Here is a 57,671-nt window from a genome sequence, read left to right as displayed (position 1 = left end):
GACGTTCTAAACCCAGCTCGCGTACCACTTTAAACGGCGAACAGCCGTACCCTTGGGACCTACTTCAGCCCCAGGATGTGATGAGCCGACATCGAGGTGCCAAACACCGCCGTCGATATGAACTCTTGGGCGGTATCAGCCTGTTATCCCCGGAGTACCTTTTATCCGTTGAGCGATGGCCCTTCCATTCAGAACCACCGGATCACTAAGACCTACTTTCGTACCTGCTCGAGCCGTCACTCTCGCAGTCAAGCTGGCTTATGCCTTTGCACTAACCGCATGATGTCCGACCATGCTTAGCCAACCTTCGTGCTCCTCCGTTACTCTTTGGGAGGAGACCGCCCCAGTCAAACTACCCACCAGACACTGTCCGCACCCCGGATAACGGGGCAACGTTAGAACATCAAACATTAAAGGGTGGTATTTCAAGGTTGGCTCCATGCAGACTGGCGTCCACACTTCAAAGCCTCCCACCTATCCTACACATCAAGGCTCAATGTTCAGTGTCAAGCTATAGTAAAGGTTCACGGGGTCTTTCCGTCTTGCCGCGGGTACACTGCATCTTCACAGCGAGTTCAATTTCACTGAGTCTCGGGTGGAGACAGCCTGGCCATCATTACGCCATTCGTGCAGGTCGGAACTTACCCGACAAGGAATTTCGCTACCTTAGGACCGTTATAGTTACGGCCGCCGTTTACTGGGGCTTCGATCAAGAGCTTCTCCTTACGGATAACCCCATCAATTAACCTTCCAGCACCGGGCAGGCGTCACACCGTATACGTCCACTTTCGTGTTTGCACAGTGCTGTGTTTTTAATAAACAGTTGCAGCCAGCTGGTATCTGCGACTGGCTTCAGCTCCATGGGTAAACCACTTCACCTAGCGCCAGCGTGCCTTCTCCCGAAGTTACGGCACCATTTTGCCTAGTTCCTTCACCCGAGTTCTCTCAAGCGCCTGAGTATTCTCTACCTGACCACCTGTGTCGGTTTGGGGTACGATTAATGATAATCTAGAGCTTAGAGGCTTTTCCTGGAAGCGGGGCATGAGCTACTTCGCCACCGTAGTGACTCGTCATCAGACCTCAGCATATAGTGAACCGGATTTGCCTAATTCACCTGCCTACATCCTTAAACCGGGACAACCGTCGCCCGGCCAGCCTAGCCTTCTCCGTCCCCCCATCGCAATTATCACCAGTACGGGAATATTAACCCGTTTCCCATCGACTACGCATTTCTGCCTCGCCTTAGGGGTCGACTCACCCTGCCCCGATTAACGTTGGACAGGAACCCTTGGTCTTCCGGCGTGCGGGTTTTTCACCCGCATTATCGTTACTTATGTCAGCATTCGCACTTCTGATACCTCCAGCATACCTCACAGTACACCTTCACAGGCTTACAGAACGCTCCCCTACCCAACAATATTTACATATCGCTGCCGCAGCTTCGGTGCATAGTTTAGCCCCGTTACATCTTCCGCGCAGGCCGACTCGACCAGTGAGCTATTACGCTTTCTTTAAATGATGGCTGCTTCTAAGCCAACATCCTGGCTGTCTGAGCCTTCCCACTTCGTTTCCCACTTAACTATGACTTTGGGACCTTAGCTGGCGGTCTGGGTTGTTTCCCTCTTCACGACGAACGTTAGCACCCGCCGTGTGTCTCCCGTGATAACATTCTTCGGTATTCGTAGTTTGCATCGAGTTGGTAAGTCGGGATGACCCCCTAGTCGAAACAGTGCTCTACCCCCGAAGATGAGTTCACGAGGCGCTACCTAAATAGCTTTCGGGGAGAACCAGCTATCTCCCGGTTTGATTGGCCTTTCACCCCCAGCCACAAGTCATCCGCTAATTTTTCAACATTAGTCGGTTCGGTCCTCCAGTTAGTGTTACCCAACCTTCAACCTGCCCATGGCTAGATCACCGGGTTTCGGGTCTATACCCTGCAACTCATTCGCCCAGTTAAGACTCGGTTTCCCTACGGCTCCCCTATTCGGTTAACCTTGCTACAGAATATAAGTCGCTGACCCATTATACAAAAGGTACGCAGTCACCCTGATAAATCAAGGCTCCCACTGCTTGTACGTACACGGTTTCAGGTTCTATTTCACTCCCCTCGCCGGGGTTCTTTTCGCCTTTCCCTCACGGTACTGGTTCACTATCGGTCAATCAGGAGTATTTAGCCTTGGAGGATGGTCCCCCCATATTCAGACAGGATAACACGTGTCCCGCCCTACTCGTCGAGTTCACAACACTAATATCTTCAGATACGGGGCTATCACCCTTTACTGCCGGACTTTCCAGACCGTTCTCCTGATACTAATGCTGATTAAGACTCTGGGCTGCTCCCCGTTCGCTCGCCGCTACTAGGGGAATCTCGGTTGATTTCTTTTCCTCGGGGTACTGAGATGTTTCAGTTCCCCCGGTTCGCTTCGTTTGACTATGTATTCATCAAACGATAGTGCAACGAATTGCACTGGGTTTCCCCATTCGGAAATCGTCGGGTATAACGGTTCATATCACCTTACCGACGCTTATCGCAGATTAGCACGTCCTTCATCGCCTCTGATTGCCTAGGCATCCACCGTGTACGCTTAGTCGCTTAACCTCACAACCCGAAGGTGTCTTCTTATCAGACGACACTTAACGTCATGGCTGTGCGTGGTGAACTTCTTCGTTGGGTAGTGCTCGCAATGCTCACGTACTATTGTACGCTGCGCTTGCTGTGCGCTAGCCGCCTTGAATTTCACACTGCTCGCTCATGCCACTCGTTTGTGTGTTTGAAAAACACTTCAAGTTGAGATTTTTGAGAGACTCTCACATTGTTTAAGCGATAAACAATGTGCGTTGTTTTCAATTTTCAGCTTGTTCCAGATTGTTAAAGAGCATAATTGTTAAACCAACTACAACGTAATTGGCTTAATCATTATTGGGGACATCGTCTTTCACTCGATATCGGCGCAATTGGCGTCCCCTAGGGGATTCGAACCCCTGTTACCGCCGTGAAAGGGCGGTGTCCTAGGCCTCTAGACGAAGGGGACACGAAAATTCAATTGCAAAACACCGTTTTGCTATTTTCGTGTAAGTCTTATCCTTTCGAATAAGTCTCCCACGTAAAGCCATTGCTCTACTTTCTATCAGACAATCTGTGTGAGCACTTCACAAAAACACTTCAATGGTAAGGAGGTGATCCAACCGCAGGTTCCCCTACGGTTACCTTGTTACGACTTCACCCCAGTCATGAATCACAAAGTGGTAAGCGCCCTCCCGAAGGTTAAGCTACCTACTTCTTTTGCAACCCACTCCCATGGTGTGACGGGCGGTGTGTACAAGGCCCGGGAACGTATTCACCGTAGCATTCTGATCTACGATTACTAGCGATTCCGACTTCATGGAGTCGAGTTGCAGACTCCAATCCGGACTACGACGTACTTTATGAGTTCCGCTTGCTCTCGCGAGGTCGCTTCTCTTTGTATACGCCATTGTAGCACGTGTGTAGCCCTACTCGTAAGGGCCATGATGACTTGACGTCATCCCCACCTTCCTCCGGTTTATCACCGGCAGTCTCCTTTGAGTTCCCGACCGAATCGCTGGCAACAAAGGATAAGGGTTGCGCTCGTTGCGGGACTTAACCCAACATTTCACAACACGAGCTGACGACAGCCATGCAGCACCTGTCTCAGAGTTCCCGAAGGCACTAAAGCATCTCTGCTAAATTCTCTGGATGTCAAGAGTAGGTAAGGTTCTTCGCGTTGCATCGAATTAAACCACATGCTCCACCGCTTGTGCGGGCCCCCGTCAATTCATTTGAGTTTTAACCTTGCGGCCGTACTCCCCAGGCGGTCGATTTAACGCGTTAGCTCCGAAAGCCACTCCTCAAGGGAACAACCTTCAAATCGACATCGTTTACAGCGTGGACTACCAGGGTATCTAATCCTGTTTGCTCCCCACGCTTTCGCACCTGAGCGTCAGTCTTTGTCCAGGGGGCCGCCTTCGCCACCGGTATTCCTCCACATCTCTACGCATTTCACCGCTACACATGGAATTCTACCCCCCTCTACAAGACTCTAGCTGACCAGTCTTAGATGCCATTCCCAGGTTAAGCCCGGGGATTTCACATCTAACTTAATCAACCGCCTGCGTGCGCTTTACGCCCAGTAATTCCGATTAACGCTTGCACCCTCCGTATTACCGCGGCTGCTGGCACGGAGTTAGCCGGTGCTTCTTCTGTCGGTAACGTCAATCGTTGATGATATTAGCATCAACGCCTTCCTCCCGACTGAAAGTACTTTACAACCCTAAGGCCTTCTTCATACACGCGGCATGGCTGCATCAGGCTTGCGCCCATTGTGCAATATTCCCCACTGCTGCCTCCCGTAGGAGTCTGGGCCGTGTCTCAGTCCCAGTGTGGCTGATCATCCTCTCAGACCAGCTAGGGATCGTCGCCTAGGTGAGCCATTACCTCACCTACTAGCTAATCCCATATGGGTTCATCCGATAGCGCAAGGACCGAAGTTCCCCTGCTTTGCTCCTAAGAGATTATGCGGTATTAGCCACCGTTTCCAGTGGTTATCCCCCTCTATCGGGCAGATCCCCATACATTACTCACCCGTCCGCCGCTCGTCAGCGAGAAGCAAGCTTCCCCTGTTACCGCTCGACTTGCATGTGTTAGGCCTGCCGCCAGCGTTCAATCTGAGCCATGATCAAACTCTTCAATTAAAAAGCTTGATGCTCAAAGAATGTCTTACTGACCGTAACGTTCTTTTGTTCGGCTAACGTTGTCGGCTTCACATCGCTTCCCCTCGCCGTACCTAAGTACTGTCTCGGGTTACCTCTGTTTGCCTTCGCGTTATCCTTCCAAAATAAGCGTTACTACCTTATTTCATATATATGAATTAACGTGTTAGTCACTCTTCAAGACTTAAAATCAAATATTTTTTTGATAGTGTCCTGTGAGTGCCCACACAGATTGTCTGATAAATTGTTAAAGAGCGTTGCGACATTTCTTTTGGAAATTCGACTCAGTTTTTATTAACTTAGGTCGTTATCGCGAGGTGGCGTATATTACGCTTTCCTCTGTGAGAGTCAAGCAATTTTTTGCTTTTTCTTTTCAGAATCTCTCGCTGCCGTTTCAGTGTTCATCGCGCTTTGCGTTGTCTTGTTCCCGGTCAGTGGATGCGCATTATAGGGGGTCTCAGAAATCTCGCAACCTTTTTTTTAAGATTTTTTGGCATTTTTAGTTCAACTGCTGCATTCCACAGCAAAACCCCCACTTATACTGAGTTATCCACGAAATTATCCACAGGCTAAAAATAATTTAAAATTTATCGCGCATTACGCAAACGTTTGCGTTACAATTAGCGCGAAATTTCAGCATTGATTTTATTTTTATGTTCTGAAATTGTTAGTGACTTATATATTGCTATTGAAGAAGCTTGCAAATTCCGCACTGCTTTTATAAATAGGTATATAAGAAGAGCACTCTGGCTTTTCGCTAATTAGATATTGTTATTGCCTTATTTATTCAAATCCAAGGGATCTATCTCATGCAACTGCTTCGTCCTATTCGTCGTGCCCTGCTTAGTGTGTCTGATAAAACAGGGGTTGTTGAATTCGCTAAGGCGCTATCTCAACGTGGTGTTGAGCTTCTATCTACTGGTGGTACTGCAAAGTTACTAGCTGAATCAGGACTTAAAGTAACTGAAGTGTCAGATTACACAGGGTTCCCTGAAATGATGGATGGTCGGGTAAAAACATTGCACCCAAAAGTGCACGGAGGGATCTTAGGTCGCCGTGGCACTGATGATGCCATCATGCAATCCCATGATATTGCACCTATCGACATGGTAGTTGTGAATTTATATCCTTTTGCTCAAACAGTAGCAAAACCAAACTGCACACTTGAAGATGCTGTTGAGAACATCGATATCGGTGGTCCAACAATGGTACGCTCCGCAGCAAAAAACCATAAAGACGTTGCAATTGTGGTAAATAGTAATGATTACCAAACCATTATTGATGAAATGGATGGTCACGAAAACTCCCTTAATTGGTCAACACGCTTTGACCTTGCTATCAAAGCATTTGAGCATACAGCTGCTTATGACAGTATGATTGCTAATTACTTCGGTGAATTAGTTGCCCCTTATTATGGTGATACCACACAACCTTCTGGCCGTTTCCCTCGCACATTGAATCTAAATTTCATCAAAAAACAAGATATGCGTTATGGGGAAAATAGTCATCAAGATGCGGCGTTCTATATAGAAGAAAGCCCAAAAGAAGCGTCTATCGCGACTGCACAACAAATTCAAGGTAAAGCACTCTCTTATAATAATATTGCTGATACTGATGCAGCCCTTGAGTGCGTTAAGTCATTTGATGAGCCTGCGTGTGTGATCGTTAAGCATGCTAATCCTTGTGGTGTCGCAATTGGCAATAATATTCACACCGCTTATGACAAAGCGTTTAAAACTGACCCAACTTCTGCTTTTGGCGGTATCATCGCTTTTAACCGCCCATTAGATAAAGAAACTGCACAGGCAATTATTGAGCGCCAATTCGTTGAGGTGATTATCGCGCCTTCGATTGCTAAGGATGCACTGCCAATTCTTGAAACCAAACAAAATGTACGCGTACTTGAATGTGGCGAATGGAGTAAACCTGTTGCTGGCTTAGATTTTAAACGTGTCAACGGTGGTTTATTAGTCCAAGACCGCGATTTAGGTATGGTTGAAGCCGAAGAGTTACGCATAGTCACAAAGCGCCAACCAACTGAGCGTGAATTAAAAGATGCCTTATTCTGCTGGAAAGTCGCTAAGTTTGTGAAATCAAACGCCATCGTTTATGCCAAAAATGACATGACAGTGGGAATCGGTGCTGGTCAAATGAGCCGAGTATACTCAGCAAAAATTGCTGGGATCAAAGCTGCCGATGAAGGCTTAGAAGTTGCAGGTTGTGCAATGGCATCTGACGCATTCTTCCCATTCCGTGATGGTATTGATGCCGCTGCCGCTGTTGGAGTGACTTGTGTGATCCAACCTGGCGGGTCGATTCGCGATAATGAAGTCATTGATGCTGCAAATGAACATGGCATCGCAATGATTTTCACAAATATGCGTCATTTCCGTCACTAGTTATTAGGAGTTTAATAATGAATATATTAATTATTGGTGGCGGTGGTCGTGAACATGCTTTAGCGTGGAAAGCGGCTCAGTCTCCTCTAGCCGATAAAGTCTATGTGGCACCGGGTAATGCAGGTACCGCATTAGAACCAGCTATTGAGAACGTTAATATTTCTGCTACTGATATTGATGGATTACTACAATTTGCGAAAGATAATCAAATCGATTTAACCATTGTAGGTCCTGAGGCTCCTTTAGTTATTGGTGTTGTTGATACATTTACACAAGCTGGGCTAACTATTTTTGGTCCAACTCAAGGTGCTGCCCAACTTGAAGGCTCTAAGGCGTTTACTAAAGACTTTTTAGCTCGTCATCATATTCCAACCGCAGCATATGAGAACTTTACTGAAATAGAACCCGCTTTGGCTTACTTAGATAAAGTTGGTGCGCCAATCGTGATTAAAGCGGATGGGCTTGCGGCAGGCAAAGGCGTTATTGTTGCGATGACTCTGCAAGAAGCTAAAGATGCAGTACATGATATGTTGGCTGGCAATGCGTTTGGTGATGCAGGGCATCGGATCGTAATTGAAGAGTTTCTTGATGGTGAAGAAGCTAGCTTTATCGTAATGGTCGATGGTGAAAATGTCATCCCAATGGCAACAAGCCAAGACCACAAGCGTGTAGGTGACGGCGATACTGGCCCAAATACAGGCGGAATGGGCGCTTATTCCCCGGCTCCTATTGTTACTGACCAAGTACATCAGCGCGTTATGGAACAAGTTATTTACCCAACAGTTAAAGGTATGGATAAAGAAGGAAACCGCTATCAAGGTTTTCTATATGCAGGTTTAATGATTGATAAAGCAGGAAACCCCAAAGTGATTGAATTTAACTGCCGCTTTGGTGACCCTGAAACTCAACCTATTATGATGCGTTTACAGTCAGACTTAGTCGCTCTATGCTTAGCGGGTGCAAAAGGTGAACTGGCAGGCAAAGATTCATTATGGGATGAGCGCCCGGCTTTAGGTGTTGTGATTGCTGCCGGCGGTTACCCAGGTGATTACCGCAATGGCGATATAATTTCTGGATTGCCAACCAGTGAAGCAGCTGATAGCAAGGTATTCCATGCAGGTACTCGCATGAAAGAAGGCGAAGTGGTTACTGCCGGTGGCCGTGTATTATGTGTTACCGCACTGGGTGATGATATTGAAAAAGCCCAAACAAAAGCATACGAAACAGCTAAAAACATTCACTGGAATGATAGCTTCTATCGTAGCGATATTGGCTACCGCGCTATCGCCCGTATTAAGTAATAGAACAAATAATAGAAACAAAAGACCATAAGCTGATAAGAGGAAACTTTTATCAGCTTTTTTATTGCTTATCTTTCTTTTTATCTTTTTATTTTTTGAACTTGTTTTTGCCTTTTACCTTCACACCGCCAATGGCTCTAAGTATTTCGAATCACAGCAAAGCTGCAAGAGAGAGAATCTCTAGGAGCATACATAAGTATGTGACTAGGGTGAACGAACGTAGCAATGCAGCAGTGGTTCGAAAAACGACGAGCGGTTATTTATAAACTATCTCTAGAAGGTTGCCAGCGGCAAAAATCAGTATCCGCTACCATCAAAAGTTGTGTCCCCTCTGGAGACTCTAACCACGCTAAATTTAATTGTGAGTGCCAAATTTTTGCACGACTTTCTATCCAATTTTGTGCATAGGGTTCGAAAGTTACATCCCGAACCTCCCCTTCACAAGTTGTCACCTTCCCTTGCTGCCAATGCCCTTGATAAAGTTTTACATCGCCAACAATCAAAGCGGTATTAGTTTCAAGAATACGTTCAGCCTCAAAACGCCAACGCGCAATCTCATCTGTTGAAAGTGGGGTTTTACTATTTTGCTGGACACGCTGCATAAAAATAACTTCATCATTTTTATTAAAGCGTAATTGTTCCATGATATCGCCACTTTGTTGATTTAGAACTTGGCTGCGGATCTGCCAGAGAGCACCTGAGCGATATTCAAAGAAATTAACGGAAGTCCCCGTACCTTTATAAGGACTATAAACGACCATTAAGACAAGAGGTTGGCTTTTTGCATCGTTGAGCCGCCACATACGAATGACGCCATCATCAGCAATAAAACCACTTGCGCTAAATTCAGGGAGTTTTGGCGCATTAGAAGAGCAGGCGCTTAGTATTGAGATGACTCCCAATACCAGCAACCCTTTTTGAATAAGCAAAAGGGGTAGTTGTTTACCCCTTCTGGCAATTCGTCTGTACAATGTACTTATTTTACTGCTTCTTTCAATGCTTTACCGGCAGAGAAAGCAGGTACAGTTGTTGCAGGAATTTGGATTTCTGCTTTAGTTTGTGGGTTGCGACCAGTACGAGCTGCACGATGGCTAACTTTAAAAGTACCGAAACCGACCAGTTGGACTTGCTCGCCTTTTTTCAGCGTTTCTGAAATAGCATTTAAAGTAGATTCTAATGCTGCTTTTGCCTGAACTTTGGTCAGGTCCGCTGATTCTGCGATAGCATCAACTAATTCAGTCTTATTCATAAATTATCCTTACACAGTGTGTTTATCGTTTGCAAAGCATCGAGTGCGTCGGATATGCCAAATTGACAGCCCCTGATACACGCCCCCGATAGCCACTTCTTCTTGCCCCTAAATGTAGACCAGAGTCGGGGCAAATGTGAAGCCTTAGTACTCAGCATTACTGCGCTAAGTCACGTTTTCGATAATGAAAACATGAATATTAGCTTAAAGTAATACCTATATTGCTCACCCCCGCTTCACGGAGGTCAGATTTTAATCCTTTAATTAACTCTAAGTCGCGCTCTTCACAAGCTGCCAGTAAACGGAAAATGTCCCACTGGATATCCCACTCTTCTTCTATAGCAGGTATGTCTTTGAGTTCTTCTTCTGTCATTTCCCGCCCTGCTTGAGTCATTTCGAGCATGGCAACTGTACGAATGGATGCTTCGCTAACCAATATTGCATGTTCGAGTGTTTCACCACTCAATTTTGAGTGAATGATTTCCCCTAATGCAATACAGGCATCAATAGCTGGATATACACCATACATATCGAAATCATCGGCTGTAGGGATAATTTCTTCTAATTTTTCTAACTGATTGTCGAAATTAACTTTGCTATCTTTGATAACCAATGTTTCCCATACTATATCGAGAATAGAGCGGTACACTTTGGCATCTGCAAATTCAGTTTGCTGACAAAACATTTGAAAGTTGGGATACATTCTTTCGCATAAGCTTGCCATAAATGTGACATGCTGCCAGCTTTCTAATTTTTCCAACCTCAAATGAATGGGATTTCTTAACATAATTTCTGACTCATCAATCTTAATACTTCGCAGTTTACCTGAAAATCTGTCAATGCCACATATTTTGCTGATAATTAGCTGATTTTCTCATTCATTCGCTTAAAAAACGTTCGATTTGATGCAATTCCATCAGCAAAACGGGTTGGTTCCGGCAATTTATATCCTCTTAGACACTGCTTAACCCATGTTAATGATGATGAAAAACCTATCTTATGACCTGGCGAAACATACAAGGGTTTGCAGCGTTTCTTGCTACGTAATACCCAACCTAATTGATTTTCACCCATCATTAATGGGCAACAACTTTCAGGCTCTTCACCTAATACAACATCATCACCACATAAACGGCTTTTGGCGACACCAATTGTTGCCACATTTGCTTGTAAGCCAAAGTGACAAGCAACACCAAAACGCCGAGGATGCGCAATCCCTTGGCCGTCAACTAAGACTAATTCAGGTTTGTGCTGTATTTTTCCCCAAGCCGCCATTAAGCCAGGTACTTCCCGAAATGAAAGTAACCCCGGGATATAAGGCAATTGGGTAGGGACTCGCGCTATTTGATACTCAACCAATTCTAATTGTGGCCACGATAAAACAACAATGACGGCTCTCGTGACTGTGCCTTGTTGCTCAAAACCTACATCTGCCCCACCAACCCATTTTGGATGCAACATTTCATCATGCAAAATAATTTGTGAAGCTTGGTCAGTTTGTTGTTGTCGTAATGATTGAGTATCTAGAACCATAATGCGTCCAATGCTTATCGAACTTAATTATTCTTAATCATAGATGATAATGGTGTACTTACAAGGTTCAATAAATACACCACAAATCAAGAACATCAATAAATGATAATTACTGATGGTATTGGCGAGAAAAACGGTGAACTGCGTCCACAAAAGCACCAGCGTGCTCAGGTGGAACATCTTGATGGATGCCATGACCTAAGTTGAATACATGACCCTCACCTTGGCCAAAGCCTGCAAGTATATTTTTCACCTCTTCTTCTATACGAGCAGGGGGAGCATAGAGCATTGATGGGTCCATATTTCCTTGCAGAGCGACCTTATCACCGACACGGCGACGAGCATCGGCAATTTCAGTTGTCCAATCAAGTCCTAAAGCATCGCAGCCTGTTGCCGCCATTTCTTCTAACCATTGACCGCCACCTTTGGTAAATAAAGTAACAGGCACACGGCGACCATCGTTTTCCCTGATCAACCCATCAATAATTTTTTGCATATAGTTTAGGGAGAACTGCAAATAATCACGCTTAGTGAGCACCCCACCCCAAGTATCAAAAATCATGATAGATTGCGCACCAGCTCGAATTTGCGCATTAAGGTATAAAATGACGCTGTCCGCCAGTTTATCCAATAATAAATGTAACGTATTTGGATCTTCATACATCATTTTTTTGATTTTGGTAAAGGCTTTGCTGCTACCACCTTCCACCATATAGGTCGCCAATGTCCAAGGGCTTCCTGAAAAACCAATTAGAGGTACATTACCTTCGAGGGCTTTACGGATGGCACGTACTGCGTCCATCACATAACCTAGTTCCATCTCAGGGTCAGGAATAGGAATATTTTTCACATCTGCCGCACAAGTAATGGGCTTGTGAAAACGAGGGCCTTCGCCAGTTTCAAAATAAAGGCCAAGCCCCATAGCATCGGGGATTGTTAAAATATCAGAAAATAAAATAGCCGCGTCTAATGGAAAACGACGTAATGGTTGTAACGTAACTTCACAAGCCAACTCTGTGTTCTTACACAAAGCAATAAAATCACCAGCTTCAGCACGTGTTGCTTTATATTCAGGCAGGTAACGCCCCGCTTGACGCATCATCCATACAGGGGTTACATCTACAGGCTGACGTAGCAAAGCACGTAGATAGCGGTCATTTTTTAACTCAGTCATTATTTACTCCATTATTATAAGTGGCCGCCGCAAATGGCTAAAAGCGAATATACCTATTGTAACATGTAAAAAGTAACATTATCAGCGCAGTACTATTTACTTATTTCATATTCCTGTTGGCGGCATAGCGCTACCGTGTCTTCAATCAAGCGCCTTGCAATTGTATCCCCCGGAGGGATAAGCGGTAATTCATTGTAATGATACCAATTTGCACTCACTAATTCTTTTGGATCAACTTGGATTTCACCACTTTCATAATCTGCTAAAAACCCCATCATTAATGAATGAGGAAAAGGCCATGGCTGCGAAGATACATAACGAATGTTTTTTATCTTTATATTACTTTCTTCCATGACTTCGCGGGCTACAGCTTCTTCTAATGTTTCTCCCACCTCAACAAAACCAGCAAGTACAGTAAATAATGGGTTTTGTGAGTGTCGTCGGTGCTGGGCTAAGAGAATATGATCATCACGGCGGATCCCGACAATAATGCAAGGCGCAATTTGTGGGTAATATCGCTCATGGCAATGGTCGCATAAGCACGCCCATTCGGTGCTACTATGGCGCATCGCGGTACCGCAATATCCACAATAACGATGTGAGCGATAAAATTCAGCGAGTTGTACCCCGCGTCCGGCTAAACGAAATAACCCCTCATCTTGGGAAGCGACTAAGCGTGGAGAGGCCATATCCGATGGCATTTTTTCCGCAATTAACCAAACAATTTCACCTTGCCACTCACCAATTGGTGTCGCTATTTTTCCAATTAATGAATAGTCCTTAGCCGTTCCTCTAGGAATATCCCCACGAGGTAGCCATAAGCGACCAGCGAAACAGACGAACCACCAGCCACTTTCTGTTCCTACTAATGTTAATTTATCCATTTTTAGTATCTTTCGTTAATTTGTATATTGATAAAAACGAGACAATTATTCACACAATACACTTCTTTTAAAGAATGTCATTCAAACGTTTGTTTCATCTTTTTTCATCACTAATTTTGACACTTTTTAGACGAACCATTCCATAAAATGTCTAAAAAGTGTCACAAAAAGGTCAACTGTCTGTCACCTGTTAAAATTAGGATGCTAGGTAACCAATACGGCTCCTCAAGAGTGAGAACAAAGATGAAAGCAATTGTACCGGCAATTTTCCTATCACTAACAACCTCCAGCGTGGCATTTGCCTCAGATGCTAACCTAACAGAATTAATCAATGCCGCGAAAAAAGAAGGCCAAGTTTATAGTGTAGGCATGCCTGATACTTGGGCAAATTGGAAAGGCACTTGGCAGGATTTAGCTTCTCAATATGGTTTAAAACACCAAGATACCGATATGAGCTCGGCGCAAGAAATAGCGAAATTTGCTGCTGAGAAAAATAATGCCACTGCCGATATCGGTGATGTGGGCGCAACTTTTGGGCCAGTTGCGGTGTTAAAAGGGGTCACCCAACCCTATAAACCAACTACTTGGTCACAGATCCCCGATTGGGCAAAAGATAAAGATGGTCATTGGGCGTTGGCCTATACCGGCTCCATCGCTTTTATGATTAACAATGAGTTAGTCAAAGATGCACCAAAGAGCTGGGATGATTTGCTAAAAGGTAAATATAAAGTCACCGTTGGTGATGTCGGGATTGCTGCACAAGCAAATAATGCCGTTCTAGCTGCTGCATTTGCTCGTGGTGGTAACGAAAATAACCTAAAACCTGCCATTGAATTTTTTGCCGAACTGGCAAAACAAAAACGTCTATCCGTTAATGACCCAACCGTAGCTAATATTGAAAAAGGTGAAGTCGAAGTTGGCATCTTGTGGGACTTTAATGCCTTGAATTATCGTGATCAGATCAACCGCGATCGCTTTACTGTCGTGATCCCATCTGATGGTTCTGTGATTTCCGGCTACACCACTATTATTAATAAATACGCGAAAAACCCAAATGCAGCAAAACTAGCCCGTGAGTTTATTTTCAGTGATAAAGGGCAAATTAACCTTGCCGAAGGCTACGCTCGCCCAATTCGCGCACAATATCTAACTTTACAAGCAGATATTCAAGCTAAGTTACTACCAGAAGAACAATACAAAAATGTTCAGCCAATCAAAGATGCTGATGGTTGGGAAAAATCCTCTCGCAATTTACCGAAAATGTGGCAACAGCAAGTGCTAATCCACCAGCAGTAATCTAATCATTTGATTTTAGGAATAAAAGTCTGATGTCTGATAAAGTCATACTTGTTGTCCTAGACGGTTTAAATTATTCAGTAGCCCATCATTGCATGGGCTATCTCAATGGTCTTATCAAAGCCGACAGCGCAACACTATACAAGTTGGAATGCGAACTCCCTTCAATGTCCCGCCCACTGTACGAATGTATTTTAACGGGAGTTCCCCCCGTTAAAAGCGGTATTGTGAATAATGATATCGTACGGTTATCAAATTTCGATAGTATTTTCTCCCTCGCTCGTCTTGCTGGTAAAACTACGGCAGCAGCAGCTTATTACTGGGTTAGTGAACTATATAACCGAGCACCATTCGTTGCTGTTCGTGACCGCTTTACTCAAAATGAATTGCTACCTATTCAATATGGCTGTTTTTACCAAGCAGACCATTACCCTGATGACCATTTATTTATGGATGCCGAGTATCTTCGCAACCAATTTTCCCCTGATTTTTTATTAATTCATCCAATGAATATTGATGATACTGGGCATAAATTTGGTTTTGATTCTTCTCAATATCGCAATGCAGCACGTCATGCGGATATCATCCTGTCAAATTATATTCCCGAGTGGATCAAGCACGGTTATCAAATCCTCATTACTAGCGATCATGGTATGAATAACGACCGCAGCCATGGTGGCACGTTACCAGAAGAATGCTCAGTACCACTGTTTGTTATTGGTTCAAAATTTTCACACCAACCTTGTGATATAGAACAAACTGCCATCTGTGGCACTGTTTGCCGTTTACTTGGCGTGGACCCTATCGATAAATCAGTTTGTGAATCCCTATTATTACAAGGAGAAAATCATGGATGATATTATCGCCCCCTGTGAGCAGGCTAACCAACAACAGGGAAAAATAGCCATGTTAAAAAAACGATTATCTCGTTTTCATTGGCATGCCTCACTATTACTACTGCCATTTATCATACTATTTTGCTTATTCCAGATAGCCCCTATGGTTTGGGTACTAGTGAATAGTTTTATTTATGAAGAAACTTGGTCACTAGGTAACTATCTCGAAGCCTTTAGTAATGACTTTTATCTGCAAGCTTTCGAAAATACCTTATGGCTTTCTGTCATTTGTAGCGTGATAGGCTTATTTATCGCCAGTATAACCGCCTTTTCCATCTATAAAATGCAGGGAAAAGTACGCCGGATTATGATTTCTTTCACCACTATGGCAAGTAACTTTAGTGGTGTCCCACTTGCCTTCGCCTTTATTATTATTCTGGGATTTAATGGCGCTATCACTCTACAACTTAAAGCATGGGGGATTATTGAAGACTTCAATATTTACAGTGCGAGTGGCTTGATGCTGCTGTATATCTATTTCCAAATCCCATTAGGTATTTTATTACTTTATCCTGCATTTGATGCTTTAAAACCTGAATGGGAAGATGCCGCAAAAACGATGGGCGCCAGTAAGCTAACATACTGGCTAAAAGTTGCGATTCCGGTGCTTTCTCCCGCTTTACTTGGCACATTTATTATTTTGATTGCGAACGCGATGGGGGCATATGCCAGTACTTATGCACTGACAAGTGGTAATTACAACCTTGTGACTATTCGTATCGCTAGTTTAGTCTCTGGCGATTTGTTCTTAGAACCCAATATGGCCGCTGCATTATCTATGTTGCTTATTACTATTTTGGGGTTCATTACTGCAATCCATCACTGGTTAATAAAACGGAGCTACCATGCAAAGTAACTCTGCTATTCGCTCTGCTAACATACATAATCCCCATTCCAAAATGTGGGTTCATAAACTGATATTAATTAGTGTTGCTAGTCTACTAGCCCTACCTATATTAGCGACTTTTCTTTACTCAATTGCCAGTTCATGGGGCGCAACGGTGCTACCCGATGCTCTATCCATAAAATGGTATCTGCAATTGTGGCAAGACCCGCGCTTTTTAATGGCGTTTGGTCGCTCACTCATTATTTGTTTTGGCACATTGCTAGTAAGTACGCTAGTCATTTTACCGATGACTTTCGCGGTATTTTATCGTTTTCCAAAACTCAAAGGTTTAATGGATTTATTGGTCATTTTACCTTTTGCTATTCCTCCCGTGGTGTCCTCTGTCGGTTTACTGCAAATTTTTGCAGATGAGCCATTTATGATAGTCGGCACACCGTGGGTCCTCATTGGTACCTATTTCACTATCACTTTACCTTTTATGTATCGGGCACTCGCCAATAGCTTCCAAGGTATTCATTTACATGACTTAATGGATGCGGCTCATTTACTTGGTGCCAGTAGTTTTAAAGCGTTCATGATGATAGTGCTACCTAATATTCGTAAAGGTATGTTGGTTTCATTATTAATTTCATTTTCTTTTTTAATGGGTGAGTTTGTGTTTGCCAATATTTTGGTGGGAACACGCTATGAAACCTTGCAAATCTACCTTTTCAATATGCGCCAAACGAGTGGGCATTTCACTTCTGCACTCGTGATGTCTTATTTTCTGTTTACATTATTGCTGACATGGTTAGCAATGCGGTTAAATCGTTCAGGAGATGAATGATGAGTTATGTTATTGCTGATAATTTAACGAAGTCCTTTGGTTCAAACAATGTATTTTCTGATATCCAATTTACGATTGAAAAAGGCGAGTTTATTACTTTATTAGGGCCTAGTGGCTGCGGGAAGTCGACACTGTTACGTTGCATTGCAGGGCTTGAACAGCTCAACCATGGTGAACTCTACATTAATCGTAAAAATGTTACACAACAAGCTGCACAACAGCGTGGTGTCGGAATGGTATTTCAAAGTTATGCTTTATTCCCCAATATGACTGTGGCTGAAAATATTTCGTTTGGTTTAAAAATGCGTAAGGTCGATAGTAACGATAGAGTCAAAGCCGTTGCTGAGGTAATTGAAATGGTGGAATTACAAGGCAAAGAACAGCAATATCCACATCAATTATCTGGAGGTCAGCGCCAACGCGTTGCCTTAGCGAGAGCCTTGGTCATGAAGCCACAAATTTTGTTACTTGATGAGCCATTATCTGCACTTGATGCACGTATTCGTAAGCGTTTACGCCAACAAATTCGCCATATTCAGCGTGAATTAGGTTTAACCACCATTTTTGTTACCCACGATCAAGATGAAGCCATGATCATGTCAGACCGAATTTTTCTGATGAATAAAGGGCAAATAGTACAAAGTGATAGCGCAGAAAATATTTATACTCAGCCAGCTAACGAGTTTGTTGCGCGCTTTATGGGTCATTACAACCTTGTTGATTCGGAAAAAGCAAATGCAATACTAGGCCTTAACTTGCAAGGGTTACTCGCGATTCGACCTGAGTCGATTTATGTCAAAGAATCGGGTCGTCAATACGGTGAACATATATCGCACCCTGTTGATGCTATTATTGTAGATCACCAATTACTGGGGAATATTATTCGTTATAATGTAAATACGCCTGTCGGGGTCATGACAGTCGATTTACTCAATCGCTCATCAGAGCGTTTATTCGAGCCAGGTACTCACCTTGAATTAATGTTTAATAAAAACGAAATTCGCGCACTTAGCTAATAATTAGATAGGAATATAATGCAAAACCAATTAGCCATTTTCGACTTGGATGATACCTTAATTCAAGGAGATAGCAGCGTACTGTGGACACAATATCTGTGGGATAAGCAAATTATCCGCGACCCACAATTTGTAGAAGCAGATAAAGCCATGATGGCGCAATATAATGCAGGCACATTAGATATGCCAACTTACTTACGCTTTAACCTACAAACTCTCGCCAATGTAAAAGTTGAGCAAGTAGATATCTGGTTGGACGATTTTGTACAAACCGTGATTTTACCGCGGATCTACCCTGAAGCGATTAGAACGATCGCAAATTATCGAGCGAAAGGTTTGCCAATTATTGTGATCTCCGCAACGGTGGCCTTTATCGTGAAAAAAATTGCAGATCAATTAAATGCAGATGTCGCAATGGGGATCGATATCAAACAAAAAGATGGCTGCTACACCAGAGAGATCGACGGCGTTCCAACCTTTAAAGAGGGCAAAGTCAAACGCCTGTTAGCTTGGGTTCGCCACCAGCCAATTACTGATGCCTACATTTATTTCTATACTGACTCAGCTAATGACCTGCCAATGTGCCAATTTGCTGACGAAACCTTTATCGTCAACGGTGACTCTCGTTTGCAACAAACTGCTACGGAATATAACTGGCCACAATATACTTGGCACTTATGACTTATAAAAAATAACCCCTTGGGAATAGTGTTAGAGACTCTAAAATATAACGAGTATGATATGCAGACTGTACAACTTTTATTTTACTCACACTATTTCCTGTATCAGATCAGAATCTGATTACAGAAAATTTGTTCTACCTTTTCGAAAGAAATAGCTTTTCCGCTAATAGACAATGTCCTCCTATTCACAATACCCATTGAGGACAAAATGCCAAATATTAACAACACTCACTTACTACATGCCAATACTGACTATATTATTACATTAGCGCAGGCAGATACTGATGATGGTATTAAGAATTTTTTTATTGATAACCATACAAATACGGCTTATCAATTAGTTTCATTGAAAAACCGTGAAATCCAGTTTCATCAAACAGCCCCATCAATATTAGATATCTTAAAAAAAAATGGTTCTCTTCTAGCAAACAGGATGGTTCACGTTAACCTTTCAGAATTAATTCAAGGTATTAATTTAACGGGTAATTCAAGCTTAACTACAAACCCAAATTTCACGAAATTAATTCTTAGCCAATATAATACTGTTATTACACAGCCCAATAGATTCAAAGCTATCTCTGAATTAAGTCAAGTTGAAAAAAACCAATACCAACAACTCACAAGATCAACTGATACCGCACAACTCCGAGCCGCTTTACTCTCGCTCATTGATGATGAGGTAAAAGGTGAGCTGAATATAATGGCCAAAGAATGGGGGATGTATGGCGTGTCTGCTTGTGAAGTTGATAAGAAAAGCTATGCCCTATTCAAGGAATTCTATGACGAAAAAATGAAGGAACATGCCGTCTGTAAGGATGACTACAAAAAACTCGACTTTGCTACCCAAAACATCAAAACCGCCATTACAGACCCCCGCTGCCTTAATGCTAAATTAACCCCACTTCAAATATTCAAAGCAGCCTATCAGTTAGGTGATATTCCTGCCGTTTCTAACTTTCGTTTTATGTTCAACCCTGCAAGTAAAGACGATGGCAAATACCGCGAGTGGATGTATCACTTTGATAATAGTAATTATGCTGCTGAATTTAAGCTGATCACCACGCGCACTGCAAATAGCCTTGAAGCAAATACCGAACAATGCTTAGCCGCATTTCCATATGATACAGAAAGTACAATCCGCTTTACGAAAAACGAAGCCGCCACCAAATTCCCAACAATGGACAACCTACAGCATGAGTTTAGCCATGTTCCAGGTGCGCACTATACTGTTATTCGCAACCCCAATAATACAACACCGATTGAAACTGGCATTCGCACTGAAATGATTGTCCACCACCGTTCTGCTAGCGGTCAAAATGAAACCCAATCACGAGATGCTGAATTGATGACATTTCATGGTACAGAACGCTGCCAACCTTTTCTTTCAATACAAGAGCTTGCGAGTGCACCACACCTGACATCACTACAACGCTTTGTATTAGGTGGATTCATTGATACTGACCCCAACGAATTTATTGACAAGTTAAGGGAGGAGAAAGAGACCTTAAACGCACAAGTCAAACAAAGCATTCAACATCAGCATTTCGTCCCTTTAGATAACATTACTGTTGCTAAATTCAGTGAACAAGGCATACAAGTCACTAATCAATCATTATTTAATAAACAAGTGTCAACCTATGATAATTTACCCGAAGTATTAGATAAAATTCCCAAACTGAAACTTGACCACCCATTAACTGAGCAACAAAAAACGGTTCTCGCGATAGTCCCTTTGCTAATGAATTACGACCAAAATGCAGAACTGAAACCTGACTGTTCTGAAAATAAAGCGTTTCCCGCAAGAACACAGCTAAGAGAGCGCACTAAAGAAGCTTTTACAAAACCGCTCCTACGTGACCTACCTAATATAACGTTTCACGATCCCGCCGATCACTTAATCGCGAATCAACATATTATTCAGTTGGCCAAAGATATTCAGCAGTTTTACCAAGATGTGGTTCAATCCCTGACGATATCCAATACCGAGCCAAAACAAATTGCCTTATATGAAAGCCGAGCGGCACTAGCGGAAGAATATATCAGCCAGTTTGATAAACGAGCGACATACCCTGAGACTCATCAGGTATTAGCATTATTTACTTATTATATGATTGAAGATTTAAAATCAGACTCTGAGCTTCAACGTAACAACCAAGCGCTATTCCATAAAATTGAAGCCCAACAGCGCCCTTTATTACAACATTTTGCCAGTCACCGCTTACTCAACGACATGCTCTCGGATGGCTAATGCAAGTCAAGCCCTCAGCCGACCCAATGATGTAATATAGGAAATACATTAATATGATGAACCATGATTACCGTACGATGATTGCCCAGTTTACAAGTCTTCCCCCAGATAATACCCAGCCATACACGGCTAGGCTCTCCATTGAGAGACCTTCTAGTGAATATATTAAATTAGATGCTGTACCCGGAAGCAGTTCGAGTAGTATAGAAAAAATGACACATCCATTAGCGGGGAGCCATAAATCGACAGAGATGTCCCCCTATATGATATCGTTACTCGGCGACCAAGCAAGCTTACGCTTTGCTGAAAAAGTGTTTCAATCGCCAAAACAGCGCCTGTTCGACCAATGGGGAATAGATAATACATGCCAAAGCTATACTGATAAATGTACTCAGCTAGATACCATTGTTCGTTTTTACTTTCGTGATCAACAGTCACAATTAAAAAAGATTGAGCTAAATGGCCAACCATTTATTGAACAACAGCCAACCAAACCTTATTTTCTTGGTCAGAAAGTTATAACCCCTGATTTTACAATCCATAGAGCACAAGAACAGCAGCAGAAAAACACGTTATTACAGAGTAAAACGCGTGATGATTGTGCCTTATACTTTAATAAACAGCCTATCCTTGACCTGCAAACCTATAATGATCAGGTATACAAGCAAGAATCCCAAATACGTCAGGGTAATAATTTTTTAAATGAAGCTAAGTATTTTATTCCTATGGTGGAATACCTGACTCATTTTGGTCAAATAAAAGATCTCTTAGTACAAAATTCGCTAGAGTGTAGTAGTGACGAAAATACCCCTCATTTTCAATTTATTCCGCATGATGTGAAGTTACCGCTGTTACAGCAAAAAACATTGCCCTCTGACAATGAAAAATATAAATGGGTGGATTGGTTTTTACCAACGCTATGCATTGAAATGGATAGCGCAAAAGTTGACTGGCAGGAACAAACCTTATTAATCCAAGACTTTTGCCAAAAATTATCAGTCGAAAAACATATTAGTACGACATCAGTGTTCCAACATTTGGGGGATAGGCAAGTCAATATGTATTTAATATTCAAAAACGATGAATTTCGACTCACGCCAGAGCAACTTAAGCAATCACCGGGCTGGCTTGAATCCTGTGGGGTATTTATTACGGATACGCCAAAAGCAACATTATTTACTCATCAAGGCGCAGAACAATACTACGCACCTTATGGTGAGCTAGAAATAGATAAGCAACAAATATTGGCTGCCCTTGAACAACATATTAATTATAACTGACCACTTACTTTAGACTTGGTTCCTCTAAACTAATCACTATCCACTTCCTCTAAATTATTCAAGTAAGAAGCAGGCGGCAAGCGAGGGTATTCCAAGGAGCATACATCAACATGTGACTTGGATAGCCGAGTGCAGCCAACGCACTTATCGCTTGAAGAATGACGAGGAAGGCTTATACTGATTAATTCTTGTCGGAGTGCCTAGTATGTGAAAACATCAGGCTGAGACCGTTAATTCGGGATCCGCGGAACCTGATCGGGTTAATACCCGCGAAGGGAACAAGAGTAATCATTTAGCGCAATTATCACTGCCTTGTAAGGTGATAAATTAGCCGCAATATCTTTTTATTACTCCTCCGAACTCCTGACAAGCAACTTTCTTTCGATAAACCCGCTACACAAAACTGTGATAGCCGAGACAATGTCAGGAAATTGCTATGTCCAATAATACACAACAAAACGTCATCCCTACTGCAGACTTATCGCCACAAGCGGCACCGGCACGTACACGTAAAGCTCAAAGAGATGCAGCAGAAAACTTTATTAATACAGTTTCTGGCGTATCATTCCCTAACTCTAAACGCATTTATTTACAAGGTTCTAGAGAAGATATCCAAGTCCCTATGAGAGAAATTCAACTCTCTCAAACTTTAATTGGGGGTGATAAAGACAACCCACAATTTGAAGATAACGAACCTGTTCCTATCTATGACACTTCTGGCCCATACGGCGACCCAACTTCTGAGTTAAATGTCCACATAGGCTTAAAAAAAATTCGAGCCCCTTGGATAAACGAGCGAGCAGATACCATTACCGTAGAAAGCTTAAGCTCAGACTTCACACAACAACGCTTAGCAGATGCAGGCCTTGACCATCTCCGCTTTAACAACCGCCCTAAACCATTAAAAGCGCAAAATAATAAATGTGTCACCCAATTACATTATGCGCGCAAAGGGATAATTACCCCAGAAATGGAGTTTATTGCTATTCGTGAAAATATGGGCCGCGAACGTATTCGCGGCGAAGTGTTATTACAACAACACCCTGGACAGGCTTTTGGGGCAAATTTGCCCGAAAATATTACACCTGAGTTTGTCCGCCAAGAAGTGGCGGCTGGTCGAGCAATTATTCCTGCGAATATTAACCACCCAGAATCTGAACCCATGATAATCGGTCGCAACTTCTTAGTTAAAGTGAATGCGAATATCGGTAACTCATCCGTGACTTCATCTATCGAAGAAGAGGTGGAAAAACTGATTTGGTCAACCCGCTGGGGGGCTGATACCGTTATGGACCTATCAACTGGGCGTTATATTCACGAAACTCGCGAATGGATTTTACGCAATAGCCCTGTGCCTATCGGGACGGTTCCTATTTATCAAGCGCTCGAAAAAGTAAATGGTGTAGCTGAAAACCTAACTTGGGAAATGTTCCGCGATACCCTGCTAGAGCAAGCCGAACAAGGTGTTGACTACTTTACCATCCATGCGGGAGTGCTACTACGTTATGTACCAATGACGGCTAAACGCCTTACGGGAATTGTCTCTCGCGGTGGCTCTATCATGGCAAAATGGTGCTTATCTCATCACCAAGAAAACTTCCTATACGAAAACTTCCGCGAAATCTGTGAAATTTGTGCCGCTTATGACGTTTCCTTGTCATTAGGCGATGGCTTACGTCCAGGATCAATCCAAGATGCGAACGACGAAGCACAATTTGCTGAACTTCATACCCTTGGCGAGCTGACCAAAATTGCATGGGAATATGACGTCCAAGTAATGATCGAAGGCCCAGGTCACGTCCCGATGCAAATGATCCGCCGCAACATGACGGAAGAATTGGAACATTGTCACGAAGCCCCATTCTATACCTTAGGGCCACTCACGACAGATATAGCTCCGGGTTACGACCACTTTACCTCGGGTATTGGTGCAGCAATGATCGGCTGGTTTGGCTGTGCGATGCTTTGTTATGTAACACCTAAAGAACACTTAGGGTTGCCTAATAAAGACGATGTAAAACAAGGGCTAATCACCTATAAAATTGCCGCCCATGCCGCTGACCTTGCCAAAGGCCATCCCGGAGCACAAATTCGAGATAACGCCATGTCTAAAGCGCGTTTCGAATTCCGTTGGGAAGACCAATTCAATTTAGCACTTGACCCTGAAACCGCACGCAAATACCACGATGAAACCTTGCCACAAGCATCTGGAAAAATTGCGCATTTCTGTTCAATGTGTGGGCCGAAATTCTGCTCAATGAAGATTTCCCAAGAGGTCCGCGACTATGCCGCTAAAAAAGAAGCTGGTATGGAACAAATGTCCGAAGCATTTCGCGCACATGGCAGTGAGCTTTACCATGGTGCTGAAATCGTCAATGCAGAGGTGACTAATAATGAAAAAATCGCCTAGCGCTGTCACTATTCCTAGTACACCTTTTCCAGCTACCGAAAAATACCTCGGGCTTTATCCTGTTGTCGATTCGGTTGAATGGATTGAACGCCTGCTCAATGCAGGTGTTTCCACCATCCAATTGCGCATCAAAGATAAAACTGATGAAGAAGTACGCGATGATATTCAACAAGCAATTGCCTTAGGGAAAAAGCATAACGCCCGGTTATTTATCAATGATTACTGGCAATTAGCCGTTGAATTAGGAGCCTACGGCGTACACTTAGGCCAAGAAGACTTAGAAACCACGGACTTATTGGCAATTCATCAAGCAGGCCTTCGATTAGGCATTTCAACCCATGATGAACATGAACTAACCATCGCAAAATCAGTGCGCCCTTCCTATATTGCGATGGGACATATATTTCCAACACAGACCAAAGAGATGCCATCTTCCCCTCAAGGATTGGAAACATTAAGGCAAATGGTTGCTGCAACACCTGACTACCCAACCGTCGCAATCGGGGGAATTTCTATCGACAGAGTTCCTGCAGTGCTTGCGACCGGCGTCGGTAGTGTTGCCCTCGTGAGCGCAATTACGCTGGCTGACGATTGGTTAGCCGCAACACAGACACTGTTAGATTTAGTTGAAAACAAGCGTTTATATTAATACTTGATAATCATGGAGTTATTGCGATTTCTCGTAATTTCTCCATGATGATAACTCGAAAGGATCTATCATGTTGAGTGACCAAGAATTTATGCGTTACAGCCGCCAGCTCTTACTCGAAGATATCAGCCCTGAAGGTCAGCAAAAGCTCAAAAATAGCAAAGTGCTGATTGTTGGATTAGGGGGATTAGGTTCACCTGCCTCTCTCTATTTAACTGGGGCTGGTGTAGGGGAACTATGGCTAGCCGACCATGATGACTTACATGTATCTAATTTACAAAGGCAGGTTTTATACGATAGTGACGATATTTCGCTATCAAAAGCTCAGTTAGCAGCCAATAGACTCAACCAGCTCAATCCGCTGGTAAAAACACATGTCATAGCCCAACAACTTGATGTTAAAAGCTTAATTCCATTAGCTGAGCAAGTCGATCTTGTCCTTGATTGTTGTGACAATATGGCGACCCGCCATGCAGTCAATGCCGCCTGTGTTATGACAAGTACTCCTCTCGTTAGTGGTAGTGCTGTTGGGTTTGGTGGGCAACTGATGGTGCTCGAACCGCCATTTCGTTCAGGCTGTTATGCATGCCTCTACCCTGAACAAAGCGAACCGGAACGTAACTGCCGCACCGCCGGTGTCCTAGGCCCTGTCGTCGGTGTTATTGGCACATTACAAGCATTAGAAGCCATAAAACTCCTTGTCGGCCTTCCTTCCTCTTTGAGCGGTAAGTTGCGGTTATTCGATGGCAAGCAGCAGCTCTGGAACACATTGCAACTCTCTCCATCCTCGCAATGCCCAATCTGTAGGGAGGAAATATGCATATCATAATTAACGACCAACCCATGGATTTTGATGCACCGCTTACGGTCAATCAATTGTTTGCCGCTCTTCAACGACAAACAGCAGGAACCGCACTTGCCATTAACCAAGTGATTATTCCTAAAAGTCAGTGGGATTCTCATGTCATCAATGACCAAGACAATATCTTGTTATTTCAAGCTATCGCTGGGGGCTAATGATGTTAAAAATTGCAGATTTTACTTTTCAATCACGTCTGTTTACTGGAACAGGCAAATTTGCCAGCGCGAGCCTGATGCAAGATGCTATTCAAGCCTCAGGGAGCCAATTAGTGACTATGGCAATGAAACGTATTGATTTACGTGGAAAAAATGATGGTATCTTACAGCCACTTCAAGAACTTGGCGTAAAACTATTACCCAATACCTCTGGAGCAAAAAACGCACAGGAAGCCATTTTTGCCGCACAACTCGCCCGTGAAGCATTAGGCACTAACTGGGTTAAACTCGAAATTCACCCTGATATGCGTTATTTGCTACCAGACCCAATTGAGACCTTATTGGCCGCAGAACAATTAGTTAAAGAAGGCTTCGTCGTTCTACCTTATTGCAGTGCAGATCCCGTACTTTGCCGACGCCTTGAAGAAGTCGGTTGTGCTGCAGTTATGCCGCTAGGTGCACCTATTGGCACCAATAAAGGCTTAGCTACGAAAGAAATGTTACGCATTATTATCGAACAAGCTACTGTGCCTGTTGTAGTAGATGCAGGGATTGGTGCTCCCAGCCATGCGGCAGAAGCTATCGAAATGGGGGCCGACGCGGTCTTAGTCAATACGGCAATTGCTGTCGCTAAACAGCCGGTCTTAATGGCAAAAGCCTTCAAGCTCGCCGTCGAAGCCGCTGAACTTGCTTACCAAAGCGGGTTAGCTGCGCCTCAACAACAGGCTCAAGCATCTAGCCCATTAACCAGTTTCTTGGGAGCATTATCATGATCCCGAGTTTCAAAGAACGCTTAGAAACACTGAATTGGGATGATATTACACTGCGTATTAACAGCAAAACGTCTCATGATGTGGAACGGGCTTTAGCCAATGATGTGCTCACACTCGACGACTTTATGGCATTGCTATCGCCTGCTGCGCAGCCTTTCATTGAAACGATGGCGCAAAGAGCACAAATGCTGACTCGTCAACGCTTCGGCCATGCAGTTGGGTTTTACGTCCCACTTTATTTATCGAATTTATGTGCAAATGACTGTACTTATTGTGGTTTTTCAATGAGTAATAAAATAAAGCGTAAAACCTTAAATGATAATGAGATAATTAATGAATGCGAAACCATCCGTAAAATTGGCTTTGATAGCTTATTATTAGTCACAGGTGAGCACCAAAATAAAGTCGGAATGGATTATTTTCGTCATACACTCCCAATTATTCGCCAATACTTTAGCTCGTTAATGATGGAAGTACAGCCATTGCACACTGACGAATATAAGGAATTGAAATCATTGGGGCTTGACGGGGTAATGGTCTACCAAGAAACCTACCATGAACCGACCTACCAATTACATCACCTAAAAGGTAAAAAACAGGATTTTCACTGGCGTTTAGCAACACCTGAGCGCTTAGGGGAAGCGGGTATCGATAAAATTGGCTTGGGCGCTTTGATTGGTTTATCAAATAGTTGGCGTACTGACTGTTATATGGTGGCTGAGCATCTACTGTATTTACAACAATATTACTGGCAGAGCCGCTATTCTATCTCATTTCCACGCTTACGCCCTTGTGCGGGGGGAGTAGTCCCAGCATCGATTATGAATGAAGCGGAACTCGTCCAGCTTATCTGCGCCTTTCGCATCCTTGCGCCCAATGTAGAGCTATCACTTTCTACACGTGAATCCCCCTACTTCCGTGACCATGTTGTGCCTCTCGCAATTAATAACATAAGTGCTGGCTCGAAAACCCAGCCGGGTGGATATGCGGATACCAAAGAAGAATTGGAACAATTTTCGCCAAATGATAATCGCAGTGCAGCACAAGTCGCAGACGTACTTGTTAAAGCAGGGTTACAACCTGTTTGGAAAGATTGGGATGGTTATTTAGGACGCTAAGTATCATCAGTATTAATGGAAAGCATCCCATTAATACTGATTAATTTTGTTTTTATTCCTAAGCAATTTTATCCCAGTTAATCGTATTTTCTAAAACCAATGCCAATATGATCCCCATTAATAAACCATTTCCTAACAGAGAGCTGAACATAATGGGTAAGGAATCCAGTACAGCTGCGGGCGCTGACATTAAAAATATGCCAATAAAAATAGGTAAGGCAAGACGATAGATGTTGCGTGCGTTCAGTTTTATATCTGCGAGAAATGAAAACGACGAAAAAAGTAAAGGTAGATAAGTCGCTAACATGACCGCACTTCCGATAGCAAGCGGTAATGAACGAAAAAACTGCGTTAATATGGCAACCCCACCAACACAAAATAAGATCAGACTACCGATACAAAAAGAGAGCCGTGAACTGTCTTTGGTTTGCGTAATTAACCCAATGGAGGAAACAAAAGGAGAATAAGGCACTACCCCTATCGGGGCCGACAACATAGTGACCAAACCCGACATAATAAAACTTCGGCGATATAAGGACTTAGTCGGTAATGAATGAGGATAAAACACATCCGTCCCCCGCATAGCCCCAAACGTGTTTGACGTATTTAATATTCCAGCCAAAATAGCTGTGAGTACAATACTGATACTGATTTGATCAGATTTTCCTAATGGAAATAACATCCATTGGGCAGAAGAAACTGATGACACTGTATTACCAAATAGCCCGCTATATGTAACCCAACCAATAATGGTCCCCATTAATAGTGCATACTTACTGATATTCGGAGGCAAATAAATAATCACCCCAATAACAAAAATAAGTACTGCTAATGCCAGAAAGAAAACTGGGTAATTAACTGTAACACTGTCCCCTGCTACACCAAAAGGTAAACCTAGCATCCCTTTTAAGAAAATAGTGACTAACTGGGCCCCAAGTAAAAACATAAATACTACAAGTACCCCAGGTTTAAATAATTTAGCTAGCCAACCACCTACCCCACTTAGACCAATTAAAACAGTCAGTAAGCCAGACAAAAAAATACCAATAGCTAAGCTCCACCCCACCGTCTCAAGCGCTGTTCCTTGCATAGATTCTGATAATGTCACCGTTAAAATAGTTGCCCACCATAACCCTGTAGGACCTTCCATTACAGCGCGTTTATGACCTAAAAAAGTTTGAAGTAGACAGGCTAATGCCGTTAAGAGAAAAGCATATTGCGTGATCACAAATGTGGTCTGTGACGATAAATGGAAAGCGGATTGTAATGTAGGGGGAATAACGACCGTGTTACAAAAAATAAAAAAGAACCATTGAAAACCAGAAATAATATTATTTTTTTTAATGAGGGAATATTGCATATTGGTTCCTTGCTTTATCTTACTTAGCGTACTACAGCGTAGTAATATTTAATTTTTGTTCTATCTACTTAAGTATTTTCAATGTTATCTATTTGCATCATGACAAAAAAATAGCGCAAGTACCATTAAAATACATTTTAATCTATATATTGAATTTTATGGTCTCTTTATATTAATTAATCAATTTTATTTATTCATTATTAGGTTATCGATAAATTTACCATAGTATAAATCAAACCACCTTCACGTATTTTTATAATCACATATAAAAACAAGATACTCCTTTTTAGATTACATCTTCTATAATCTTCGTTTTTTTTCGAAAACGAAAATTAAGTAATAACACTTAAATGTATGATTATTATAAAAATAATCTCAATATAAAAAGACGTTCACGATGTAAAGAATTAGCTTTTTGTACTTAATTATTGTTATAAGTTAGAATTAATATCTACTTAAAGTTGTATTTATATATTGTAAAATTAACATATAAAATTAACTATATTATTTAAAATATTTTTATTCATTAAGAAGGATGTCTTTATTAATATATTTAAGATAAGTGAATAGGAAATAGTTTGTTAAATATAACATACAATAGAAGGATAGTTATTACGCTTTAATATCAATACATTAACAATAAAACATGAGGGTGAAATAAAGTATCTCATTTTAATTCATTACGCAAATAAAGCCACTATTAATTATCAAATTTATATTGTAACTAGCATTTCTTAAAAAAAATGAACAGGTCTGATATTCAAAACCTCTTTCTTCGTGATAAAAGAATGATGTTGTGAAATCAAATTACAACCGCAGAAAAAACTAATGTAAAACACATTCGATAAAATATCGGAGAATTAAAAGAATGAATATTGTTGATCGGTTTATTTCTTATACAAAAATTAACACCACCACTGACAGGGAAAAGGGCGCAGCTGGGATCATGCCATCTTCAGAAGGACAGCGCGTTCTAGCGAAACAACTTGTTCAAGAGTTAGAGGCTCTTGGCGTTGAAGATATTAAATTGCGAGATACGGCTATTGTTACCGCCACTTTACCTTCCAACCTTGATTATGATGTCCCAACAGTCGCTTTCTTCGGCCACTTAGACACCAGTGCAGAACAAACCAATGACACTAAAGCACAGATTTTGCCATACACTGGCGAAGACCTATGCATGAATAAAGAACTCAATATTTATCTACGTAAGAGTGAGTTCCCTGAACTGGTGAATTACATTGGTGATGACATCATCGTCACCGATGGAACCAGCCTATTAGGCGCTGATGATAAAGCGGCAATAGCCTCTATCATGGATATGCTGCAATATTTCAAACAAAACCCAGAAATCAAACATGGCACCATCAAAATTGGCTTTGTTCCAGATGAAGAACAGGGGCTCCGCGGCGCTAAAGCTTTTGATGTGCAAGAATTTGGGGCGGATTTTGCTTATACATTAGACTGCTGCGGGATAGGTGAATTAGTGTATGAAAATTGGAACGCTGGCGATGCCGAAATTATCTTTACCGGTAAATCAGCACACCCAATGTCTGCAAAAGGTAAATTAATCAATTCACTATTAATGGCGCAGAAGTTTATTGCTATGTTACCAGGCGGTGAAGCACCTGAATATACCGATGGCCGTGAAGGTTATTATTGGGTAAAACAAATGTCAGGTAACAGCGCACGTACTGTCCTAAAAATGGATGTGCGTGATTTTACAGAAGAAGGTTACCGCACCCGTATGGCTTTCTTAAAAAAATTAGCAGAAAGCTGTGAAGGTTTATGGGGTAAAGAGAGCGTTGTTTGTAAATTATCAGACCGTTATTCTAACGTTTATAACAGCTTGCAAGGTGAAAACCGCTACCCGATCGATATCGCCGTTGAGGCGTACCAAGCTTGTGGTATCACGCCTAAAGTGATCCCAATGCGTGGTGGGTATGATGGTGCAGCATTGTCACAAAATGGCTTGCCTTGCCCAAATATTTTCACTGGTGCACATAATTTCCACTCCATCTATGAATATTTGCCAGTAAAATCACTGTATGCTGCAAGTGACGTATTAAAACAAGTCGTACAAATTACTGCTGAGCGCTTCAAACCAGGAGCTAAAGCATGATCCCAATTCTAACGGTGCTGATTATCGTTGTTTTGGTTGCGCGGTTTATTTTGAAGGGATACAAAGCTGAACCAGTATTATTAATTGCTGGTTTAGTATTGATGATATTCACCCTAGCCCTTGGCTGGGGGCCTATCCTCCCTAAAAATGTCGCCACCACAGGGATAACTTGGCTCGACCCATTTGAGGTCATGCGTGATTTATTCAGTAGTCGCGCTGCTGATCTCGGTTTAATGATCATGGCATTGATGGGCTTTGCGCACTATATGGACCATATCGGTGCCAATGAAGCGGTAGTGCGTGTTGCAACCAAGCCACTGAAAAATATGCGTTCACCTTATGTACTACTATTTTTCTCTTTCTTGTTGGCGAGTATCTTGCAATTAGCCATTCCATCAGCAACAGGCTTGGCCGTATTGTTAATGGGTACCATGTTCCCAATCATGATTGGCTTGGGGTTATCACCGGCATCTGCGGCTGGGGTTATCGCGACATCCCTTGGTGTTGCCTATACACCAACGGCGATTGATGCTATCCGTGGCGCAAAAGCTGTTGATATGTCTGTCGTTGAATATGTACTTTATTACCAAGGCCCTGCCGCATTAGCAACCGTCCTTGTTGTAGGAATTACACATATATTTTGGCAGCGCCATTGTGACCGTAAACAAGGCTTTGTACCAGAGATTGGAAAAGCGGTACAGTCTCACGAAAAAGAAGAAAACAAAAAATCCGTACCCGGATACTATGCATTTCTTCCTATGTTACCTATCGTGATGGCTGTTGGTACTTCAAACTTATTCTTTAATGGTATTCACTTGGATGTCGTCACAATCGTATTAATTGCTATGGCAATCTGTATGGTGATTGAAACTGCACGAGTCCGTAATTTCAAAATAGTTTGTAATGGCTTCCAAACCTTTTTAAATGGAATGGGCCATGCGTTTAGTAATGTCGTCGGGTTATTAGTTGCGGCTGGTGTTTTTGCTCATGGTATTAAAGTCAGTGGTGCTATAGACCAACTTATCCTTGGTGCAGAATCAGTCGGCTTACCGCCATTTGCAATGGCAATTGTGTTTGCCTTAGTCACTCTTGCTGCAGCAATTATTATGGGTTCAGGTAATGCACCATTCTTAGCATTCGTGGAGTTAATCCCACAAATTGCTCACAGTATGGGCGTAAACCCAATCGCTATGATCCTGCCGATGCAACAGGCTTCTCATATGGGGCGTGGTATGTCCCCTGTTGCGGGGGTTATCATTGCGGTTTCCAGCGGAGCTAAACTACAACCTTTCGATGTAGTCAAACGTACTGCTGTACCATTGATGGTCGGGTTTGTTGCCCACTGTGCAATTATAGGTATTTTTTATTAATCACGAAACTTATCAATAATAATGACAAAGCGGGAAAATATTCCCGCTTTTATTTTTTAATAACATAACATTAATGCTGACACTGGCATGGCTCATCATGTTTTGTATCTGAGTCTATTGGGCAACAAGAGTTGATTGTTTTATTGATGATATTGGATAATGTGTTTACCGTATTAATGATTAATGGCAAGTTGTCACACACCGCATCACAATTTAATAAACCTTTATCTGGTTTTACTGGTGGGGTTAAGCTATCGCACAGTATTTCCTGTAAAACCAACGAGAAATTCGCAATTCCTGTGGTGTAAATGTACGCACGTCCGTCGGTTTCTTTGGCGAGTCGTTCATACTCTCTCGTCACGTTATCTCTATCAGCAAGAGTTGGAAAACGATCTAGATTGGTGGGGCTATCGTCTGGTGTACCTTGGTAGGTATATACTTTAATTCCTCTTTCTTGAGCCACAGATATAGCTTCATTATTTTTGGCGATAGCAGCACGAGTGAGAATTCCGCCGCCCCCTTCCATTCCTTCATCACCCAATACAAAGATAGCCCTACGAGCATCATCGCGCCAATCAAAATGTTTACTAATATCAATAACCGCGCGACATAAATCCTCTTTATTTCCAGCGTGATCTCGCCCGTCAGATTCTTTAAACGGCAATCTAGCTTGCAGTTCCCTTTCGTTTGCACCTATCTTGATTAAATATTCGCTGGCAGATTGATCAAACTTTGTGTTTGCCCAATTCCCTTCTATGCCTAAAAATGTCGCTCTAAGATGGGATGGACACTTTGCTGATGCCGCTTCAATCGTCGCATCAATCTGTTGACTTAAATCCCCTGCTTCATCAGCCATTGAACCGCTGGTATCAATAATAACGACTAAATCTAAAGCAATAGGGCCGTTACCTGTCACTATTTGTGCTGTATTTTTATTATGCATAATAGATGCTTGGGATGTCTGGATATTCGGAGGGAAAATACTATCTTTACTATTATCTATATTTTTATTCAAAATGATTATCCTATCGTTTATTAATTAATATTTTTATAATTAAAACTTATTAATAATAAATTAAAAGTGAAATTATAAGTTTATCGTCACACATCGGAGATAAACATTATTAATTTATTTTCCTCAATAATCACTTAATTTATAAAATCAGCTTATAGTTAAATTTAACATTCAATATTAAATTTAATTAACGCTATTATTTATAAATAAAAATCAAAATAATAATACAGCAAGTCATATAGCTACCAATTGAATAATTAAAAATACTATCGGTTGATATTTAATTTATATATAAAAAAACCGATGCACATAAGGCATCGGTTTTTTCTAGAAAACTAAGACTAATAGGTCTTAATTTTTGTCGCTAGTAAAGCCAGCGTTTAACAGTTCAGCTAAGTTCGCTGTTGCTTCATCTGCACTCACTTGTGGAGCTTCCACAACATCATTCAGATGACGGCGACGGATACGGTCTTGGTGATACGCAAAACCAGTACCTGCAGGGATCAGACGTCCAACAATAACGTTTTCTTTCAGACCACGCAGTTCGTCACGTTTACCAGCAACCGCTGCTTCAGTCAGTACGCGTGTTGTTTCTTGGAACGATGCTGCCGAGATAAAGGATTCTGTTGCCAGAGATGCTTTAGTAATACCCAACAGGTCACGAGCATAGTTAGCTGGAATTTTACCTTCAACTTCCAGTTTACGGTTAGAAACTTTAACACGTGAGTACTCAACTTGTTCACCTTCGAGGAATTCTGAACTTCCAGCATCCGCGATGGTAACTTTACGCAGCATCTGACGCACGATAACCTCAATGTGTTTATCGTTTATCTTAACGCCTTGTAAGCGGTAAACTTCCTGAACCTCGTTAGTGATATAACGTGTCACTGCATGAACACCACGCAGACGCAGAATATCATGTGGAGATTCTGGACCATCAGAAACAACATCACCGCGTTCGACGATCTCACCTTCAAACACGTTGAGCTGACGCCATTTAGGGATCATCTCTTCGTATGGATCACTACCATCTAATGGTGTGATAACCAAACGACGCTTACCTTTGGTTTCTTTACCAAACGAGATAATACCGCTAATTTCAGCCAAGATAGCTGGTTCTTTCGGACGACGAGCTTCAAACAAGTCAGCTACGCGTGGCAGACCACCCGTGATATCTTTTGTACCCACAGATTCTTGTGGAATACGTGCTAAAGTATCACCCGCGCTGATAGCAACACCATCATCTAACTGAACAATCGCTTTACCCGGTAAGAAATACTGAGTTGGCATATCAGTGTTAGGAATAAGAACATCGTTACCTTTTGCGTCAATAACACGCAAAGCAGGACGTAAATCTTTACCACCACTAGTACGTTCAGCGCTATCCAGTACAACGATTGAAGACAGACCAGTTAATTCATCAGTCTGACGCGTCATCGTTTGACCATCAAGCATGTCAGAGAAGCTGATAAAGCCTGAAACTTCACTGACGACTGGCATCGTATGTGGATCCCAGTTAGCAACAGTTTCGCCACCTGTTACCGCAGCGCCATCGCCTTTCGTCAAGTGCGCACCGTAAGGGACTTTATAGCTTTCTTTCGTACGACCGAACTCATCGATCAGGCGAAGTTCTGTATTACGTGAAGTAATAACCAACTTACCTTCTGAGTTAGTAACATATTTCGCGTTAACTAATTTCAGCGTACCTGTGTTACGAACTTGAATGCTAGATTCAGCTGCCGCACGAGATGCCGCACCACCGATGTGGAACGTACGCATCGTCAACTGTGTACCCGGCTCACCGATTGATTGTGCCGCGATAACACCGATAGCTTCACCTTTGTTAATGATATGACCACGAGCAAGGTCACGACCATAACAGTGAGCACACACACCGAAGTCAGTTTCACAACTTACTACTGAACGAACTTTAACGCTGTCGACTGAGTTAGCTTCTAACAAGTCACACAGTTTTTCGTGCAGTAATGTGTTACGTGGAACTAAAATATCCGCAGTACCTGGAACCAGAATGTCTTCTGCAGTCACACGACCCAGTACACGCTCACGCAGTGGTTCTTTCACGTCACCACCCTCGATAACCGGAGTCATCAGGATACCTTCATGAGTACCACAGTCGTCTTCAGTAACAACCAAGTCCTGTGCAACGTCAACTAAACGACGAGTCAAGTAACCGGAGTTCGCTGTTTTCAATGCAGTATCGGCAAGACCTTTACGCGCACCGTGCGTCGAAATAAAGTACTGGAGAACGTTCAGACCTTCACGGAAGTTTGCCGTGATTGGTGTTTCGATGATTGAGCCATCTGGCTTAGCCATCAGACCACGCATACCCGCTAGCTGACGGATCTGAGCAGCAGAACCACGAGCACCGGAGTCGGCCATCATAAAGATACTGTTGAAAGAAACTTGTTGTTCTTCTTCACCATCACGGTTAATAACCGTTTCAGTTGACAAGTTTTCCATCATTGCTTTTGCAACGCGTTCGTTTGCAGCAGCCCAGATATCGATAACTTTGTTATAACGTTCGCCTGCTGTTACCAAACCAGATTGGAACTGTTCTTGAATTTCAGCAACTTCTGCTTCTGCTTCTGCGATGATCCCAGCTTTTTTCTCTGGAATAACCATATCGTCGATACCAACCGATGCACCAGAACGTGCCGCATAGGCAAAACCGGTGTACATGATTTGGTCAGCAAAAATAACGGTTGGCTTCAGACCCAATACGCGGTAGCAGGTGTTCAGCATTTTGGAAATCGCTTTCTTACCGAGTGCTTGGTTAACCAATGCATAAGGCAGACCTTTCGGTACGATCATCCATAAAATTGCACGACCAATCGTGGTATCAACTAAACCAGTATTAATCGTAATGTTACCTTCCGAATCTTTAACTTCTTCAGTGATACGGACTTTAACACGGGCATGCAGTGATGCATGACCTGAACGGTAAACACGCTCAGCTTCTTTAGGGCCGGCTAACACCATGCCTTCGCCTTTCGCGTTTACACAGTCACGAGTCATGTAGTAAAGACCTAATACAACGTCCTGAGAAGGAACGATGATAGGCTCACCACTTGCAGGTGACAGAATGTTGTTTGTTGACATCATCAACGCACGTGCTTCTAACTGAGCTTCCAGAGTTAGAGGAACGTGTACCGCCATTTGGTCACCATCGAAGTCGGCGTTATATGCCGCACAAACGAGTGGGTGCAATTGGATAGCTTTACCTTCGATCAAGATAGGTTCGAAAGCTTGGATACCCAGACGGTGAAGTGTTGGTGCACGGTTCAGCATAACTGGATGTTCGCGGATAACTTCATCCAAGATATCCCAAACAACAGCTTCTTCGCGCTCAACCATTTTCTTCGCAGCTTTAATGGTTGTTGCCAGACCACGTAATTCTAATTTGCCATAGATAAATGGTTTGAATAACTCAAGTGCCATTTTCTTAGGCAGACCGCACTGATGCAGACGTAGGTATGGACCTACGGTGATAACAGAACGACCTGAGTAGTCAACACGCTTACCAAGTAAGTTCTGACGGAAACGACCTTGTTTACCTTTGATCATATCAGCCAAAGATTTCAGAGGACGTTTGTTAGAACCAGTGATAGCACGACCACGACGACCGTTATCTAACAGCGCATCAACCGCTTCTTGCAACATACGTTTTTCGTTACGTACGATGATGTCTGGCGCAGCCAGATCCAGAAGACGTTTCAGACGGTTATTACGGTTGATTACGCGACGATACAGATCGTTGAGATCGGACGTTGCGAAACGGCCACCATCCAATGGAACTAATGGACGCAGATCAGGTGGTAATACTGGCAGCACATTTAGGATCATCCACTCTGGTTTGTTGCCAGATTGAATAAATGCTTCCAGTAGTTTGATACGCTTAGTCAGCTTTTTACGCTTAGTTTCAGAGTTAGTTTCGTTTAACTCTTCACGCAGCGTTTCACACTCGTTCTCAAGATCGAGGTTTTTCAGCAGGCCTTGGATAGCTTCCGCACCCATTTTCGCATCAAATTCGTCACCGAACTCTTCTAGCGCATCTAAATATTGCTCTTCTGTCAGAATCTGTGCACGCTCAAGGCTAGTCATACCACCTTCAACGACGACATATGATTCAAAGTACAGAACGCGTTCGATATCACGCAGTGGCATATCGAGCAACAAACCGATACGTGATGGCAGTGATTTTAAGAACCAGATATGTGCAGTCGGAGAAGCAAGTTCAATATGACCCATGCGCTCACGACGGACTTTGGTCTGTGTAACTTCAACGCCACACTTCTCACAAATCACACCACGGTGTTTTAAACGTTTGTACTTACCGCACAGACATTCGTAATCTTTTACTGGCCCGAAAATACGTGCACAGAAAAGACCGTCACGCTCAGGTTTGAACGTACGGTAGTTAATGGTTTCTGGCTTTTTCACTTCACCGAATGACCACGAACGGATCATATCAGGTGATGCCAGAGCAATTTTGATCGCATCAAACTCTTCGGTCTTGGTTTGCGCTTTCAGAAACTTTATTAAGTCTTTCACAAAATGGCTCCTGTCGGAGTTAGACCTGTCAGGTGAGTGTTCAAAGCCACTCTCCCCAAATCCCAGTGCTTACATAGGCCGGAAGGCGAGCCCTCCGGCACAAAACGAATTACTCGTCTTCCAGCTCGATGTTGATACCCAGTGAGCGGATTTCTTTCAGCAATACGTTGAAAGATTCCGGCATACCAGGTTCCATCTGATGGCTGCCATCGACGATGTTTTTATACATCTTCGTACGGCCGTTAACGTCATCCGATTTAACTGTAAGCATTTCTTGAAGAGTATAGGCTGCACCGTATGCTTCCAGTGCCCACACTTCCATCTCCCCGAAACGCTGACCACCGAACTGCGCTTTACCACCCAGCGGTTGCTGAGTAACCAAGCTATAAGAACCTGTTGAACGGGCGTGCATCTTATCGTCAACCAAGTGGTTTAGTTTCAGCATGTACATATAACCAACAGTAACTTGACGTTCAAAACGCTCGCCAGTACGACCATCGAATAATGTAATCTGACCTGAAGTTGGTAGACCACCCAATTTCAGTAGTTCTTTGATTTCTTTCTCTTTCGCACCATCAAATACTGGTGTTGCAATTGGCATACCTTTTTTCAGGTTCTCAGCCAAACGCATAACTTCTTCGTCAGAGAAAGTGTTCAAGTCAACTTTCTGGCGCGGGTCATCACCTAAATCGTATGCTTTTTGGATAAACTCACGCAGTTTGGCAACTTCTTCTTGCTGTTTAAGCATAGCATTGATTTTCTCACCAATACCTTTCGCAGCCATCCCTAAGTGGGTTTCCAAAATCTGACCGATGTTCATACGTGATGGTACGCCCAGCGGGTTCAGAACGATATCAACTGGGTTACCGTTTTCATCGTAAGGCATGTCTTCAACTGGGTTGATTTTTGAGATAACACCTTTGTTACCATGGCGACCCGCCATTTTATCACCCGGTTGGATCTGACGTTTAACAGCCAGATAAACCTTAACAATTTTCAGTACACCCGGTGCTAAGTCATCACCTTGAGTAATTTTACGACGTTTCGCATCGAGTTTTTTCTCAAACTCAGATTTCAGTTCATCGTACTGTTCGGCTAACTGTTCTAACTGGTTTTGCTTCTCTTCGTCTGCTAAAGATAGCTCTAACCAACGATCACGAGGCAGTTTATCCAGTTTTTCAGCTTCAATTCCACCATTAACCAGTACAGAACGGATACGAGCAAACAGACCTGCTTCAAAAATACGCAGTTCTTCTGTTAAGTCTTTCTTCGCATCACGTAACTGAGTTTCTTCGATCTCTAATGCACGTTTATCTTTCTCTACGCCATCACGAGTAAATACTTGTACGTCAATAACCGTACCAGAAACACCGTTAGGAACACGTAAAGAAGAGTCTTTAACGTCTGATGCTTTTTCACCGAAGATAGCACGTAACAGTTTCTCTTCTGGCGTTAATTGTGTTTCACCTTTAGGTGTCACTTTACCGACCAGAATGTCGCCGCCTTTCACTTCTGCACCGATATAAACGATACCGGATTCGTCAAGTTTAGAAAGTGCAGCTTCACCGACGTTTGGAATATCCGCAGTGATTTCTTCAGGCCCTAATTTAGTGTCACGAGACACACAAGAAAGTTCCTGAATGTGAATAGTTGTGAAACGGTCTTCTTGAACAACACGCTCAGAGACTAAGATGGAGTCTTCGAAGTTATAACCATTCCATGGCATGAATGCCACACGCATGTTTTGACCAAGCGCTAATTCACCGAGGTCTGTTGAAGGACCATCAGCTAACACGTCACCACGTTCAACTGGTTCACCTAAAGATACACAAGGCATCTGGCTAATACAGGTATTTTGGTTCGAACGTGTATATTTGGTCAGGTTATAAATATCGATCCCAGCTTCACCCGGATACATCTCATCTTCGTTAACTTTAATCACGATACGAGAAGCATCAACGTACTGAACTGAACCACCACGTCTTGCAACAGCAGTAACCCCTGAGTCAACCGCTACTGCGCGTTCCATACCTGTACCTACCAACGGTTTGTCAGCACGTAAAGTAGGAACCGCTTGACGTTGCATGTTCGCACCCATCAATGCACGGTTAGCATCATCGTGTTCAAGGAATGGGATCAGTGACGCCCCTACAGAAACAACCTGTTGGGTCGAAACGTCCATATATTCAACTTGTTCACGGCTGAATAAGCTTGATTCACCTTTGTTACGACAAGTGATCAGTTCTTCAACAAAGCTACCATCATCACCTAAAACGGTGTTCGCCTGAGCAATGATAAAGTTGCCTTCTTCGATTGCAGACAGATAGTGAATTTCGTCAGTAACTAAGCCATCACGAACTAAACGGTATGGGGTTTCCAAGAAACCGTACTCATTGGTCTGTGCATAAACAGATAATGAGTTAATCAGACCGATGTTCGGGCCTTCAGGCGTTTCGATTGGACATACACGACCGTAGTGAGTTGGGTGAACGTCACGTACTTCGAAGCCCGCACGCTCACGAGTCAGACCACCTGGACCTAACGCAGAGATACGACGTTTGTGCGTAATTTCAGATAGCGGGTTGTTCTGGTCCATAAATTGGGACAGCTGGCTGGAACCAAAGAACTCTTTAACTGCCGCTGAAATTGGTTTCGCGTTGATCATGTCTTGTGGCATTAATGCATCAAGGTCGCCCAGAGAAAGACGCTCTTTCACTGCACGCTCAACACGGACCAGACCTACACGGAACTGGTTTTCTGCCATCTCACCAACAGAACGAATACGACGGTTACCTAAGTGGTCGATATCATCAACTTCACCTTTACCGTTACGGATATCGATGAGTTTACGCATAACATCAATGATGTCTTCTTCACTCAAGATACCAGAACCTTCGATTTCTTCGCGGTTCAGTGAACGGTTGAACTTCATGCGGCCTACTGCAGACAAGTCGTAACGGTCTTCAGAGAAGAATAAGTTTTCGAACAAGTTCTCAGCAGCTTCACGTGTTGGTGGCTCACCAGGGCGCATCATACGGTAGATTTCTACCAGTGCACTTAAACGATCGTTAGTTGGGTCGACACGAACGGTTTCAGAAATGTAAGCACCGTGGTCTAAGTCATTAGTAAACAATGTTTCGATTGTTTTATGACCTGACTGGCTTAAACGCGCTAACATATCTAAAGAAAGCTCCATGTTCGCTGCACAAATCAGCTCACCAGTACTTTCATCAATGTAGTCTCTTGCAACAACTTTACCTGCAATATATTCAACAGGTACTTCGATGTTACTAACTTCTTCTTTTTCTAACTGACGAATATGACGTGCTGTGATACGGCGGCCTTTTTCTACATAGACTTTACCGTTCGCTTCGATATCAAAAGAAGCTGTTTCACCACGTAAACGCTCAGGAACTAGCGTCATCATCAGTTTGTTATCGCGGATTTGGAAGACAGTTTTTTCGAAGAACAGATTTAAGATATCTTCAGTACTGTAATCCATTGCACGTAGAATAATGGTCGCTGGTAATTTACGGCGACGGTCAATACGTACAAATAGGTTATCTTTCGGGTCAAATTCGAAATCAAGCCATGAACCACGGTAAGGGATAATACGTGCGTTATATAGCACTTTACCTGAAGAGTGTGTTTTACCTTTATCGCTGTCAAAGAATACACCAGGGCTACGGTGTAACTGAGAAACGATAACACGCTCAGTACCGTTGATAACGAAAGTTCCGTTTTCAGTCATGAGTGGAATTTCACCCATGTAGACTTCTTGTTCTTTGATGTCTTTAACTGTACCTTCTGGCGCTTCACGCTCATAAACGATGAGACGTAATTTCACTCGTAAAGGTGCAGAGTAAGTTACACCGCGAATTTGACATTCTTTAACATCAAAAACAGGCTCGCCTAAACGATAGCTGACATATTGTAGTTCAGCATTACCGCTATAGCTCTGAATTGGAAACACAGAACGGAAAGCTGCTTCTAGCCCATTCTGGCCATCTGGATCTTGCTCGATAAACTTCTGGAACGAGTCAAGTTGGATAGAAAGGAGATATGGTATGTCCAAAACTTGTGGACGTTTACCAAAGTCCTTACGAATACGTTTTTTCTCGGTATAGGAGTAAACCATAGGTTTCCTCAGCTCGTTGATCAGTGACCCAAGTGGTTAGCTCTTTTAGTAAGAGTCTGAACCGCAACGCGTTTTTTATTAGAAACGGAAAATGAATACTTTCCTTAATACTCATTGCTATTACTCTTAAATCATTTCATTGCGTTACATTTGCTACCGAGCTACCCGAGCGGGTCGTAGCTAAGAACACAGTATATTAAGTCGTCAATAGAAAGAAGTATTGGAGGGTTGTTGTTAACATTAAAACTGCGTGAAAAGCTGTTAACACCCATCACGCTTTACAGCGCAAAAAGGCTGGTGATTAAAAAATCACCAGCCGTCAGCCTAAATAAACTAGGCTGCGTTCTTGAAGTTAAACTTATTTAAGTTCAACAGAAGCGCCTGCTTCTTCAAGAGCTTTCTTCAGAGTTTCAGCTTCGTCTTTGCTTGCGCCTTCTTTGATAGTCGCTGGAGCTGATTCTACCATGTCTTTAGCTTCTTTCAGGCCAAGACCAGTTGCGCCACGAACTGCTTTGATGACTGCAACTTTGTTGCCGCCAATACCAGTCAGAACAACATCAAACTCAGTTTTTTCTTCAGCAGCTTCAGCAGCAGCACCTGGTGCAGCAGCAACAGCAGCAGCAGCAGAAACGCCGAATTTTTCTTCCATCATAGTAATCAGTTCAACAACGTCCATTACAGACATTTCTGCAACTGCATCAAGGATTTGGTCTTTAGTGATAGACATAACAAGTGTTCCTAAAATTCAGAAATAGTTTATACGTTAAAAAGCAACGAAGGAAAGGGCTTATGCAGCTTCTTTCTGATCGCGCAGAGCAGCCAGAGTACGAACCAGTTTGCCGGCAGCGGCTTCTTTCATGGTTGCCATCAGGCGTGCGATTGCTTCTTCGTAAGTTGGGAGAGTTGCCAGACGATCGATATCTTTCGCTTGGATTAACTCACCTTCAAAGGCCGCAGCTTTAATCTCAAATGCTGGATTCGCTTTCGCGAACTCTTTGAACAGACGAGCAGCAGCGCCCGGATGTTCGTTAGAGAAAGCAATTAAGGTTGGACCAACAAACGCGTCTTTCAGTACATCATAAGAAGTACCTTCAACAGCACGGCGGATCAGTGTATTACGAACAACACGGATATAAACGCCAGCTTCGCGACCTGCTTTACGCAGTTCAGTCATTTTTGCTACAGTTACGCCGCGTGAATCAGCAACAACTGCAGAAAGCGCGCCTTTGGCTACTTCGCTGACTTCAGCAACAATCGCTTGTTTGTCTTGAAGATTTAGTGCCATTAGCTTCTTGCTCCTGGATTAACCGGGAAACCCCCGGGACTCACATCACTCAGACACAACATGTGTTTGAGCGCTAAAACACGGTGAGCAGAATCCAGAATAAAATTCTAGGTATCTCTGTCACCGTCTACGCAGGCAAATTAAGTAGCTATTAATAACTAATAAACTACACCTGCGGTCTTGGACGGGGTCTGGAAAGGCCAGACTCCATACCGAAATTCGTGGTTTGTTGAGCATATTTCTATACCCAACAAACTCAAGGCGTCAAATTCTATACAAAATTGACGCAAAGGTAAAGCCTAATTACCAATTAGCCAAAGCTATGGAAATTAAACTGTCGCTGATAAACCAGCTTGGTCAACAGCAACACCTGCACCCATCGTCGTAGACAGGCTAACTTTCTTGATGAAAACACCTTTAGCTGAAGCTGGTTTTGCTTTTTTCAGAGCAACCAACAGAGCTTCTAAGTTTTCTTTCAGTTTGTCAGCATCGAAATCAACTTTACCGATAGTGGTGTGGATGATTCCGTTTTTGTCATTACGGTAACGAACCTGACCTGCTTTAGCATTGTTAACTGCTTCAGCAACGTTTGGTGTTACAGTACCAACTTTCGGGTTTGGCATCAGACCACGTGGGCCTAAAACTTGACCTAATTGGCCAACAACGCGCATTGCATCTGGAGATGCGATAACAACGTCGAAGTCCATTTCACCAGCTTTGATTTTATCAGCCAGATCTTCCATACCAACCAGTTCAGCACCTGCAGCTTTAGCAGCTTCAGCGTTTGCGCCCTGTGCAAATACAGCAACGCGAACTGAACGGCCAGTACCGTGTGGCAGTACAGTAGCACCGCGAACGTTTTGGTCAGATTTACGAGCATCGATGCCCAGGTTGATAGCTACGTCAACGCTTTCTACGAATTTAGCAGTTGCTAATTCTTTCAGCAGTGCAACGGCTTCGTTGATGTCGTACTGTTTAGTTGCATCAACTTTCTCACGGATATTGCGCATGCGCTTAGTCAGTTTAGCCATTGTCTTAGTCCTCCACTACCAGGCCCATGGAACGAGCAGTACCTTCGATTGAACGCATCATTGCGTCAATATCAGCACCAGTCATGTCCGCAGCTTTAGTTTCAGCGATTTCGCGAATCTGAGCAGAGGTCACTTTACCAACTTTGTCTTTGTTAGGCTTACCTGAACCAGACTTAACGCCAGCTGCTTTTTTCAGCAGAACTGCTGCAGGTGGAGTTTTGGTAACGAAAGTGAAAGAACGGTCTGCATAAACAGTAATAACAACAGGAATTGGTAAACCTTTTTCTAGGCTGTCTGTTTTTGCGTTGAACGCTTTACAGAATTCCATGATGTTAACACCTTGTTGACCCAGAGCTGGACCAACTGGTGGACTTGGGTTCGCCATACCAGCTGCAACTTGCAGCTTAACGTAGGCTTGAACTTTCTTAGCCATGATATTTCCTCTAGATGGGTGATAGCGCCTTACGATTTGCAAGGCTCCCCGTTACATTAAACATGCCCCGCCCTATATTAAGCCAGTTAAGAGGCTAAATTGGCAAAGCATAAAAACAAAAGGCGCGAAATTGTAGTCAAATTTCACGCCTTTTGCAAGTCAGTTTTGTCGTTTAGATTAGGCTTTTTCGACTTGGCCAAAATCCAATTCGACTGGAGTTGCACGACCAAAGATAGAAACAGAGACTTTTAAGCGGCTCTTTTCATAATCGATTTCTTCAACAACACCGTTAAAGTCAGCAAATGGACCTTCACTAACGCGAACCATTTCACCAGGTTCAAACAGTGTTTTCGGACGTGGCTTATCACCAACTTGTTGTAAGCGGTTCATGATCGCATCAACTTCTTTATCGCTAATAGGTGCAGGTCGATCTGACGTTCCACCAATGAACCCCATTACACGTGGTACACTACGTACTAAGTGCCAAGAGTCATCGTTCATGACCATTTGGACTAAGACATAGCCTGGGAAGAATTTACGTTCACTCTTACGGCGCTGACCGCTACGGATTTCAACAACCTCTTCTGTTGGAACCATAACTTCGCCAAAAGAATCTTCCATAGCATGTAATTTGATATGTTCACGTAAAGACTGTGCTACGCGACCTTCAAAACCAGAGAATGCCTGAATGACATACCAGCGCTTTTTAGGTGAATCGGACATTTAGAATAACCTCAGGCTTGTAATAAATGAAACTAAACGCACCAGGATACCATCTAATCCCCACAGTATTAATGACATAACCGCCGTTACTGCGGCAACAATCAATGTAGTTTGTAATGTTTCCTGGCGAGTAGGCCAAATGACTTTTCTCATCTCAATGCGAGCTTCGCGCGCAAACGCCAGTGTTGCTTTACCTTTTGCAGTCCATAAAGCGACGGCACCCGCAATAGCGACAACAGCCACGACCGCAAAAGCACGCAGGGCGAGATTATATTGACGGAAGTAATAGTTGCCGACAATAGCAATTATTAATAGGGCACAGACAATTACCCATTTGAAGATGTCTGCACTGCGTCCACTTCCTTGAGCTTCGCTATTCGCACTCATAATTCAACCTGTTACCATGAAGTATGTACAAAGCCAGCTTGTTTACAAAGGTAAAACAAGCAAGCCAAACCAATAGAATATGCCAACATATCCCCCAAATACTACCAACTCAACCTGTAGCACCTGATAAGGATATCAATAACATCACCTGCGAGTTAAAGGCGATTAGCCTTGTTTAATGGAGTTAAATTAGCGCTATTGGTTCTGCAAATACGACTAAATGCAGTCACATTCTATTTCGCAAGTACTATTTGTTGGCCAGTACTATCCATTTCACAAGTGCTATCCATTCCGCAGGAATTTCAGCATGCTCAGCAAATTTTTCAACCACACCAATAGGAAAATAACCTTCTTTTTTGTGGCAGCGGTAAAATATACCATATCTTCTGAGCAAAACCTTAATAAATCTCATATAACTGCGTAAAGTAAACAACGCAGTTACCAATTTATTGTTTCAAATCGTTGTTTCAGAGCCTATCTCACCAATAATTATATAAACGATTGATGAGATAGGTTCTTAATTTTGCAACGTATAAAAAGGACGTCTAATAGACGCCCTTTTTTACTAAAGTAGTTCTTTCTTATTCAGAAAGAGCGGTATTATGCAATGATTTTTGCAACAACACCCGCACCTACAGTACGGCCACCTTCACGGATTGCGAAACGTAAACCGTCGTCCATCGCGATTGGGTGGATCAGGGTAACGATCATGTTGATGTTATCACCTGGCATTACCATTTCTACGCCTTCTGGCAGTTCGATAGTACCTGTTACGTCAGTTGTACGGAAGTAGAACTGTGGACGGTAACCTTTGAAGAATGGAGTATGACGACCACCTTCATCTTTGCTCAGAATATAAACTTCTGATTCGAACTGAGTATGTGGCTTGATTGAACCTGGTTTAGCCAATACTTGACCACGTTGAATTTCTTCACGTTTTGTACCACGTAACAGAACACCAACGTTCTCACCTGCACGACCTTCGTCAAGCAGTTTACGGAACATTTCAACACCAGTACAGGTAGTTTTTACAGTGTCTTGGATACCAACGATTTCAACTTCTTCACCAACTTTGATGATACCACGCTCAACACGGCCTGTTACTACTGTACCACGACCTGAGATTGAGAATACGTCTTCGATTGGCAGCAGGAATGGCTTGTCAATTGCACGCTCTGGCTCTGGGATGTAAGAATCCAAGTGCTCTGCTAATTCAACAATTTTCGCTTCCCACTCTGGGTTGCCTTCCAGCGCTTTCAGAGCTGAACCACGAACAACTGGAGTGTCGTCGCCTGGGAAATCGTATTGAGACAGAAGTTCACGAACTTCCATTTCAACTAATTCTAACAGCTCTTCGTCGTCTACCATGTCACATTTGTTCAGGAAAACGATGATGTATGGAACACCAACCTGACGACCTAACAGGATGTGCTCACGAGTTTGTGGCATTGGGCCATCTGTCGCAGCAACAACCAGGATTGCACCGTCCATCTGAGCAGCACCAGTGATCATGTTTTTAACATAGTCGGCGTGTCCTGGGCAGTCTACGTGTGCGTAGTGGCGAGTTGGAGTATCGTACTCTACGTGAGAAGTAGAGATGGTGATACCACGCGCTTTTTCTTCTGGTGCGTTATCGATTTGATCGAATGCACGCGCTGCGCCGCCGTAAGTTTTAGCCAGAACAGTAGTGATAGCTGCTGTCAGAGTAGTTTTACCATGGTCAACGTGGCCGATAGTACCAACGTTAACGTGCGGTTTTGAACGTTCAAATTTTTCTTTAGACACGACTCTATTCCTTATGGAGTTCCCTCTTCACTATAAAGAAGGAACTTAAATTAAAGTAGTTAATCGATAAAAAACCGATTATTTAGCGTTACGAGCTTCGATAACAGCTTGTGCAACGTTGTTTGGTGCTTCATTGTACTTCAGGAACTCCATAGAGTATGAAGCACGACCTTGTGTCTGAGAACGCAGGTCAGTAGCATAACCGAACATTTCCGACAATGGTACTTGTGCACGAACGACTTTACCAGTAGGTAGGTCATCCATACCTTCAATCATACCACGACGACGGTTCAGGTCACCAATAACATCACCCATGTAGTCTTCTGGTGTTTCCACTTCGACTTTCATGATTGGCTCAAGCAGAACTGGTTTAGCTTTTTTGAAGCCATCTTTAAACGCGATTGATGCCGCAAGTTTAAACGCCAATTCAGAGGAGTCAACATCATGGTAAGAACCGAAATGTAGACGAACACCCATGTTAACCACAGGATAACCCGCTAATGGGCCAGATTTCAGCTGCTCTTGGATACCTTTGTCAACCGCAGGGATGTATTCAGTAGGAATTACACCACCTTTGATTTCGTTGACAAATTCGTAGTCCATTGGAGCACCGTCTTTATCGTTTTTGTCCAGTGGGAACATATCGATAACGACATGACCATACTGACCACGACCACCAGACTGTTTAGCGTGTTTACCTTCGATATCAGTCACTTTAGCAGTGATTGCTTCGCGGTAAGCTACTTGAGGTTTACCAACGTTCGCTTCAACTTTAAATTCGCGACGCATACGGTCAACCAGAACGTCCAAGTGCAATTCACCCATACCAGCGATGATAGTCTGATTCGTCTCTTCATCACTTGATACGCGGAAAGATGGATCTTCTTGCGCCAAACGGCCCAATGCGATACCCATTTTTTCTTGGTCAGCTTTAGTTTTTGGTTCGATTGCAACAGAGATTACTGGCTCTGGGAATTCCATACGCTCTAGGATGATTGGTGCATCAATCGCACATAAAGTATCACCTGTAGTAACGTCTTTCAGACCGATAGCTGCCGCGATGTCACCAGCGCGAACTTCTTTAATCTCTTCACGTTTATTAGCGTGCATCTGTACGATACGGCCAAAACGCTCTTTTTTCGCTTTAACTGCGTTCAATACTGTGTCACCTGAGTTAACAACACCAGAGTAAACACGGAAGAACGTCAAGTTACCCACGAATGGGTCAGTTGCAATTTTAAATGCTAATGATGAGAATGGCTCATCATCACTTGCGTGACGCTCAGCTGGAGTGTCTTTACCGTCGTCCAGAATACCATTGATCGCAGGTACATCTGTTGGCGCAGGTAAGTAATCAATAACTGCATCCAGCATCGCCTGAACACCTTTGTTCTTAAATGCAGAACCACAGGTAACCAGGATAATTTCACTTGCAAGAACACGTTGACGTAATGCAGCTTTAATTTCTGCTTCAGTCAGTTCTTCACCGCCCAGATATTTCTCCATCAGTTCTTCTGATGCTTCTGCTGCGGTTTCGATTAGGTTGTTGTGCCACTCTTCAGCTGCTTCTTGCATGTTCGCAGGGATATCTTCGTATTCGAAGGTAACGCCTTGGTCTTCATCGCTCCACTTGATTGCTTTCATTTTCAGCAAGTCAATAACACCAGTGAACGACTCTTCTGCGCCGACTGGTAATTGCAGTGGAACTGCGTTAGCTGCTAAACGTGTTTTTAATTGCTCAACAACACGTAAGAAGTTCGCACCCATACGGTCCATTTTGTTAACGAACGCAATACGTGGAACTTTATATTTGTTAGCCTGACGCCATACAGTTTCAGACTGTGGCTGAACACCACCAACCGCACAGTAAACCATTACTGCGCCATCAAGAACACGCATAGAACGTTCTACTTCGATGGTGAAGTCAACGTGTCCTGGGGTGTCGATGATGTTAACACGGTGTGGCTCATACTGTTTTGCCATACCAGACCAGAATGCAGTAGTCGCAGCAGATGTGATAGTAATACCACGCTCTTGCTCCTGCTCCATCCAGTCCATTGTTGCAGAACCTTCGTGAGTCTCACCAATTTTATGGTTTACACCAGTATAGAACAGAATACGTTCAGAAGTTGTGGTTTTACCGGCGTCGATGTGTGCACTGATACCGATATTACGATAACGTGCTATGGGCGTTTGACGGGCCATTTTTTCCTCTCTCGTGGGCGTTCATTTCTTCATATAAAGGGTAGCAAAGGCTACCCTGAGATACAGCACTAAGGTCGATAAAAAATTACCAACGGTAGTGTGCGAACGCCTTGTTAGCTTCTGCCATACGGTGAACGTCTTCACGTTTCTTAACAGCGGAACCTTTGTTCTCAGCAGCATCTGATAATTCGTTTGCCAGGCGCAGAGCCATAGATTTATCACCGCGTTTACGAGCAGCATCAACGATCCAACGCATTGCCAGGGCATTACGACGAACCGGGCGAACTTCAACTGGAACTTGGTAAGTTGAACCACCAACACGGCGGGATTTAACTTCCACAGTCGGACGCACGTTATCCAGTGCTAATTCGAATGCATCAAGTTCAGTTTTACCAGAACGCTGAGCAAGGGTCTCAAGTGCGTTATATACGATTGCTTCAGCAGTAGATTTTTTCCCGTCTACCATCAGGATATTTACAAATTTGGCCAGTAATTCTGATCCGAACTTAGGATCTGGAAGAATTTTACGTTGACCTATTACGCGACGACGTGGCATGGATATGACTCCGTTGTTAATTCAGGTTTGTCCAAAACTCTACGAGTTTATTTTGACATTAAGATTAAAAATGTTTGGCCTTACTTAACGGATATCCATTAAGCCTTAGGCTTTTTAGCGCCGTACTTAGAACGTGCTTGTTTGCGGTCTTTAACACCAGAACAGTCCAGTGCTCCGCGAACGGTGTGATAACGCACACCTGGCAAGTCTTTAACACGACCACCACGGATAAGAATTACGGAGTGTTCCTGCAAGTTGTGGCCTTCACCACCAATGTAGGAAGAAACTTCATAACCATTAGTTAAACGAACACGGCATACTTTACGTAATGCTGAGTTTGGTTTTTTAGGAGTAGTAGTATATACACGTGTACATACACCACGTTTTTGCGGGCAAGCTTCCAGCGCTGGAACGTTGCTTTTCACAACTTTCGAGCTACGGGATTTGCGTACCAGCTGATTAATAGTTGCCATTATTAAAAAAGCTCCTGGTTTTTTTGCTTCGTAAACACGGATTTCGACCTCGTTCGCCAACATGACGATACACGAGGACGCGAAATTTTATTGCTGACTGGCTCAGGTGTCAAGAAATATACAACTTTTAGTGCCTTTATATGGCAAAATGTTGTTTTTGGACTTCTGTTAGCTTCACAAAACCTTGATAAGTGATTACAGAAACTGCGTTTGAGAGGGAATTTTGTAACCCCCGCGCGTTGATGTCTACATCCAATGCATACAACTGAGCCCCTGTTTTTTGCAATGCATCAAGGTAAGGCGACTGCTGTACCGCGACAACCACGCCATCTTGCATCAGTAAAACTACGTCTTTATCAGTAATTAAACGTAACACTGCCGAAAAATCACAACTAAACGGAGATGTTGCTAATGTATACAGCATAGAAAAGATCCTATCATAGATCAAAAACCACACAAAAGATTAAAATCTAAGCACCACATCGCATTCCGCAATTTTCTTGCGAATCTCTTCAACGCCAAGGATCTTAGGCGGGACTACCCATTCATGATGTTCATCCAACCCTCTTTCTTGCATAGAAGCGCGGCAAAGATAAATATTTTCAATATCATACAGCGGTAAAATTTTAAACGTAGCGATGTAATCTCGGGCCAGAACTTTGCTAGGTTGTTGTTTTGCAAGAAGCTGAAAAATACCATCAGAAATAAAAAATACATTAATGTCTTCTGTCAGCGCTGAAGTCGCCAATAAGGCATCTAACCCTTCTCGGCCACTTGCATTTCCATGAGGCATAGTTGTAAAGACAAAGGCAATTTTTTTCACACAATACCTTAGTGTTGGGCTGTTCTTAGAATTGGACTGTTCTGTCTGTGGTCATCATAGCCTCGGCTAAGCTCCCTAAGCCGCTCATGATGAAGCCATTTGCAAGATTAGCGACGGGCAGCGTTAAATTTTGCGCTTGTTCTTGGTCAACGATACCCCGTCGTAATGCGGCAGAAACACAAATGTGCATTTCACACCCTGATTGCTCTGCCAGTTCCTGCCATGCTGCAACTAAATTAAATTCATCCGTTGCAGGCGAGGTCAACAAATTAGCATTGGTCACCCCTTCCCGATAAAAAAATAGGGTTTTCAATTGGTGCCCTTCTGCAAGAAGGGCTTTCGCAAATTGGAACGCACTTGTGGCTTGTTGTGTTCCATAAGCCGGACCAGTAACTAATAAACAGTAACTTAATGAATTTACGTGACTCATTCACCGCTCTTGAATTGACGAATATATAAATAAACTGTGTGTTTAGAAATATTCAGGCGATCAGCAACTTGGTTTATCGCGTCTTTGATATCGAAAATCCCTTTTTCATAAAGGTTAAGTACTACCTGCTTGTTTTTCGCATTATTCGAAACATTACGGTCATTACCGACTTCTTCGATAGTATATTCCAGTGTTTGTGCAACAAGATCGTCAACAGAAGATGCAAAGTTAACATCTGAAGTGACTTCTTGTTTTGTTTCTGGAACAAACGATTGAATAATTTCAGAGAATGGCACATCCAAGTTCATATTAATACATAGCAAGCCAATAACACGCTGCTTACGATTACGGATAGCAATCGTCACTGATTTCATTAAATCGCCACTTTTGGCTTTCGTAAAATAAGCCTTGGAAGCGTTGGATTCTTCATCTGCCATATCATGCAACATGCGCAGTGCGAGATCCGTTATCGGCGAGCCAATTTTACGACCAGTGTGTTGCCCATTCGCTATTCTCACTGCTGAACAGTTTAGGTCTTCCAAAGAATGAAGAACAATTTCGCAGTGCCCACCAATTAACATTGCTAAGCCATCAACCGCCGCTTCATATGATTTTAAGATTTCGTGGTCGGTCTCAGTAAACGGCTGGTTATCCAGTATATTGATATCGCTGAGGTCGTGTGACTGTAAAGAATCTGACATTTTCAACATCATCCTTCTAAATGTAAAAATTCATCCCGTTGACTAATAAGGCATTCATTATTCGACTAATTTACCTTAATTATACGACTTGTAATCAACAATTATGATGATAAAAAATAAAATAGAGTCTTGTGAAGTTAAAACTCCAAGACGTTGCCGTCAAGCGAATGAATGCAAGACAGTCTGTTTTATCACAAGTTTTAAACAATTTGAGGATTTTTTTACCGAAAGTTCATCAAGGTTTGCTTCTGTCGCCACTATCATGGTGTGGCTTATCTGCAACTTACTCATTAACCGGGAGTACCTCGACTTAGCAAGATCTATAACAGAGTAAATTTAGTTTTTTCGTTATTCATATAAATGGGACTATTCGCGATAGTGATTTATTATTAATAATATATGTAAAACCAACTCATAATTATTAATTAAATAATAAAGGTATAATTATTTACAATTTTACTTAGCTGAAATAACACCAAAAACTCACCATTATAATTAAAAAGCAATTTCACTAAAAAATTTTATTAATTCGTAAGGTTTCTTATGCCAAAATACAAATCTATAGTTCTAACTATTTACTTTCTAATAGTTTCATTCAATGAAATATATGACTTATTACTGTTAATCACCGGCATTGTAACAGTGTACATCGATGAACTGACTATCTATTCAATAGCCTTTACTTTACTAATTATGGTAATGCGCTCACTGTTACTTACCTCTGTTCTAAATTATTCATTACATATCAAATCCATAATTAAACGTATTTTTATGTTAGCTATTTCATTAGTATTAATCGTTGATGCGATTAACCTTTTTGTTTTTTATTTATCAGATATTGACATTTCATATTTTACGCCTTTCCATATCATTAGAAACTCACCTAAAACATTTATATTTTTAACCGTATTATCTACTGTATTTTCTTTATTTTTAAATAAGGAGCTTTCATGGCAGGAAACAAAGATATCTTATAGATGCTAATGAGTCGCCATAGAGATAATTAAAATGCTTTATACAAAAAAAACCCAAGACCTGACGCCTTGGGCTCTTGAAACAAACTTTATTTGCGCTTATTTAGCCGCTGGTTTGATATCTAATAATTCAACATCAAAGACTAAAGTTGAGTTTGCAGGGATACCCGGAACGCCGTTTTCGCCATACGCTAAATCAGCAGGGATCACTAACTGCATTTTACCGCCTTTTTTCAGGTTAACTAGGCCTTCAGTCCAGCCTTTAATGACTGAGTTTAAAGGAATAGTCAGTGGCTCATTACGTGTGTATGAGCTGTCAAATTCAGTACCATCAATCAGAGAACCTTTGTAGTGAACAACAACTGTTTCGTCTGCTTTAGGTTTTGCACCTGTACCTTCTTTTTCAATTTTGTACAGTAAGCCAGACTTAGTTTTTACTACGCCTTTTTCTTTCGCATATTTTTCGCGGTACTCAGCACCTTTTTTCTCATTGCTTGCTGATTCTTCTTTCATTTTTTTGTCGGCAGCTTCTTTGACTTGCCCTTCAAATTGACGCAGTGTTTCTTCAACCTCTGCATCCGTCATTTTGCTTTTGCCATTGAAAGCATCTTGAACACCCGCCAGTAATTGAGCGTTATCCAAGTTAATACCAATGGTTTTTTGTTCTTCTAAAGAATTCTGCATGTAGCGGCCTAATGAAGCACCTAATGCATACGCATTACGCTCTTCTGCGTTTTTGAATGCGCTGCTTTGTGCTTTGGCTTCCGCTGCCATCACCTGTGGAGCAGCGAAAGTAAATGCTAGCGTAGTTGCTAAAAGGCTTGCCTTAAACAGTGATTTCATCCTAATCTCCGATAACTTTTATTCGAGTATGTTCGAATAGCGAACTATTCGTTTTTATGTTTATTGATAATCAACTTTTAACTTTAGAAACTGATTACCAATTAGTATAGAAAAAAATAAGAATTTCTTAGACTACATTAACAAAAAGAGGTTTCATCGCCTACATCTTTAACTAAAACTTATCTATGGATTTGTAATGTTCGGTTATTATGATGGTTTAATTATGACAAATACATCTAAGGAGAGTCGAAGATGGGCTCATCTGATACATTAGAACAACGTTTAGAACTTTTAGAAAGCAAAGTCGCCTTTCAAGAATTGGCGATTGAACAACTCAACCAGGTTATCACCGACCAACAAATGCAACTTAACCGTATGCAAGAGCATTTACGCATTGTGACGGAAAGGCTGAAATCTTCGCAAGATAGCCATTTAGCAAGGCCAGAAGAAGAAACACCCCCTCCTCATTATTAATTAGGCCACAAAAAAGGAAGCTTTCGCTTCCTTCTAATACTTAGCTATTGCTAGTTATTAATGGCAACCGCAGCCGCCTTGTTTGTGACCATGGCCTTCGCCACCGCCACAACAACCGCCTTCTGAGCCGTGGCTATGACCGCCACCGCCACAGCAACCACCTTCGTGGTCGTGGTCATGGTCGTGACCGCCTGCACCATGAACGTGCCCATGTGCAATTTCTTCTTCTGTTGCTTCACGAATAGCCATGACTTCAACATTAAATTTCAAGTTTTGGCCTGCTAACATGTGGTTACCATCAACGATAACTTCATCACCTTCAATACCGGTGATTTCAACAGGAACTGGGCCCATGTCAGTGTCAGCTAAGAAACGCATACCCACTTCTAGCTCATCAACGCCCATGAATACATCTTTAGGAACGCGTTGAACTAAGTTGTCATCGTATTGACCATATGCATCGTCTGAAGCAACTTCAACATCAAAGTTTTCACCGACAGCACGGCCTTCTAATGCTTTTTCTAGACCTGAAATTAAAGACCCACGGCCATGCAAATAGTCCATTGGCGCGCTTGCTGGGGACTCATCAACTAAAACACCGTCTTCTGTTCTTACTTGATAAGCCAAGCTGACCACCAAGTCTTTTGCTACTTTCATGACATCTCCTACTACCCATATGGGGAAAATTTTTCTGCCAATTGTACCGAAAAACTATAGTGATGTATTGAGAATTGACAAAATTCTCTCATTCAGGTGTAAAAATCCCTATAACTTGCTCTTTTTCCCTAATATGCCCAGTTGTTTCATCCCCAGCTTGACGCTGCTGATCGCCACAATTGACACATTCAACTACATCAATTTTATCTTCACGCCACATCATTAACGTGTCTTGTGACTTACATTTAGGGCAAATTGCACCTGCAATAAACCGTTTACGTGTTGACGACATGTTGGTTTCCTTTATTCATCTTTATTCCAGCCATGTGGCTGGCGATGCTCTCTAAGCATTTCTTTTTCAAACAGCTCATTTAACTCGCGCCTTGCCTCTTTGACACGAGAAACTTGGCCGCTATCCCCTTCATTTTCAGGAATAATCTCTCTAAGCACACGCATATCTAGACGGCGGAAATGTTGTTTAGCTCGGTATGCTTTATGTGGATGCATACCGGTACTAATTAATGCCTTACTCCCCAATTCTAATGCGCTAGAGAAGGTTTCTCGACTAAAGTCAGTGACACCACTTTGCAATAATTCGTGTGCCTCTACACGGCCTTTCGCGCGTGCGATGATATGTAAATTAGGGAAATTCTCTTGGCATAAATGTACAATTTCCATAACTTCTTCGGGCACATCACTAGTGATCACAATTGCCTTCGCTTTTTCTGCTCCCGCTGAGCGCAATAATTGTAGCTCACGCGCATCCCCATAATAAACAGTATAGCCATAGCGCCGCATTGTACCTATCGCTGTAACATCCTGTTCAAGTACGGTAATTTTGACTTTATTGGCCATTAATAGGCGGCCTACCACTTGCCCCATACGACCAAAACCAACCAAAATAACATGAGGGTCGTTATCTTCGACAAATGGTTTTTCACTTGACGTTGGTTGCCGATTATAGCGGTAGTTCAGATAAGCATCTAT

General features: G+C 42.7%; 48 protein-coding genes, 1 tRNA gene, 2 rRNA genes and 1 riboswitch (2 of these 52 cut by a window edge). Of the genes, 19 read left to right on the top strand and 32 right to left on the bottom strand.

Annotated elements, in window-relative coordinates:
* The 3 genes from RB151_RS02090 to RB151_RS02080 all read right to left on the bottom strand — a co-directional run.
* Positions 1-2,599, bottom strand: a 23S ribosomal RNA gene (locus tag RB151_RS02090) (it extends 310 nt beyond the left edge of the window).
* Positions 2,600-2,956: 357 nt separating this feature from the next.
* Positions 2,957-3,032 (bottom strand) — tRNA-Glu (locus RB151_RS02085).
* Positions 3,033-3,170: 138 nt separating this feature from the next.
* Positions 3,171-4,710 (bottom strand): 16S ribosomal RNA (locus tag RB151_RS02080).
* The 16S and 23S rRNA genes sit together here with 1 tRNA gene alongside, the layout of an rRNA operon.
* 827 nt (positions 4,711-5,537) lie before the next feature.
* Here RB151_RS02080 and purH point away from each other — a divergent pair.
* Together purH and purD are read left to right on the top strand one after the other, a co-directional pair.
* Positions 5,538-7,127, top strand: coding sequence for a bifunctional phosphoribosylaminoimidazolecarboxamide formyltransferase/IMP cyclohydrolase (purH, locus tag RB151_RS02075; protein ID WP_042849013.1), 1,590 nt, complete (start codon positions 5,538-5,540; stop codon positions 7,125-7,127).
* A 17-nt stretch (positions 7,128-7,144) separates the two neighbouring features.
* On the top strand, positions 7,145-8,428 hold the full coding sequence (purD, locus tag RB151_RS02070; protein ID WP_071547639.1) for a phosphoribosylamine--glycine ligase: 1,284 nt from the start codon (positions 7,145-7,147) through the stop codon (positions 8,426-8,428).
* 260 nt (positions 8,429-8,688) lie between these two features.
* Here the strand turns inward: purD and RB151_RS02065 are convergent, their stop codons facing one another.
* The 6 genes from RB151_RS02065 to nudC all read right to left on the bottom strand — a co-directional run bounded on the left by RB151_RS02065 (position 8,689) and on the right by nudC (position 13,268).
* A complete protein-coding gene (locus RB151_RS02065) occupies positions 8,689-9,357 on the bottom strand; it encodes a DUF1481 domain-containing protein (protein ID WP_336431470.1) in 669 nt (222 codons plus the stop codon).
* Between the two features lie 47 nt (positions 9,358-9,404).
* Positions 9,405-9,677, bottom strand: coding sequence for an HU family DNA-binding protein (locus RB151_RS02060; protein ID WP_004264522.1), 273 nt, complete (start codon positions 9,675-9,677; stop codon positions 9,405-9,407).
* Between the two features lie 199 nt (positions 9,678-9,876).
* Complete coding sequence (locus RB151_RS02055; RefSeq protein WP_042849016.1) at positions 9,877-10,464, bottom strand: YjaG family protein; 588 nt, start codon at positions 10,462-10,464, stop codon at positions 9,877-9,879.
* A 74-nt stretch (positions 10,465-10,538) separates the two neighbouring features.
* Positions 10,539-11,210 (bottom strand): deoxyribonuclease V, encoded by a 672-nt coding sequence (gene nfi / locus RB151_RS02050; RefSeq protein WP_048605386.1) that lies wholly within the window; start codon positions 11,208-11,210, stop codon positions 10,539-10,541.
* 109 nt (positions 11,211-11,319) lie between these two features.
* Complete coding sequence (hemE, locus tag RB151_RS02045; RefSeq protein ID WP_042849018.1) at positions 11,320-12,384, bottom strand: uroporphyrinogen decarboxylase; 1,065 nt, start codon at positions 12,382-12,384, stop codon at positions 11,320-11,322.
* 92 nt (positions 12,385-12,476) lie between these two features.
* A complete protein-coding gene (gene nudC / locus RB151_RS02040; RefSeq protein WP_042849020.1) occupies positions 12,477-13,268 on the bottom strand; it encodes an NAD(+) diphosphatase in 792 nt (263 codons plus the stop codon).
* 243 nt (positions 13,269-13,511) lie between these two features.
* On the opposite strand from nudC, the gene RB151_RS02035 reads away from it, so the two are divergent.
* The 14 genes from RB151_RS02035 to thiH all read left to right on the top strand — a co-directional run bounded on the left by RB151_RS02035 (position 13,512) and on the right by thiH (position 28,327).
* Positions 13,512-14,564, top strand: a complete 1,053-nt coding sequence (locus tag RB151_RS02035; protein ID WP_071547638.1) for an ABC transporter substrate-binding protein — start codon at positions 13,512-13,514, stop codon at positions 14,562-14,564.
* Positions 14,565-14,596: 32 nt separating this feature from the next.
* Positions 14,597-15,421 carry an alkaline phosphatase family protein gene (locus RB151_RS02030; RefSeq protein ID WP_071547637.1) on the top strand — a complete coding sequence of 275 codons (825 nt, stop codon included), beginning with the start codon at positions 14,597-14,599 and terminating at the stop codon, positions 15,419-15,421.
* Positions 15,414-16,316, top strand: coding sequence for an ABC transporter permease (locus RB151_RS02025; RefSeq protein ID WP_071547636.1), 903 nt, complete (start codon positions 15,414-15,416; stop codon positions 16,314-16,316). The genes RB151_RS02030 and RB151_RS02025 overlap by 8 nt, the downstream gene beginning before the upstream one ends.
* A gap of 43 nt (positions 16,317-16,359) precedes the next feature.
* A complete protein-coding gene (locus tag RB151_RS02020) occupies positions 16,360-17,133 on the top strand; it encodes an ABC transporter permease (protein WP_094301225.1) in 774 nt (257 codons plus the stop codon).
* On the top strand, positions 17,133-18,149 hold the full coding sequence (locus RB151_RS02015) for an ABC transporter ATP-binding protein (RefSeq protein ID WP_042849026.1): 1,017 nt from the start codon (positions 17,133-17,135) through the stop codon (positions 18,147-18,149). The genes RB151_RS02020 and RB151_RS02015 overlap by 1 nt, the downstream gene beginning before the upstream one ends.
* Positions 18,150-18,167: 18 nt before the next feature.
* A complete protein-coding gene (locus tag RB151_RS02010; protein ID WP_071547634.1) occupies positions 18,168-18,830 on the top strand; it encodes an HAD family hydrolase in 663 nt (220 codons plus the stop codon).
* Between the two features lie 210 nt (positions 18,831-19,040).
* On the top strand, positions 19,041-21,080 hold the full coding sequence (locus RB151_RS24090) for a hypothetical protein (RefSeq protein ID WP_042849028.1): 2,040 nt from the start codon (positions 19,041-19,043) through the stop codon (positions 21,078-21,080).
* A 53-nt stretch (positions 21,081-21,133) separates the two neighbouring features.
* Complete coding sequence (locus tag RB151_RS02000; RefSeq protein ID WP_071547633.1) at positions 21,134-22,360, top strand: hypothetical protein; 1,227 nt, start codon at positions 21,134-21,136, stop codon at positions 22,358-22,360.
* Positions 22,361-22,542: 182 nt separating this feature from the next.
* Positions 22,543-22,655, top strand: a riboswitch (TPP riboswitch).
* A gap of 141 nt (positions 22,656-22,796) precedes the next feature.
* Positions 22,797-24,770, top strand: a complete 1,974-nt coding sequence (gene thiC, locus RB151_RS01995; protein ID WP_048605394.1) for a phosphomethylpyrimidine synthase ThiC — start codon at positions 22,797-22,799, stop codon at positions 24,768-24,770.
* The gene (gene thiE / locus RB151_RS01990; protein WP_042849031.1) at positions 24,754-25,419 is read left to right on the top strand and encodes a thiamine phosphate synthase; all 666 of its coding nucleotides are present in this window, start codon (positions 24,754-24,756) and stop codon (positions 25,417-25,419) included. Before thiC ends, thiE begins: the two co-directional genes overlap by 17 nt.
* A 70-nt stretch (positions 25,420-25,489) precedes the next feature.
* Positions 25,490-26,248 (top strand): HesA/MoeB/ThiF family protein, encoded by a 759-nt coding sequence (locus tag RB151_RS01985; RefSeq protein WP_042849032.1) that lies wholly within the window; start codon positions 25,490-25,492, stop codon positions 26,246-26,248.
* Positions 26,236-26,436, top strand: coding sequence for a sulfur carrier protein ThiS (gene thiS / locus RB151_RS01980; RefSeq protein ID WP_048605395.1), 201 nt, complete (start codon positions 26,236-26,238; stop codon positions 26,434-26,436). The genes RB151_RS01985 and thiS overlap by 13 nt, the downstream gene beginning before the upstream one ends.
* A gap of 2 nt (positions 26,437-26,438) precedes the next feature.
* Complete coding sequence (locus RB151_RS01975; protein WP_042849034.1) at positions 26,439-27,209, top strand: thiazole synthase; 771 nt, start codon at positions 26,439-26,441, stop codon at positions 27,207-27,209.
* A complete protein-coding gene (gene thiH, locus RB151_RS01970; protein WP_071547632.1) occupies positions 27,206-28,327 on the top strand; it encodes a 2-iminoacetate synthase ThiH in 1,122 nt (373 codons plus the stop codon). Before RB151_RS01975 ends, thiH begins: the two co-directional genes overlap by 4 nt.
* 58 nt (positions 28,328-28,385) lie before the next feature.
* Here the strand turns inward: thiH and RB151_RS01965 are convergent, their stop codons facing one another.
* Positions 28,386-29,687, bottom strand: a complete 1,302-nt coding sequence (locus tag RB151_RS01965; RefSeq protein ID WP_048605399.1) for a uracil/xanthine transporter — start codon at positions 29,685-29,687, stop codon at positions 28,386-28,388.
* 868 nt (positions 29,688-30,555) lie between these two features.
* Here RB151_RS01965 and pepT point away from each other — a divergent pair.
* The gene (gene pepT / locus RB151_RS01960; RefSeq protein ID WP_042849037.1) at positions 30,556-31,809 is read left to right on the top strand and encodes a peptidase T; all 1,254 of its coding nucleotides are present in this window, start codon (positions 30,556-30,558) and stop codon (positions 31,807-31,809) included.
* Complete coding sequence (gene dcuC, locus RB151_RS01955) at positions 31,806-33,179, top strand: C4-dicarboxylate transporter DcuC (protein ID WP_042849038.1); 1,374 nt, start codon at positions 31,806-31,808, stop codon at positions 33,177-33,179. The genes pepT and dcuC overlap by 4 nt, the downstream gene beginning before the upstream one ends.
* Positions 33,180-33,249: 70 nt before the next feature.
* Here the strand turns inward: dcuC and RB151_RS01950 are convergent, their stop codons facing one another.
* The 19 genes from RB151_RS01950 to fkpA all read right to left on the bottom strand — a co-directional run bounded on the left by RB151_RS01950 (position 33,250) and on the right by fkpA (position 55,553).
* Positions 33,250-34,122, bottom strand: coding sequence for a hypothetical protein (locus RB151_RS01950; RefSeq protein ID WP_080750949.1), 873 nt, complete (start codon positions 34,120-34,122; stop codon positions 33,250-33,252).
* 423 nt (positions 34,123-34,545) lie between these two features.
* Positions 34,546-38,766: a DNA-directed RNA polymerase subunit beta' gene (rpoC, locus tag RB151_RS01945; RefSeq protein WP_042849041.1), complete on the bottom strand. Its 4,221-nt coding sequence runs from the start codon at positions 38,764-38,766 to the stop codon at positions 34,546-34,548.
* 109 nt (positions 38,767-38,875) lie between these two features.
* Entirely contained in the window at positions 38,876-42,904 is a 4,029-nt protein-coding gene (gene rpoB, locus RB151_RS01940; protein WP_042849042.1) for a DNA-directed RNA polymerase subunit beta, read from the bottom strand.
* Positions 42,905-43,262: 358 nt separating this feature from the next.
* A complete protein-coding gene (gene rplL, locus RB151_RS01935) occupies positions 43,263-43,631 on the bottom strand; it encodes a 50S ribosomal protein L7/L12 (RefSeq protein WP_042849043.1) in 369 nt (122 codons plus the stop codon).
* Between the two features lie 60 nt (positions 43,632-43,691).
* Positions 43,692-44,189, bottom strand: a complete 498-nt coding sequence (gene rplJ / locus RB151_RS01930; RefSeq protein ID WP_042849044.1) for a 50S ribosomal protein L10 — start codon at positions 44,187-44,189, stop codon at positions 43,692-43,694.
* 329 nt (positions 44,190-44,518) lie between these two features.
* Positions 44,519-45,220: a 50S ribosomal protein L1 gene (gene rplA / locus RB151_RS01925; RefSeq protein WP_042849045.1), complete on the bottom strand. Its 702-nt coding sequence runs from the start codon at positions 45,218-45,220 to the stop codon at positions 44,519-44,521.
* Between the two features lie 4 nt (positions 45,221-45,224).
* Complete coding sequence (rplK, locus tag RB151_RS01920) at positions 45,225-45,653, bottom strand: 50S ribosomal protein L11 (protein WP_042849046.1); 429 nt, start codon at positions 45,651-45,653, stop codon at positions 45,225-45,227.
* Between the two features lie 177 nt (positions 45,654-45,830).
* Positions 45,831-46,376, bottom strand: a complete 546-nt coding sequence (gene nusG, locus RB151_RS01915) for a transcription termination/antitermination protein NusG (RefSeq protein WP_004264378.1) — start codon at positions 46,374-46,376, stop codon at positions 45,831-45,833.
* Positions 46,377-46,763 carry a preprotein translocase subunit SecE gene (secE, locus tag RB151_RS01910; protein ID WP_042849047.1) on the bottom strand — a complete coding sequence of 129 codons (387 nt, stop codon included), beginning with the start codon at positions 46,761-46,763 and terminating at the stop codon, positions 46,377-46,379.
* 247 nt (positions 46,764-47,010) lie between these two features.
* Entirely contained in the window at positions 47,011-47,175 is a 165-nt protein-coding gene (locus RB151_RS23125; RefSeq protein WP_158516011.1) for a hypothetical protein, read from the bottom strand.
* Between the two features lie 188 nt (positions 47,176-47,363).
* Positions 47,364-48,548, bottom strand: a complete 1,185-nt coding sequence (gene tuf, locus RB151_RS01905; RefSeq protein ID WP_042847578.1) for an elongation factor Tu — start codon at positions 48,546-48,548, stop codon at positions 47,364-47,366.
* Positions 48,549-48,626: 78 nt separating this feature from the next.
* Positions 48,627-50,753: an elongation factor G gene (fusA, locus tag RB151_RS01900; RefSeq protein WP_042847580.1), complete on the bottom strand. Its 2,127-nt coding sequence runs from the start codon at positions 50,751-50,753 to the stop codon at positions 48,627-48,629.
* 85 nt (positions 50,754-50,838) lie between these two features.
* Positions 50,839-51,309 (bottom strand): 30S ribosomal protein S7, encoded by a 471-nt coding sequence (gene rpsG / locus RB151_RS01895; RefSeq protein ID WP_004262486.1) that lies wholly within the window; start codon positions 51,307-51,309, stop codon positions 50,839-50,841.
* 98 nt (positions 51,310-51,407) lie between these two features.
* Positions 51,408-51,782, bottom strand: a complete 375-nt coding sequence (gene rpsL / locus RB151_RS01890) for a 30S ribosomal protein S12 (RefSeq protein WP_004923923.1) — start codon at positions 51,780-51,782, stop codon at positions 51,408-51,410.
* Positions 51,783-51,918: 136 nt separating this feature from the next.
* Positions 51,919-52,206, bottom strand: coding sequence for a sulfurtransferase complex subunit TusB (tusB, locus tag RB151_RS01885; protein WP_042847582.1), 288 nt, complete (start codon positions 52,204-52,206; stop codon positions 51,919-51,921).
* A gap of 39 nt (positions 52,207-52,245) precedes the next feature.
* On the bottom strand, positions 52,246-52,575 hold the full coding sequence (gene tusC / locus RB151_RS01880; protein ID WP_208292484.1) for a sulfurtransferase complex subunit TusC: 330 nt from the start codon (positions 52,573-52,575) through the stop codon (positions 52,246-52,248).
* Between the two features lie 55 nt (positions 52,576-52,630).
* Positions 52,631-53,035, bottom strand: a complete 405-nt coding sequence (tusD, locus tag RB151_RS01875) for a sulfurtransferase complex subunit TusD (protein ID WP_042847585.1) — start codon at positions 53,033-53,035, stop codon at positions 52,631-52,633.
* Positions 53,032-53,736, bottom strand: a complete 705-nt coding sequence (locus RB151_RS01870) for a helix-turn-helix transcriptional regulator (protein WP_042847586.1) — start codon at positions 53,734-53,736, stop codon at positions 53,032-53,034. Before RB151_RS01870 ends, tusD begins: the two co-directional genes overlap by 4 nt.
* Positions 53,737-54,809: 1,073 nt before the next feature.
* Entirely contained in the window at positions 54,810-55,553 is a 744-nt protein-coding gene (fkpA, locus tag RB151_RS01860) for an FKBP-type peptidyl-prolyl cis-trans isomerase (protein ID WP_042847796.1), read from the bottom strand.
* A gap of 252 nt (positions 55,554-55,805) precedes the next feature.
* On the opposite strand from fkpA, the gene RB151_RS01855 reads away from it, so the two are divergent.
* The gene (locus tag RB151_RS01855; RefSeq protein WP_042847589.1) at positions 55,806-56,027 is read left to right on the top strand and encodes a SlyX family protein; all 222 of its coding nucleotides are present in this window, start codon (positions 55,806-55,808) and stop codon (positions 56,025-56,027) included.
* 57 nt (positions 56,028-56,084) lie between these two features.
* Here RB151_RS01855 and slyD read toward each other — a convergent pair whose 3' ends face one another.
* The 3 genes from slyD to kefB all read right to left on the bottom strand — a co-directional run.
* Entirely contained in the window at positions 56,085-56,684 is a 600-nt protein-coding gene (slyD, locus tag RB151_RS01850; protein WP_042847590.1) for a peptidylprolyl isomerase, read from the bottom strand.
* A gap of 88 nt (positions 56,685-56,772) precedes the next feature.
* Positions 56,773-56,976, bottom strand: a complete 204-nt coding sequence (locus RB151_RS01845) for a YheV family putative zinc ribbon protein (RefSeq protein WP_042847592.1) — start codon at positions 56,974-56,976, stop codon at positions 56,773-56,775.
* Between the two features lie 11 nt (positions 56,977-56,987).
* Positions 56,988-57,671 carry the final stretch of a glutathione-regulated potassium-efflux system protein KefB gene (kefB, locus tag RB151_RS01840; protein ID WP_042847594.1) on the bottom strand. It continues 1,122 nt past the right edge of the window, so only the last 684 of its 1,806 coding nucleotides appear in the window; its start codon lies beyond the right edge, outside the window; the stop codon is at positions 56,988-56,990.

It is taken from the genome of Providencia rettgeri (assembly GCF_001874625.1).
Classification (GTDB): Bacteria; Pseudomonadota; Gammaproteobacteria; order Enterobacterales; family Enterobacteriaceae; genus Providencia; species Providencia huashanensis.
This window is presented reverse-complemented; position numbering and strand designations above follow the sequence as displayed.

Coding starts and splice junctions, on each gene's coding strand:
- purH (WP_042849013.1), top strand. CDS start 5,538: ATGCAACTGCTTCGTCCTATTCGTCGTGCCCTGCTTAGTGTGTCTGAT.
- purD (WP_071547639.1), top strand. CDS start 7,145: ATGAATATATTAATTATTGGTGGCGGTGGTCGTGAACATGCTTTAGCG.
- RB151_RS02060 (WP_004264522.1), bottom strand. CDS start 9,677: ATGAATAAGACTGAATTAGTTGATGCTATCGCAGAATCAGCGGACCTG.
- RB151_RS02055 (WP_042849016.1), bottom strand. CDS start 10,464: ATGTTAAGAAATCCCATTCATTTGAGGTTGGAAAAATTAGAAAGCTGG.
- nfi (WP_048605386.1), bottom strand. CDS start 11,210: ATGGTTCTAGATACTCAATCATTACGACAACAACAAACTGACCAAGCT.
- hemE (WP_042849018.1), bottom strand. CDS start 12,384: ATGACTGAGTTAAAAAATGACCGCTATCTACGTGCTTTGCTACGTCAG.
- nudC (WP_042849020.1), bottom strand. CDS start 13,268: ATGGATAAATTAACATTAGTAGGAACAGAAAGTGGCTGGTGGTTCGTC.
- RB151_RS02035 (WP_071547638.1), top strand. CDS start 13,512: ATGAAAGCAATTGTACCGGCAATTTTCCTATCACTAACAACCTCCAGC.
- RB151_RS02030 (WP_071547637.1), top strand. CDS start 14,597: ATGTCTGATAAAGTCATACTTGTTGTCCTAGACGGTTTAAATTATTCA.
- RB151_RS02025 (WP_071547636.1), top strand. CDS start 15,414: ATGGATGATATTATCGCCCCCTGTGAGCAGGCTAACCAACAACAGGGA.
- RB151_RS02020 (WP_094301225.1), top strand. CDS start 16,360: ATGTGGGTTCATAAACTGATATTAATTAGTGTTGCTAGTCTACTAGCC.
- RB151_RS02015 (WP_042849026.1), top strand. CDS start 17,133: ATGAGTTATGTTATTGCTGATAATTTAACGAAGTCCTTTGGTTCAAAC.
- RB151_RS02010 (WP_071547634.1), top strand. CDS start 18,168: ATGCAAAACCAATTAGCCATTTTCGACTTGGATGATACCTTAATTCAA.
- RB151_RS24090 (WP_042849028.1), top strand. CDS start 19,041: ATGCCAAATATTAACAACACTCACTTACTACATGCCAATACTGACTAT.
- RB151_RS02000 (WP_071547633.1), top strand. CDS start 21,134: ATGATGAACCATGATTACCGTACGATGATTGCCCAGTTTACAAGTCTT.
- thiC (WP_048605394.1), top strand. CDS start 22,797: ATGTCCAATAATACACAACAAAACGTCATCCCTACTGCAGACTTATCG.
- thiE (WP_042849031.1), top strand. CDS start 24,754: ATGAAAAAATCGCCTAGCGCTGTCACTATTCCTAGTACACCTTTTCCA.
- RB151_RS01985 (WP_042849032.1), top strand. CDS start 25,490: ATGTTGAGTGACCAAGAATTTATGCGTTACAGCCGCCAGCTCTTACTC.
- thiS (WP_048605395.1), top strand. CDS start 26,236: ATGCATATCATAATTAACGACCAACCCATGGATTTTGATGCACCGCTT.
- RB151_RS01975 (WP_042849034.1), top strand. CDS start 26,439: ATGTTAAAAATTGCAGATTTTACTTTTCAATCACGTCTGTTTACTGGA.
- thiH (WP_071547632.1), top strand. CDS start 27,206: ATGATCCCGAGTTTCAAAGAACGCTTAGAAACACTGAATTGGGATGAT.
- RB151_RS01965 (WP_048605399.1), bottom strand. CDS start 29,687: ATGCAATATTCCCTCATTAAAAAAAATAATATTATTTCTGGTTTTCAA.
- pepT (WP_042849037.1), top strand. CDS start 30,556: ATGAATATTGTTGATCGGTTTATTTCTTATACAAAAATTAACACCACC.
- dcuC (WP_042849038.1), top strand. CDS start 31,806: ATGATCCCAATTCTAACGGTGCTGATTATCGTTGTTTTGGTTGCGCGG.
- RB151_RS01950 (WP_080750949.1), bottom strand. CDS start 34,122: ATGCATAATAAAAATACAGCACAAATAGTGACAGGTAACGGCCCTATT.
- rpoB (WP_042849042.1), bottom strand. CDS start 42,904: ATGGTTTACTCCTATACCGAGAAAAAACGTATTCGTAAGGACTTTGGT.
- rplL (WP_042849043.1), bottom strand. CDS start 43,631: ATGTCTATCACTAAAGACCAAATCCTTGATGCAGTTGCAGAAATGTCT.
- rplJ (WP_042849044.1), bottom strand. CDS start 44,189: ATGGCACTAAATCTTCAAGACAAACAAGCGATTGTTGCTGAAGTCAGC.
- rplA (WP_042849045.1), bottom strand. CDS start 45,220: ATGGCTAAACTGACTAAGCGCATGCGCAATATCCGTGAGAAAGTTGAT.
- rplK (WP_042849046.1), bottom strand. CDS start 45,653: ATGGCTAAGAAAGTTCAAGCCTACGTTAAGCTGCAAGTTGCAGCTGGT.
- nusG (WP_004264378.1), bottom strand. CDS start 46,376: ATGTCCGATTCACCTAAAAAGCGCTGGTATGTCATTCAGGCATTCTCT.
- secE (WP_042849047.1), bottom strand. CDS start 46,763: ATGAGTGCGAATAGCGAAGCTCAAGGAAGTGGACGCAGTGCAGACATC.
- RB151_RS23125 (WP_158516011.1), bottom strand. CDS start 47,175: ATGAGATTTATTAAGGTTTTGCTCAGAAGATATGGTATATTTTACCGC.
- fusA (WP_042847580.1), bottom strand. CDS start 50,753: ATGGCCCGTCAAACGCCCATAGCACGTTATCGTAATATCGGTATCAGT.
- rpsG (WP_004262486.1), bottom strand. CDS start 51,309: ATGCCACGTCGTCGCGTAATAGGTCAACGTAAAATTCTTCCAGATCCT.
- rpsL (WP_004923923.1), bottom strand. CDS start 51,782: ATGGCAACTATTAATCAGCTGGTACGCAAATCCCGTAGCTCGAAAGTT.
- tusB (WP_042847582.1), bottom strand. CDS start 52,206: ATGCTGTATACATTAGCAACATCTCCGTTTAGTTGTGATTTTTCGGCA.
- tusC (WP_208292484.1), bottom strand. CDS start 52,575: ATGCCTCATGGAAATGCAAGTGGCCGAGAAGGGTTAGATGCCTTATTG.
- tusD (WP_042847585.1), bottom strand. CDS start 53,035: ATGAGTCACGTAAATTCATTAAGTTACTGTTTATTAGTTACTGGTCCG.
- RB151_RS01870 (WP_042847586.1), bottom strand. CDS start 53,736: ATGTCAGATTCTTTACAGTCACACGACCTCAGCGATATCAATATACTG.
- fkpA (WP_042847796.1), bottom strand. CDS start 55,553: ATGAAATCACTGTTTAAGGCAAGCCTTTTAGCAACTACGCTAGCATTT.
- RB151_RS01855 (WP_042847589.1), top strand. CDS start 55,806: ATGGGCTCATCTGATACATTAGAACAACGTTTAGAACTTTTAGAAAGC.
- slyD (WP_042847590.1), bottom strand. CDS start 56,684: ATGAAAGTAGCAAAAGACTTGGTGGTCAGCTTGGCTTATCAAGTAAGA.
- RB151_RS01845 (WP_042847592.1), bottom strand. CDS start 56,976: ATGTCGTCAACACGTAAACGGTTTATTGCAGGTGCAATTTGCCCTAAA.